At 49.9% G+C, this 57,671-nt stretch carries 54 protein-coding genes (2 of these 54 cut by a window edge); 22 read left to right on the forward strand and 32 right to left on the reverse strand.

Annotated features, from left to right (window positions below; all coding sequences use genetic code 11):
• The 24 genes from ABO04_RS09480 to ABO04_RS09595 all read right to left on the reverse strand — a co-directional run.
• Positions 1–2,239, reverse strand: the 5' portion of a protein-coding gene (locus tag ABO04_RS09480) for a putative baseplate assembly protein (RefSeq protein ID WP_160810434.1). The gene continues 899 nt to the left of window position 1, outside the view; 2,239 of the gene's 3,138 nt are visible here — the first part of the coding sequence; its start codon is at positions 2,237–2,239; its stop codon lies beyond the left edge, outside the window.
• Positions 2,236–4,848: a putative baseplate assembly protein gene (locus tag ABO04_RS09485; protein WP_160810435.1), complete on the reverse strand. Its 2,613-nt coding sequence runs from the start codon at positions 4,846–4,848 to the stop codon at positions 2,236–2,238. Before ABO04_RS09485 ends, ABO04_RS09480 begins: the two co-directional genes overlap by 4 nt.
• Positions 4,845–5,210, reverse strand: coding sequence for a GPW/gp25 family protein (locus tag ABO04_RS09490; protein ID WP_205012779.1), 366 nt, complete (start codon positions 5,208–5,210; stop codon positions 4,845–4,847). The genes ABO04_RS09485 and ABO04_RS09490 overlap by 4 nt, the downstream gene beginning before the upstream one ends.
• Positions 5,211–5,220: 10 nt before the next feature.
• Entirely contained in the window at positions 5,221–5,544 is a 324-nt protein-coding gene (locus tag ABO04_RS09495; protein WP_160810436.1) for a hypothetical protein, read from the reverse strand.
• 9 nt (positions 5,545–5,553) lie between these two features.
• The gene (locus ABO04_RS09500; protein WP_160810437.1) at positions 5,554–6,096 is read right to left on the reverse strand and encodes a phage baseplate assembly protein V; all 543 of its coding nucleotides are present in this window, start codon (positions 6,094–6,096) and stop codon (positions 5,554–5,556) included.
• Positions 6,093–7,217: a hypothetical protein gene (locus tag ABO04_RS09505; RefSeq protein WP_160810438.1), complete on the reverse strand. Its 1,125-nt coding sequence runs from the start codon at positions 7,215–7,217 to the stop codon at positions 6,093–6,095. The genes ABO04_RS09500 and ABO04_RS09505 overlap by 4 nt, the downstream gene beginning before the upstream one ends.
• Positions 7,210–7,575: a LysM domain-containing protein gene (locus ABO04_RS09510; RefSeq protein ID WP_240141505.1), complete on the reverse strand. Its 366-nt coding sequence runs from the start codon at positions 7,573–7,575 to the stop codon at positions 7,210–7,212. The genes ABO04_RS09505 and ABO04_RS09510 overlap by 8 nt, the downstream gene beginning before the upstream one ends.
• Before the next feature lie 21 nt (positions 7,576–7,596).
• A complete protein-coding gene (locus ABO04_RS09515) occupies positions 7,597–8,256 on the reverse strand; it encodes a hypothetical protein (RefSeq protein ID WP_160810439.1) in 660 nt (219 codons plus the stop codon).
• A 139-nt stretch (positions 8,257–8,395) separates the two neighbouring features.
• Complete coding sequence (locus ABO04_RS09520; RefSeq protein WP_164504331.1) at positions 8,396–9,763, reverse strand: DUF4157 domain-containing protein; 1,368 nt, start codon at positions 9,761–9,763, stop codon at positions 8,396–8,398.
• Between the two features lie 243 nt (positions 9,764–10,006).
• Positions 10,007–12,031 carry a DUF4157 domain-containing protein gene (locus tag ABO04_RS09525; protein WP_205012780.1) on the reverse strand — a complete coding sequence of 675 codons (2,025 nt, stop codon included), beginning with the start codon at positions 12,029–12,031 and terminating at the stop codon, positions 10,007–10,009.
• Positions 12,024–12,284 carry a hypothetical protein gene (locus tag ABO04_RS09530; protein WP_160810440.1) on the reverse strand — a complete coding sequence of 87 codons (261 nt, stop codon included), beginning with the start codon at positions 12,282–12,284 and terminating at the stop codon, positions 12,024–12,026. Before ABO04_RS09530 ends, ABO04_RS09525 begins: the two co-directional genes overlap by 8 nt.
• Positions 12,281–14,365 carry an AAA family ATPase gene (locus ABO04_RS09535; RefSeq protein ID WP_160810441.1) on the reverse strand — a complete coding sequence of 695 codons (2,085 nt, stop codon included), beginning with the start codon at positions 14,363–14,365 and terminating at the stop codon, positions 12,281–12,283. Before ABO04_RS09535 ends, ABO04_RS09530 begins: the two co-directional genes overlap by 4 nt.
• Entirely contained in the window at positions 14,362–15,609 is a 1,248-nt protein-coding gene (locus ABO04_RS09540) for a DUF4255 domain-containing protein (RefSeq protein ID WP_160810442.1), read from the reverse strand. Before ABO04_RS09540 ends, ABO04_RS09535 begins: the two co-directional genes overlap by 4 nt.
• Positions 15,606–16,568, reverse strand: coding sequence for a hypothetical protein (locus ABO04_RS09545; protein ID WP_160810443.1), 963 nt, complete (start codon positions 16,566–16,568; stop codon positions 15,606–15,608). The genes ABO04_RS09540 and ABO04_RS09545 overlap by 4 nt, the downstream gene beginning before the upstream one ends.
• Complete coding sequence (locus ABO04_RS09550; RefSeq protein WP_160810444.1) at positions 16,565–17,302, reverse strand: phage baseplate protein; 738 nt, start codon at positions 17,300–17,302, stop codon at positions 16,565–16,567. The genes ABO04_RS09545 and ABO04_RS09550 overlap by 4 nt, the downstream gene beginning before the upstream one ends.
• Positions 17,303–17,308: 6 nt before the next feature.
• Entirely contained in the window at positions 17,309–17,836 is a 528-nt protein-coding gene (locus tag ABO04_RS09555; RefSeq protein WP_160810445.1) for a phage tail protein, read from the reverse strand.
• Between the two features lie 12 nt (positions 17,837–17,848).
• Positions 17,849–19,405, reverse strand: a complete 1,557-nt coding sequence (locus ABO04_RS09560; RefSeq protein WP_160810446.1) for a phage tail sheath C-terminal domain-containing protein — start codon at positions 19,403–19,405, stop codon at positions 17,849–17,851.
• A gap of 288 nt (positions 19,406–19,693) precedes the next feature.
• A complete protein-coding gene (locus tag ABO04_RS09565) occupies positions 19,694–20,704 on the reverse strand; it encodes an AraC family transcriptional regulator (protein WP_160810447.1) in 1,011 nt (336 codons plus the stop codon).
• Between the two features lie 844 nt (positions 20,705–21,548).
• The gene (gene pgl / locus ABO04_RS09570) at positions 21,549–22,235 is read right to left on the reverse strand and encodes a 6-phosphogluconolactonase (RefSeq protein ID WP_160810448.1); all 687 of its coding nucleotides are present in this window, start codon (positions 22,233–22,235) and stop codon (positions 21,549–21,551) included.
• Entirely contained in the window at positions 22,217–22,876 is a 660-nt protein-coding gene (locus ABO04_RS09575) for an HAD hydrolase-like protein (protein WP_160810449.1), read from the reverse strand. Before ABO04_RS09575 ends, pgl begins: the two co-directional genes overlap by 19 nt.
• The gene (locus ABO04_RS09580; RefSeq protein WP_160810450.1) at positions 22,873–23,817 is read right to left on the reverse strand and encodes an NAD(P)-dependent oxidoreductase; all 945 of its coding nucleotides are present in this window, start codon (positions 23,815–23,817) and stop codon (positions 22,873–22,875) included. Before ABO04_RS09580 ends, ABO04_RS09575 begins: the two co-directional genes overlap by 4 nt.
• On the reverse strand, positions 23,810–24,745 hold the full coding sequence (locus ABO04_RS09585) for a phosphoglycerate dehydrogenase (protein WP_160810451.1): 936 nt from the start codon (positions 24,743–24,745) through the stop codon (positions 23,810–23,812). The genes ABO04_RS09580 and ABO04_RS09585 overlap by 8 nt, the downstream gene beginning before the upstream one ends.
• Positions 24,742–25,503 (reverse strand): aldolase/citrate lyase family protein, encoded by a 762-nt coding sequence (locus ABO04_RS09590; protein WP_160810452.1) that lies wholly within the window; start codon positions 25,501–25,503, stop codon positions 24,742–24,744. The genes ABO04_RS09585 and ABO04_RS09590 overlap by 4 nt, the downstream gene beginning before the upstream one ends.
• 17 nt (positions 25,504–25,520) lie before the next feature.
• Entirely contained in the window at positions 25,521–26,279 is a 759-nt protein-coding gene (locus tag ABO04_RS09595; protein WP_160810453.1) for a 3-deoxy-manno-octulosonate cytidylyltransferase, read from the reverse strand.
• Positions 26,280–26,563: 284 nt separating this feature from the next.
• Here ABO04_RS09595 and ABO04_RS09600 point away from each other — a divergent pair, with 284 nt between their 5' ends.
• From ABO04_RS09600 to ABO04_RS09620, 5 genes are all read left to right on the forward strand, one after another.
• Positions 26,564–27,790 (forward strand): O-antigen ligase family protein, encoded by a 1,227-nt coding sequence (locus tag ABO04_RS09600; RefSeq protein ID WP_240141506.1) that lies wholly within the window; start codon positions 26,564–26,566, stop codon positions 27,788–27,790.
• A 45-nt stretch (positions 27,791–27,835) separates the two neighbouring features.
• Positions 27,836–28,528, forward strand: a complete 693-nt coding sequence (locus ABO04_RS09605; RefSeq protein ID WP_160810454.1) for an O-methyltransferase — start codon at positions 27,836–27,838, stop codon at positions 28,526–28,528.
• Positions 28,529–28,580: 52 nt separating this feature from the next.
• Positions 28,581–28,838, forward strand: coding sequence for a DUF2024 family protein (locus tag ABO04_RS09610; protein ID WP_160810455.1), 258 nt, complete (start codon positions 28,581–28,583; stop codon positions 28,836–28,838).
• 63 nt (positions 28,839–28,901) lie between these two features.
• Positions 28,902–29,405: an invasion associated locus B family protein gene (locus ABO04_RS09615; RefSeq protein WP_345853352.1), complete on the forward strand. Its 504-nt coding sequence runs from the start codon at positions 28,902–28,904 to the stop codon at positions 29,403–29,405.
• A 9-nt stretch (positions 29,406–29,414) separates the two neighbouring features.
• The gene (locus tag ABO04_RS09620; protein WP_160810457.1) at positions 29,415–29,762 is read left to right on the forward strand and encodes an arsenate reductase family protein; all 348 of its coding nucleotides are present in this window, start codon (positions 29,415–29,417) and stop codon (positions 29,760–29,762) included.
• Between the two features lie 81 nt (positions 29,763–29,843).
• On the opposite strand, the gene rplS is transcribed toward ABO04_RS09620, so the two are convergent.
• From rplS to rpsP, 4 genes are read right to left on the reverse strand one after another with little or no spacing between them, the layout of a single operon-like run.
• Positions 29,844–30,227 (reverse strand): 50S ribosomal protein L19, encoded by a 384-nt coding sequence (gene rplS / locus ABO04_RS09625; RefSeq protein ID WP_160810458.1) that lies wholly within the window; start codon positions 30,225–30,227, stop codon positions 29,844–29,846.
• 1 nt (position 30,228) lies between these two features.
• A complete protein-coding gene (gene trmD, locus ABO04_RS09630; RefSeq protein WP_160810459.1) occupies positions 30,229–31,044 on the reverse strand; it encodes a tRNA (guanosine(37)-N1)-methyltransferase TrmD in 816 nt (271 codons plus the stop codon).
• Between the two features lie 10 nt (positions 31,045–31,054).
• Positions 31,055–31,561, reverse strand: coding sequence for a ribosome maturation factor RimM (gene rimM / locus ABO04_RS09635; RefSeq protein ID WP_160810460.1), 507 nt, complete (start codon positions 31,559–31,561; stop codon positions 31,055–31,057).
• 28 nt (positions 31,562–31,589) lie between these two features.
• Positions 31,590–31,859: a 30S ribosomal protein S16 gene (rpsP, locus tag ABO04_RS09640; protein WP_160810497.1), complete on the reverse strand. Its 270-nt coding sequence runs from the start codon at positions 31,857–31,859 to the stop codon at positions 31,590–31,592.
• 218 nt (positions 31,860–32,077) lie between these two features.
• Between rpsP and ABO04_RS09645 the strand changes: the two genes are divergently transcribed.
• The 11 genes from ABO04_RS09645 (at position 32,078) to greA (ending at position 45,681) form a co-directional block, all read left to right on the forward strand.
• Complete coding sequence (locus ABO04_RS09645; protein WP_160810461.1) at positions 32,078–33,355, forward strand: (Fe-S)-binding protein; 1,278 nt, start codon at positions 32,078–32,080, stop codon at positions 33,353–33,355.
• Between the two features lie 196 nt (positions 33,356–33,551).
• The gene (gene coq7, locus ABO04_RS09650; protein ID WP_160810462.1) at positions 33,552–34,178 is read left to right on the forward strand and encodes a 2-polyprenyl-3-methyl-6-methoxy-1,4-benzoquinone monooxygenase; all 627 of its coding nucleotides are present in this window, start codon (positions 33,552–33,554) and stop codon (positions 34,176–34,178) included.
• A gap of 33 nt (positions 34,179–34,211) precedes the next feature.
• The gene (locus ABO04_RS09655; protein WP_160810463.1) at positions 34,212–34,772 is read left to right on the forward strand and encodes a YqgE/AlgH family protein; all 561 of its coding nucleotides are present in this window, start codon (positions 34,212–34,214) and stop codon (positions 34,770–34,772) included.
• Positions 34,765–35,238: a Holliday junction resolvase RuvX gene (ruvX, locus tag ABO04_RS09660; RefSeq protein WP_160810464.1), complete on the forward strand. Its 474-nt coding sequence runs from the start codon at positions 34,765–34,767 to the stop codon at positions 35,236–35,238. Before ABO04_RS09655 ends, ruvX begins: the two co-directional genes overlap by 8 nt.
• The gene (gene pyrR / locus ABO04_RS09665; protein WP_160810465.1) at positions 35,225–35,728 is read left to right on the forward strand and encodes a bifunctional pyr operon transcriptional regulator/uracil phosphoribosyltransferase PyrR; all 504 of its coding nucleotides are present in this window, start codon (positions 35,225–35,227) and stop codon (positions 35,726–35,728) included. Before ruvX ends, pyrR begins: the two co-directional genes overlap by 14 nt.
• Positions 35,729–35,914: 186 nt before the next feature.
• Positions 35,915–36,865, forward strand: coding sequence for an aspartate carbamoyltransferase catalytic subunit (locus tag ABO04_RS09670; RefSeq protein WP_160810498.1), 951 nt, complete (start codon positions 35,915–35,917; stop codon positions 36,863–36,865).
• Positions 36,866–36,879: 14 nt separating this feature from the next.
• Entirely contained in the window at positions 36,880–38,154 is a 1,275-nt protein-coding gene (locus ABO04_RS09675; RefSeq protein ID WP_160810466.1) for a dihydroorotase, read from the forward strand.
• A gap of 235 nt (positions 38,155–38,389) precedes the next feature.
• Positions 38,390–40,495 (forward strand): M3 family metallopeptidase, encoded by a 2,106-nt coding sequence (locus tag ABO04_RS09680; protein ID WP_160810467.1) that lies wholly within the window; start codon positions 38,390–38,392, stop codon positions 40,493–40,495.
• 158 nt (positions 40,496–40,653) lie between these two features.
• Positions 40,654–41,799: a glutamine-hydrolyzing carbamoyl-phosphate synthase small subunit gene (gene carA, locus ABO04_RS09685; RefSeq protein ID WP_160810468.1), complete on the forward strand. Its 1,146-nt coding sequence runs from the start codon at positions 40,654–40,656 to the stop codon at positions 41,797–41,799.
• 24 nt (positions 41,800–41,823) lie between these two features.
• A complete protein-coding gene (carB, locus tag ABO04_RS09690) occupies positions 41,824–45,021 on the forward strand; it encodes a carbamoyl-phosphate synthase large subunit (RefSeq protein ID WP_160810469.1) in 3,198 nt (1,065 codons plus the stop codon).
• A gap of 183 nt (positions 45,022–45,204) precedes the next feature.
• Positions 45,205–45,681: a transcription elongation factor GreA gene (greA, locus tag ABO04_RS09695; protein WP_160810470.1), complete on the forward strand. Its 477-nt coding sequence runs from the start codon at positions 45,205–45,207 to the stop codon at positions 45,679–45,681.
• A 41-nt stretch (positions 45,682–45,722) separates the two neighbouring features.
• Here greA and ABO04_RS09700 read toward each other — a convergent pair whose 3' ends face one another.
• The gene (locus ABO04_RS09700; RefSeq protein WP_240141507.1) at positions 45,723–46,682 is read right to left on the reverse strand and encodes a L,D-transpeptidase family protein; all 960 of its coding nucleotides are present in this window, start codon (positions 46,680–46,682) and stop codon (positions 45,723–45,725) included.
• A gap of 617 nt (positions 46,683–47,299) precedes the next feature.
• On the opposite strand from ABO04_RS09700, the gene ABO04_RS09705 reads away from it, so the two are divergent.
• The 6 genes from ABO04_RS09705 to ABO04_RS09730 all read left to right on the forward strand — a co-directional run bounded on the left by ABO04_RS09705 (position 47,300) and on the right by ABO04_RS09730 (position 53,438).
• A complete protein-coding gene (locus ABO04_RS09705) occupies positions 47,300–49,129 on the forward strand; it encodes a fatty acyl-AMP ligase (protein WP_160810472.1) in 1,830 nt (609 codons plus the stop codon).
• An 83-nt stretch (positions 49,130–49,212) separates the two neighbouring features.
• Positions 49,213–50,133, forward strand: coding sequence for an NAD-dependent epimerase/dehydratase family protein (locus ABO04_RS09710; RefSeq protein WP_160810473.1), 921 nt, complete (start codon positions 49,213–49,215; stop codon positions 50,131–50,133).
• Between the two features lie 114 nt (positions 50,134–50,247).
• Complete coding sequence (locus ABO04_RS09715; protein ID WP_160810474.1) at positions 50,248–50,502, forward strand: acyl carrier protein; 255 nt, start codon at positions 50,248–50,250, stop codon at positions 50,500–50,502.
• A complete protein-coding gene (locus ABO04_RS09720) occupies positions 50,499–51,683 on the forward strand; it encodes an aminotransferase class I/II-fold pyridoxal phosphate-dependent enzyme (protein WP_160810475.1) in 1,185 nt (394 codons plus the stop codon). The genes ABO04_RS09715 and ABO04_RS09720 overlap by 4 nt, the downstream gene beginning before the upstream one ends.
• A 68-nt stretch (positions 51,684–51,751) precedes the next feature.
• A complete protein-coding gene (gene pgeF / locus ABO04_RS09725; protein ID WP_160810476.1) occupies positions 51,752–52,519 on the forward strand; it encodes a peptidoglycan editing factor PgeF in 768 nt (255 codons plus the stop codon).
• Positions 52,520–52,625: 106 nt separating this feature from the next.
• A complete protein-coding gene (locus ABO04_RS09730) occupies positions 52,626–53,438 on the forward strand; it encodes a ZIP family metal transporter (RefSeq protein WP_160810477.1) in 813 nt (270 codons plus the stop codon).
• 331 nt (positions 53,439–53,769) lie between these two features.
• Here the strand turns inward: ABO04_RS09730 and ABO04_RS09735 are convergent, their stop codons facing one another.
• The 3 genes in view from ABO04_RS09735 to ABO04_RS09745 are tightly spaced (each overlapping or abutting the next) and all read right to left on the reverse strand, a layout consistent with a single transcriptional unit that may run on beyond the window.
• Complete coding sequence (locus ABO04_RS09735; protein WP_160810478.1) at positions 53,770–55,443, reverse strand: LTA synthase family protein; 1,674 nt, start codon at positions 55,441–55,443, stop codon at positions 53,770–53,772.
• Positions 55,433–56,206, reverse strand: a complete 774-nt coding sequence (locus ABO04_RS09740; protein ID WP_160810479.1) for an SDR family NAD(P)-dependent oxidoreductase — start codon at positions 56,204–56,206, stop codon at positions 55,433–55,435. The genes ABO04_RS09735 and ABO04_RS09740 overlap by 11 nt, the downstream gene beginning before the upstream one ends.
• Positions 56,187–57,671 carry the 3' portion of a glycosyltransferase gene (locus ABO04_RS09745; RefSeq protein ID WP_160810480.1) on the reverse strand. 9 nt of this gene lie beyond the right edge of the window, so 1,485 of the gene's 1,494 nt are visible here — the last part of the coding sequence; the start codon falls outside the window, past its right edge; its stop codon occupies positions 56,187–56,189. The genes ABO04_RS09740 and ABO04_RS09745 overlap by 20 nt, the downstream gene beginning before the upstream one ends.

Raw genomic sequence — 57,671 nt, forward strand, 5'->3', positions numbered from 1 at the left:
CATTGCCTGCGCGGCCGATACCGTTACGGTATTGGGCGCGTATATTCTCCACACCGGATGGAAGTCTTGCGCCTTCTCTGCCGTTGCCGAAAGTCACCGCCGTTTTATCGTCGTTGTCGGTCTGGGTAACAAACGCGCGGTCATTGGCTTCCAAGCTGGCCAAGGAATCCGCCTCATGCCATTCGATATGATTCACAAAGACTTTTAATGTGCTGTCGATCCCTGAAGGTTTGGCCGCCGATACATGGGTTAACGGCTTTTGTTTGAGTTCAAACGTTTGCAAAGCCTTGGCACCATTCCCGCTGCCTAAAACCTCCAATCGGGTTTCTCCATGCGTGGCTTTGACGACGTTGCCGTAAATCGTTACGGTATCGCGCTTGAAGCAATAGGCGAGTTTTTCGGCAAATTGAACATAGGTATGAAGATTTTCATCGGGCAATTCTGTTGCTATATCGTGCGTTACCGACGCCAGTAGTGCCAATTCACTAAATCTCTCCCCCGCAACATCCTCGCGCTCACCAGACACAATTACCCATCGACCGGCCTCCAGGCCGCTATAAAAACTATTCAGTTCAATTGTTTCTTCTTTGCCTCCGCATACCGGTTTAGTAATTGGTTCTTCAGCGAGTTCCAGTTCTTCCGGTTGAACATATACCTTGGTCGTCCTGATTTTTTGAATATCTTCCTCGCTCTGCGGATTCCACCAAGTTTGACCTTGTCTCAGTTTAATTTTTGTTGTTTCTCCAGTGATTCCATAAGCAGATCTCGAAATATTCTGTACTGTATCAATGCTATAAACTTCTAAACCCGCGGCATCTGTTTTTTGAATAGCGATGTAGTCACCGGGAGACACTTCCTTGTAAATTCGATCCAGATAGAGAGTATCCCCCCCCTCATTGATTGAATCTTTATCAGCACCTAGATCAACCTTCCACTCCGGCCAAGGCTGAGGTTTAAGATTTCCTGCTTTAGGATTGCTTTGCAGATGTCCTTCACCACCGGGTATCAATGCTGGTTCATATTGAGGTTCTTTAGGCGCATTGTGTCCAAACAAGGACGCCGTTGCTCTAAAAGCATAAACCTTGATTTTTTTGTCGGTCAATTTGACCCGGGCCGTTGCCGTAGCCAAACGATCCTTAAGTACGGGAGAGAAAGCACCCAGAACGGAATAGCCTGCTTGCGCTACCGACTCTCTGGGGATATTGGAAACAACACCATGAAAGATAGCGTTAGAAAAAGCGTCCGCACTTTTTGAAGTAGCATTGCTTCGCAAGGCAAATTGTTCTGCCAGGCTATGACCCTGGCTTTTCTTTAACTGATATTTATTTGCTGGTTGTATGGAGGCCGGTATAACTAATTGATCAATAATTTTATTGAAAAAAATATTGATCGGAAATACAGCAAACCCGGTAAGCGGTTGTTTGATAAAAGTCACCAGCGTACGGTCTGATTTATTCTCAAGCAAAACTTCCTTAATATGTTTGAAATTGAGAATTTTGTCTTTATCACCTTCTTTTTCACCAAAATCTATCAATAAAGCATCATTTTTCTTTAAATCGGTACTAAGCCCTTTTAAGTAAATTTTGGAATCCGTTCCAGATGTGCCTTCAATAGTTGCCTTGGTCTGCGCCTGCGTCACCCTCGGCTTCAAATTATTCCACTGCGCCCTCGCCTTCAGATCCTCGCTGGTCTCGAATGGCTGTGGCAATTCACCGGGTCCGGGAATGCTTTGCGCGCGGCTTCCTGCCGGGATCACCACCTCTTCCTGGGTATTGGCATCGATGGTATAGGCGAGAAACACACTGGCCGCCACGCCAGGCCGTGGCCTGTAACCGACCAGTCTGGCTAGTTCCACGATGGAACGACGTTCGGCTGCGGTCCGCAGATAGCCTTCATTGGCGATGCGCTCCTGATAAAAGGTCAGGACATCGGCCACCGTTGCCCAGGCATCTAAGAAAGCAAGAGAAGGATCGGCTGTGTCCCGGGTCGTTAACCCCGTTAACGGATAAAACTTGCGGGTATTTCCTTCGACATCCTGTTTTTCCAGATAAAATCCGGTCAAACGCGCCGTCATGGTTTCCAGAAAACTGGCATGCGTGCCGATCCGATAACCGATTTGCGATAAGCCTGGGCGGTTGTAGGTAGGCAAAGGCGTGACAATTTCAATCCCTTCGCAGCAACCGCAAGCTGCTTGATCAACAGCTGCGGGATAACAGCAATCACAGCAATTCGTTTTCATCTTCCACCTCGCATGTCCAGGGTCAGTTTTCCGTTTTCGGGAAAGCTGGGGTCGTTATCCAGACGGGCGATTTCAAAAGGCCCCAAGGGCAACAGACCGGTTTCTATTTCGTTGTTTGCCGGCTCGCCGAAACGCTGCAGCCTGGTCACCTCGACGCTTTCTATGCCTTGAACCGATTGCGCCACCGCGACGATTTTGCTCAGATAGACATCATCGCCAAAGGTCAGCTGATCGGGATGGAAAAGGCCCAGTTTGCCGTTAGTTGATCTTTTATTACTGAAGACATTCAGCAATTCCGCCTTCACATGCCCTCTCAAATAATTTGACTGGACGCAAATTGCCAGTTCGATATCCAGCGGCACCCGGTGTGCGGACTTGACAACGAGGTCATGGCCAATGCGGCGATAGCGATGCAGCCGGCAGGTGATTTCATCAAGCAAGGCCTGGTCCGCCTCCTCCCGGCCAAAGGGATCGACGGCGACCCAGACTTCGTACCAGCTCCCGTTCCAGCGTAATCTGGCGATAGCGTTCTGGACTTTGGTTTTAAATTCGCGCAGCACGATGGCGGCATAGTCATCGGCAATGACAGCCCGCTGCAGTTCTTTACGAAAGGCGTGCGGCGCAAACAGTTTGACTTCGGAAATGGGTTCCCTCTCTGCTCCGCCTTGCGCCGGCATGGGGTTGCGGACATTGATAATTCCGTCCTGTGGGTTGTTTGTAAAAACCACGTGTGCGATCGATTCGGCGCCGACATTACCCGCCACGCCGTTACCGATGCGGTATTCGGCATGAAACTTCATACCGGCAGCGAGTTTTCTGCCCAGCTCCCCGTTGCCGAAACGCAAATGGGCACGCCCTTCCTCATCGAATTCTGCAATAAAATGTACGTCATCCGCCTGGCTGACCAGCAAATCTACTTGCGGCAGCCAGTTCAGTTGTTGCATATTTTCGTCCTGACTGGTTAACCGAATCGCTGGCACAGCATTATGAACGTCTTGTTCAAGCGATTGCGCTGCCGGTTTATCGCTGATAACAGCTTCGCTGATTGTTAAAGGGAAAAATTTTAAGGCCGGGTTGTAGCGCCCGGCACTGCTTACTGCCTCAGCTAAAACACCTTCGCCTTTGCAGCACTCGCTGGAATCTCCTGCCGGTACGTCGTCCAAATTCTCATCCACCGTGTGACCATGATCGACCAGGATGACATTGCCGCAGGCAATACTGACGTCCTGAATGATCTTGCAATCCGGCGGCGGCCCCAGTACGGAAAGGCACAACGGGAATGGCAACGCATCCTCTTCACTCCAGTTGATATGCGTAACAGGCTGATCGGTCAACGGATCGACATCGCCGCTTACGTCTGTCAAGCGCACCGCATGCCGGTGTCTGGGATTAGCGTCTTGAGGATTCCCGGTTTCAGGACCAATGACTTCTTCAAAAAGCAACACATCGCCCGGCCTGAGGCGCAGCTTCACCGAAGACACGGTAGAATCTCGTTCTCTGGTTGAGGCAGTGATTTCCGGCTGTTCCGCATGTTTCCCGGGTGGACACTCCGAATCCTGGCCGGATGCCTCGGGCGGAACCCATTCGCCTAGCAAGGTCGCGCTGGTTGCTCCTTTGGGAATGCAGCATAGCTGATCCCCCCAGGTATAAAATGCGATTCGGTTGTGATCCTTATAAAACCGAATATCCTTGTCAGCAATGGGTTCGAAAACTTCATAACGGGATGCGGGCAACTGCCGCAGTTCCTGCTCAGTGATTAAGGTGCCTTGCGCAAATCGGACACCGTCAAGCCGGGTGATAAAGTATATGTCACTCGCCATAATCCCCGACAAGTCGTTGGCTACTTCTACGCACAACCAGGCACGGGCGTTACAGCCTTCATGCATCCGATAATCGACCAGGCGCGCATGGCGGCGTACCGAAATCCGCTGCCGCGCCGTATCGAGGTAGGCTTCGGTGGCTACTGCGTCCTGATAGTAACTGAGGTGATCGCCGGCATAGGCCAGAACCTCGACCAGCGCAATGCCGATGTCGGGGATATGCCTTTCTTTCCAGTCCGGCATGGTCAGGGCCAGACGGTCCAGAATCAGCTGCCTGAAGCTGGCATAATCCTTGGCGAGATAATTGATATCGGGTTCTGTTGCGGGCTCTACGGGACAGGCAACCTGAGCTTTACAGTCCAGCTCATTGGGGCAATCTATTTTGAAATTGAATTCAATCCGGTCGTAACGCGGGTCAAACCTGGAATGCGGCTGCCAATGGCCTTGTTCATCCTGCTCGACCACCCGCAAGGTATAGGTGGAAAAATCCCCGGCCTTGTCGACGATGACTTCCATGAAATCATCGAATTCAATCCGTCTGGTCTTATGAATTTCGACACTGATCACACGGATATCCCTTACCCGCCGTCCGCCCTCGATTCGTATATTGATCTCCGTCAAATCATCCGGCGTCTTGCCCAAAAAATAAACCCGTAGATACCGCTGATCATCCAGTCCGGGTTGAGTCTCGAAAAGATGTCCCACTTCCAGATAATCGAGGCCGCTAAGTGCTTCCTGCTGCTGTACGCTTTCCCGACGGAGTCCACTGTTGCAAATGAGACTTTTCATGTCGAGGTACTCCGGGTAAATGTCGTTGCCGTAATCTCGCCGGTTCGGCGCACCTTGTACGTCAACTCGACGCGCAGACTGGCATCTTCGCTGCTGACCAATAACGCCTGAATCTCGATCAGGTCGCCCAGCCACTGTTGTAAACCTGATTGAATGGTAAATTGCAGCGTCGCCGCCAGTTCCGGGCTGTTCGGCGCGAAAATCAATTGCAGTATGCCGCTGCCGAAATCCGGCCGGTTGACACGTTCGCCGTTGTTGGTGAATAAAAACTGCTCGATCATGTCCCTGATATGATCGTTATCGTCCGTCAATGTGGTGCGTCCGCGATTGTCGAAATGGAACGGAAAGTCGATATTCAACATACCCTACTCCTTATAATGCGCTGATCCGAGGCTGGGTGGCGATAATCAACAATGGCGTACCGGTCGGTGCGCAGATGGCCTGGCTGCTCTGCACCAGCAGCGGTTGACCGTTGGAGAACACGCGCGTGGTGCCGCTAAGCCACTGCGCCGTCACACACGGGCCGTTTGCTGCCGGTGGCGGAGGTAAAGTACAGCCGGCAACCACGTAGGGCGTGGTTATCAGCACCGTCGGCTGGCTGCTGACGGTCACCCGCGGATTCGGCACGGTGGGCATCGCCTGGCCGGCATGCAAACACATCACTTGAGCGCCGACATGAACGAGAAATCCAGGCATGCTTATCTCCTAAATAATGACCAGAGCGCCGTTGTTGATCGTGATGGTAGGGCCGACCATGTTGATGGTGGCGCCCTTGCCGTTGGAAATAAAAATCCCCGCATCGTTGACTACGATGGACGCGCCTGTCGTACTGCGCAGAATGATGCCCCCGGTTGTCGGCGCCGGTGGCATGACCGGCGGCGGCACGGACGGCGGCAAATCGCTGATGATGACGGCCTGTTGCAAGGTGGACTGAAATACGAAACTCGGGGCGGCCGGATTGCCCGCCGTTACGGCCAGGGGCATCTCGGCAACCGAGCCATACCAGCAGCCGCTCCAGATCGGATAATCGGGATCGCCCTGCTCGAACTCGACCCAGACGCCGGCGCCGATTTGCGGCAGCACATAAGCGCCCATTTGTTTTCCCGAGCTTGGGAAGCAGGGCATTGCCCACGACGTTGGCACCAGCCCTGCCACATCGGGAACTTGCACCTGCAGACGCCCTATTTGCAAAGGATCGACATTGTTCAATACCGTGCCCCGGTATTTTCCGTAGTAAGGCTGGCTCATACAGGCACCCTCGGCGTAATGGATACCAGGCCGTTGCGTGTCAAGGTAAAGCTTTGCTTGAACTCGCCTTGTTTCAGCGTACTGGTCACTTTTTTGACAAAATACAGCCCATTGTAGGCCATGCCTACACCCCTGACGCCCACCAACTGCCGCGCCTTCAAAATTCGGCCGTAGCGCACCACATCTAGAGAGCCCTCGCCTTCCACCGCGTCGGCGGAACGAGAAGCCTCGGCCACGCCGCGCGAGATAGCTTCCATCGGCGGCAGTTTCGCGGTTTCCCGCAAGACCGTCACATTGGTGACAGGCGCCGGAATAATTCCCAACGGCGGTTGCAACGGATTGAGATTAGGGATCGGCAGAGGAATCGGGAATTTGGTGAGCTGGTTCTGGATGAGCACAATCGGGATCGTGGTGTCTGCAGTATTGAAACTGAAGGTCAGCGATTCCACGTTGGTGTGCGCGTCCATATCCATGTTCAAGGCCGGCTGCGGCGGACCAACCTTGATTTCCGGCCCCCAATAGGCAATGTTGGTACCTGGCGCGGGACCAGGGTCAATATAAAATACATAGCCCGCCAACCTCGCCAGCTCTTGGACATAGGCCAGATCATGGCCTTTCTGCGCAGGAATGCGCTCAACCGGAATAGGCACGTCCGTGAACAGTGTGGGAATAACCATGGGGATCATTCCGAACGCCGCATACTTGGCGATAATCAAGAGGATGCGCGCCTCCACCGGCATGGCCGGAAAAGGAAAGCCGCTGAAGTCGATCAGTTTCATCGCCTTGGTCAAATCATCCCCGAATACGGTCAAGGTCGATTGCCCTGGCTGGCTTCCAGGCGCAATTTGGTTGCGGGTCATAAGGCCATCCATCAACACTTGGGGTGTGCCGTCAATGGTAACGATGATAATGACGCGCAGCATCGGCGTTTGGCCTGCCGCCACCAGGAAAATGGTTTGCAAGGGCGAGCGGTTGCTCAGGTTGAATTTCAACTTGAAGGCGCTGGGCACATCGGTGTTGTGGGTGACTTCAACTTCCGTCAAGGCGTCGAGCACCGCTCTCGGCACCGGCACCGGTACCACTGGCCCCACCAGCAAGGTTAGATGAATGCCCTTATGCATCTGATACTCCCGGAATCCCCTGAGGCAAAGTGATCCTGAGTCTGCGTCCTATCGTCTCGGTCAATTCATCGGGACGCATCGCCCTGTTCGCATCGCACACTTGCCAGAACTGTTCCGGGTCGCCCAGATAATGCGCAGTGATATTATCCAGGCGCTCGCCTTCCGTAACGACGTGTTCCTGAAGCAGGGCAAAATTTTCCGGTTGCGGCAGAAAACGTCGTTTGAGATAGATAATCGTCCTGCCGTCCGGCGCGGTTAGCGTCGCGGTTTCAACGCCATAATAACGACTAGTAGCCGGAAATAGCGGCGTGCTGAATGTCCTGCCTTGCAACATCAATTGTAGTGGATCGGTCATCATCAACTCCTATAAACAAGGCGGTTATGGAATACCGTTAATACCCAGGCTGGCAAAGGAGCCACCCTGGTGTTTGGCCGATAATTGTTCTTTATTCTGCAAAAAGCTCATGAACAGATTGCCGCCTTTATGAGAGAAACCTAAATCGTCGATGCTCAAGACCCGCATGCCCAGGCTCACTTTTGCCCGAATCGGATTCAGCGACGGATCGAAAGCTTCTTCGGTAATGCTGAATTCGGTCAGCCGTACCGGCACGATCCGGTTCTTACTCCAGGTAAACAGCATCAGCGGCGTTTCCATCGGCACGATTTCCAGGGTTCCTGAATTCGCCAGACTGTTGTTAGCCTGCAGCTGGCTGCTGCTCGGATAGATCATTGTCTCCAGCGCGGCCAGCTGGGAATGCAGGCCGGATTGAACGATCGTGGCGTTCTGGTCCGGGAACTCCAGCTGGTCCGCCGCATCGATCTCGGCGTCCAGCTTGATGGTTTCAACCGGTGGACCTTTCAGGCGCAGCGCTTCCGAGCGGTCGCCGCTCCCCCCGCCCACGCCCTGAATCTGGAAAGAACGGGTCAAGGTATCCGAGTTGTATTGAAGGGCGATAATCCGCTGCACCGCGCTGGTGCCTGGATTGAGCAATACAATGCCGCCTTTGATCAACTTGGGTGAGACGGGAAACGTGGTCATTCAAAATCTCCAGTTACATCTTCAAAAAGCAGGGTACGTTTTACGCACCATGTCGGATGTTTTTAAAATAGTCATAATAATTTCATCAGTTATTTGGTGCATGGAATGCGGCCTGGCTGGTGTCTCTTCATTAGTCCATTCATTTACTGCCACCCGACTTCTTAGGGGCTTGTTTGCCAGCCTTGCTCCCGCCAGCCGGCACCACGATTTCTTCCGGTTTGTCTGGTGTTCTGCCGCTGAGACAGTGGACGTAGTTGGCCCATGAATCAGCGGATTCGAACGCCCCCTTCGAAGTGCAATCGAAAACAGGGAAATACTGTTCACCGGCATCGGCCTTCCCTATGCCCTTCACATGGGCCATCTCGTGGATCATCGTGCGGATCCGTCCCTCGTTGTTGCCAGGATCCGCAAAAAAACCTGGGCACAAGACGATCGGTTGCCGATGATCGCGAACATAGCCGGCCCGTGATCCACAGTCTGGGTCACCCACACCAGCCACCTTAACGTCCACGGTGACAAGCCCGCCCCCCATGCCCCTTAGCACTTCGCTAATCTGATCCATGTTCGGACTGGCCCAATCGAACTTGATCTGAGCAAGGCGGTTAGCCTCTTGAAACTGACCGGCTCCCTGAATCCCACTGGCTTTGAACATGGCCGTTTGTGTACGAACCGCCGCCGCACTGCGAGCTTCGTCGATCATTTTCTTTTGCGCTTTACTCGGTTCCACCGGTGAAACGACCTTCGGAGCTTGGGACTGGTTCTTCTTGTCCTTATTTTGCCGCTGCGGAGCGACTGTTCGTGCGGATCCGACTACGTGTGCAAATCCCGCCGTAACCACTTTCTGTGCTGCGTGATTCGCCTCGTGTTCCAGGCTATCATCCTCTGCAGTCAACCAATCCGGGGAAAACCGCTGGACACCTGCATCGACGCCTCTCTGCTGGATGGTGTGCGCCAACTCGTGGGCGAGCAACCACCTCCCCTCGTGCGACCCTGGCGCGAACCGGCCTGCACCGAACACAACGTTTTGACCCACCGTATATGCATTGGCGTTCACATCCTTCGCAGATTGTTCAGCGGTCGTTCCAGAATGAACCCGCACCCGCGAAAAGTCCTGGCCGAAGCGCTGTTCCATGTCCTGTCGTAACGCCGGTTCCAGCGGTCTGCCGGAGCCGACAAGGACACGGTCCACACTGGCGGGCGCGGTCTCCACCCCCTCGGTTGCCTGCCCCGCGTAGCGCTGGATGCGTAGTGGTGTGGTGCTAACTGGGGAATGTCCCGGCGCTGTCATCACCTGATCGGCAACCCGATCTGCTTCTTGTTCCCGCAGATCGTTACTTGCACCAATGCTAAGTTTACGTTGTAAGCCACTCTTGTTCTTCACACACTCCACGCACTCCCCACCTGTAACCTTATGTTTCCCGCAAGCGCACTTGCGTTGGAGAATGCCTCGATGTGGAGGCAAAAAAACTGTTGTTTTGGCTTGCTGAGCAACGGTTGTTTTATTCATGGCCGATTCCTCCCATACACCAATTGAGTGATTTTCGTCGCATTGTTCCCAGTCATTTAATGATGATTGTGGTCTGTAATTTATTATTGACTGTATTCACAATTTTCGCTCCTACTCTAGCTCATGTTTATGAACCTGTTTACAACTTAACTACGTATTAAAGCGCCTTCGACGGTACCGTTCCCACAATCCAGCCGTGATGCGGTTAGATTTCCAATCCTCCACCGATCCTAAGCATTCTGATCAATGCATCTGGCGAATGAGAACCTCCAGTTGGCCATCCTTGCCGATGCGAAACAGAATACGCATTTGATTTAAAGCCCCCGGGTTGCCAGGCAACAGGTCCACTTCCCACCAACCAGCCAAATCACCCGTTAGCTGTTTTGGTCTGTATTTCGCCAACACGTTCATAGCGTTAGGATCGCCCAGCCTTACGTCGTCGAATGCCTCACGTATCTCCTTTGCTCCTTTCAATTCGTCTCTCGTCAGCTGCCGTGGTGACCCAGCTAATCCTGTTCTCAATGGGATTGGTTGATTAAGAGCTTCGTCGGTAATCAGAGGCTTTAGAGGTTCATGCAACACAGTGCTCGAATGTGGAGGATCACCTAGGCTGACTACTCTTCCCTGGCCTTCACCTTTCCTAGAAACCTTTGAGCCAACCTTCAGATTGCCCTTCATCTCGGAGGCCTGGTATTCAACAACTCGACCATCCTTATACTGTACCCAGACGGAGGGTTCAGGCGCGGAACCTTTCGGCTTTGAACCTGTGGGTGGCTCGAACGAAGACTTTCCCGGTTTTCCTTTTGTGGTTTGATGTACGACAGCAGTGACACCCACCTGGGCTAGAGATGCCGCGCACTCGGCCTCCGTGCCGTGTGTGCATGCGTTATAGGCCTCACCAACCATAGCGCCAGTTTGCGTTCCGCCGTAAGCCGCGGCTACCAATGGACCAAAGGCTGCAAATGCAAATGGCTGGATTATCGGTGCAGGCGACCTGAGTTGTTCGCCCCGAGCTACCCAATTACGGTACTGTTGGATCTCGACGTTTCTTTTTTCCTGAGCACGAGCTTTACGCCTTCTGCCCTCGCGTTCTTCTAAATACTTCTCCCTATCTGCAATCACCGCTTCCTTCTCACTCGGGAGGAAGAGGTCCTTACTGCGGCCGGAATACCACACCTCCTCACCGGTTGAGGGTTCGGTAAGGTCTTTTTGATAAGTCCCAAACTGAGCACTCTGGAACCTCTTCTTATATGTCCGCCTTGACTGCTGCTGCGCATCTGCCTTTACGAACTTCTCTTCGCTCGGTAGGAAAAGGTCGTGGGTAACTCCCCACTTCCAGAGATCGTCTGGCGTTTGAACCAACAAACCTTCGTAAGAACGGATGCTAAATGCGTGCTCATCAATCGAATACGTCTCCTTGCTCATTCTGTAAAGCGCCTCCCAAAATCGGTCATAGTACGGCTTTTTTGAAATTTCTCGTTCCCTACTAATCTCTCGCTCTATTCTTTTATTTGCTTCCTTTAAAGGTCTGTAGATCTCCTCATCGGTAATGCACTTTTGCCCACCGCACAAACTGGGATCGTAGGCGGAAAGGTAAAGCGAGGTCGGCTTCGGTCCAATCTCAGCGGAGAGCTCTTCCTCTTCCTCTTCATCGTCATCTGGCTGGCGCTGGATTGACTTTGCGCCCTCGCTCTGTTGCATAACATGCACTAACTCATGCGCAAGGAGTTTCCTGCCCTCGGTAGATGTCGATGAAAACTGTCCGACTGCAAAAACAACATCACGCCCCACCGTGTAAGCATTGGCATTCAACTCCCGTGCCGATTGCTCAGCGGCATCGCCAGAATGCACCCGCACTTGTGAAAAATCATGGCCGAAGCGCTGCTCCATGTCCTGCCGCAGCGCCGGTTCCAGCGGCCTGCCGGGGCTGGCAAGGGCGTTATCTACGCTGGCGGGCGCCGAATCCATCTGCCCATTCGATGGTCCTGAGAAGCGTTGGATGCGGGGTGGTGCGCCGCTAATGGCGGGATGTGCCGGGGTTGCCATCACCTGATTGGCAATCCGGTCCGCTTCCTGTTCGTAGATATCGCCCGGCTCGTTAACCGTGAGTTTGGTTTGCAGATCCAATCGCTTCTTTTTACTGCACTCGGCGCATTCGCCGCCCGCCATCGTGTGGTTGCCGCAGGCGCATTTGCGCTGGAGCAGGCCTTGCGCGGGCTGCAAAAAACCCGAAGTTTTGGCTTGCTGGGCAACGGCTGCTTTATTCATGGCCGATGCCTCCATAAATCGATTGCGCGATTTGCCGGCCGAGTTGCGCCGGCTTGCCAACCTCATTTATTTGAATGCTGCGTCCGGATAGACGCGGCAGGTTCGTACCTTGGGCAAGATCGGGAGAAAGTGTGCCCTCTGCAAGCATCCGTGTCAGTTCGGCTGCTACGCTGGTTTGCAACAAATGACGCTGATCGGGTGCAACATTCACATCATCCAAAATCAGCCGTTCGATATGCAGATTGATGTTCATTTGCCCTCCGCCTGATCCAGCCAGCGAAAGTCCGATTCCTTTGCTGGGCGCTCCAGTTTTTTAAATTCGGTGCGCGCCGCGTTCAGGATCAATGGCATGGAAACCTTTCCATCAGAGTGTTGAGCCGCCAGAAATGCCGCGTTCAACGCCACGTTCTGGATGCTGCCGCCGGTCAGGTTGAGTGAGGCGAGCCGTTGATAATCCAAAGCCGGATCGACCGGTGTTTCTGGTGGAAACACTTTTTGCCAGATTTGCTTGCGTTCCTCGATGCCGGGAATGGGAAAATCGACGATGAAGCGCAAGCGACGAACAAAGGCTTTGTCCAGCGCGCTTTTCATGTTGGTCGCCAGTATCGCCAGACCCCGATAGGACTCCATGCGTTGCAGCAGATAATTAATCTCGATATTGGCATAACGGTCGTGACTGTCCTTGACTTCGCTGCGCTTGCCGAACAGGGCATCGGCTTCATCGAAGAACAGGATGGCGCCGCTGTCTTCGGCGGCATCGAACAGCTTGCGCAGGTTCTTTTCGGTTTCGCCGATGTATTTATTGATGACCGCCGACAGGTCGATGCGGAACAGATCGAGCTGCAGTTCATTGGCGATCACTTCCGCGGCCATGGTCTTGCCGGTGCCACTTTCGCCGGCGAACAAGGCGTTGATGCCCAGTCCCCGGTTCATTTTGTCGCGAAAGCCCCAGGCGTCGTAAACGCGGTTGCGTTGGGCCGCCTGATCGGTGATCTGCCGCAGCAGAGTTTTTTGCTCCGGCGGCAGCACCAGTTGCTCCCAGTCGGCCTTGGCGACTATCCTGGCCGCGAGTTGATCCATGCCGGCCCGCGCCGCGATACGGCAGGCCTGCCATAGGTCGCTGTTGAGAGCCTCCGGCTGCTGCGAACCAGCACTCAGCGCTGTTTTTGCCAAGCCTTTGATTTCGTTTTGATTGAAAGAAAATTGCTCGGCGAGACGTTGCGGCTGATCCTTCACTTGATCCTGGGCAATGTCCTTTAACGCTTCAACCCAAAGTTGTTGCTGCTCTTGCGGCGTCGGTTTATTGATCTCAACCGATAGCCGGTTTCTAAGCGACTCGGCCTTGGTATCCAGCACATCGAGAAATACCACGCCGCTGCTGCGTTCCAGAAAACGTCTCAACAGCGTTTTTTCATTGTCTCCGGCGCCATCGACACTGATATACAGCGCCAACGGCATCAGCATCGATTCCCTCTGCCAAAGCCGGGTGAAAGTCTCAAAATCACCGATTTGACCCGGCAAGGTCTTGATATCCATGGAATGCAGATTGAGCTTTAAGGCGGTTGCCACTATTCCGGCGATCATCTGTTTGCTGGCGCTATCGTGTCCCAGTAACGCTATGAAAGGCAGTCTTTCCTTGCCGTTGGCGGCTTTCAAGCCGCCAACAATATGATCGACGGCCTGTTGCTGCGAGGGAGGAAGCGTATCATTGCCTTGCTGACGCATCACAGGATCGATCAGCGGCGCCAGGCGATCGTCCAGATAGTTGAGCCCCTTGAGATAATTGAGGATGCGTTCGTCGATGCTCAAGGCGGATGCGGTTAACGCCTGGGCATTGGGCTGGTTGATTTCCAGTAAACGCCAGTAACGTAAGGGCGCATTGGGGGCCAGTGCATTCCAGTCGGGCTCGTCGAATAATGCAAAAGCCAAAGCAAAGGTCGGGTAAGGCTTGTTTGGGTTACCTTGCGCTTTTGCACAAAGGCTTGCGATGCGCGTATCCAGTTCCATGGCCGCGCACAGCGCCAGAGCATGACGATCAAAGGTCGATAGGCCCAAAGCCTTTGCCAACAGACTCAATGCCGGCGGCGGCTCGCTGTTTTCCAGCTTGACCATGTCCTGGCGAGCCGTTTCGATCACCTCGCTATTCAGCTTTGCCGGCGGCGGTGGGGTTTTCCTGGCTGTTTTAAACCAGCCGCCGCTTTCCTTGCTGGTTTCGTCAGTCTCTGTTCCCTGTTCGGCTTGTTGTATGAGTCGCTGCAAGCGCAGCCTGATCCATGCCACGTCGGCGGCCAGGTGCTTATCGTTGTTTTCCATCCAGTCGGCCTGATCGCTCATGTGATGGTCACCTTCTGGTTATCGGCGAATTGCGGTGTGTCGCCTGAAAAATCCACCGGGATGCTGTCGGCGCCGTCTACCCGCAAACGCAGCACATACGGCGTGGCCCTGGCTTCCGCATTCTCCACCGTAAACGTCAGTGTGGTTAATGCCGTCGGGTCGGCCGGGGTGACAATCGCATCGGCCTTGATGGTTCGATCGCCAAATAATAACAAAACCCGTTGGGCCAGCTGAATCTGCGGCAGGCATTCAATCGTCAAAACGACATTGCCTGCCGGCGCGTTTGTGGGATCAGCCGATTTAATTTTCGGGCACAGGGGCATGGCCAGGGTGTTGCTTGTCCAGGCTGGAGTATCCGGGCGCTGCATCAATAAAGACACCGAATAAAATCCAACCGGCCATTTCGATCCCACATCGGCATCCTCGGCCTGGGTCGGCAGCTTGACAGCCATTTCGGTGTCGGTTCGCCCCGGTTCCGGTAACAGATCGATCGGCCTTGGTTTCGAAGGATCCGTCGGCTCAACCAGCAAGGGGTGTTGAAAGCGGATGACAAGGTTATCGCCACCCAGACGTTCGCCAAGCAGGGTAATCGTATCGCCCAATTCGGCGCCCGGTTTCTGATTGGGAAAACGCAATCCGGTCAGGGAAGGTGACGGAGCCGCCGTCACATTGGCGCCCCGGTCCTCGGCTCCGCGTTTCAATACCGGTAGAGCCGCGCTATTGACCCGTGTGCTCTCGATCAGGACCACGGAGACCTGGTAGCCGGTGGAGAGCCGATATTCCGCCGAATGAAAACTACTCCACAACTTGAACATTTGATCCAGTTCCATGGCGTCAGGCGTAATACGTAATCGCTCGATTTGATTTTGTAGGCCGGAATCCGGGGTGATCCCTTCGATATCGATCCTGCCCAGCAAGGGGTGATCGTGAAGTATCCGCATGGCCCGGCCCATGATTTGCTGACCTGAAATATCATCATCATTCGCGCCGTAAGCCGTAATCATATAGTTCAGTATCAGGGACAAAGGCGGATGCGCATTCTCCCCGCTTCTTGCCTGTCCTGGCATCGGAAAATTACTGAATGCCGCGTTATACTGCGTGCTGTACAGAAAAATATTGAGCTGCTCGCCATTTTCTCCGACGCGGGCCATGCTCGGAGGCTTTGTACTTACCGTCGTCGCCGCTCCGGAAAGCAAATGGTGCAAGGTCGCGGTTACGGTTGCCAGCGCGTCCGGGCTGCTCATTTCCCCCCCTTGCTTTCACGTCGCTTTAAGTATTCCTCCAGGCTCATTACCCCCGTGGGTTTTTTCTGACCCGCGTCCGGTTTTGCAGGCGATGGATTAACTGCACGGACTTCGACGCGGCCAATCGTGACATTGATGACGGGTTCGGTTTGAGATTGAGCATTGATCTCCCGCCAGCGGTTGCTGAGCTCAGCCTGCATGCCCGACAACCATGCCGGCGTTTGAAGATATCCACTTTGGTTAGGGTTTGAATCAGTTTCTGGCTGATTCTGAGCAATAACGGATTTTCTGATTTGCTCGCCATCCCTTTCGCCTTTTGCCTCCGGCTGAGCCGGCAATATTTTCAGTGGATCGGCTTCAATTTTGATCGTGTTTATGGGCGATAATTGCGTGTGATCTTTGTGTCCGTGTTGGTCTTCTTTGCCAGTATTCGTTTGCTTTAGTAATCGTCTTAGGGTTTCCTCAATACGATGGGGTAAACCGCTTTCGTTTGATACAACGTTGCTAGCTGCTCGACCCGTTGCTTGGGATGTTACTGTCTGTTCGTGGCCGATTGCGTCATTCAAAGTTGCTGAAGTTTCAGATGCTCTGCCTATTCGTGCCATCAGACCTTGAATCTGTGCATGGATTGAATCCATGCGATTCTCGTTGTTCGAATCGAACTTCGTGTCTGCGACGCGCTTTTCGGGTTGAGGACGATTCTGGAACCTGTCCGGCAAAGGCGCTACCTGTGAAATCTCTGGCGAAGCGTTCTCTGCATTCGGAAGCTTTGAGTACGCTTGGATACTCTTCTCTGTATCCAGGTTTTTACCAACACTGACTTCCGCACTGCCGGTAAAGGCAGTGTCCGGGTCTGCCGCTGATAGAGGTCCCGGCTCGAACATCGATCTCATCCGAGGTTGCACCGTGTCAACCGTGCCCTGGTGGCGATGAATCATGTTAAGCAAAAAACCGGTCATGGTCCCACCATCCCCAGATAGAGCTGCCGGCGCACGGGGCTGAGATTCAGTATTTCCTGCTCAGTCCAGCCGTAAGCGCGGGCCAGCTTGTGTACCGTTTGCAGCATGCGCTCCGCCCACTCGTTGATTTCCACCCAGAGGAAACTGGCAATATCAAAAAACATGTCCCAATTATGTGAACAATCAGGGCAAGTCAGATTGATGCGGACTTCGGCTTGCAGGTCCAGCTCTTCAATCCGCTGGTTCAATGCCTGGACAACAGACTCAGGCAATTGATCGATATTACAGAATGCACCCGCATGTTCTGCCGACAGGATGCAGCGCCCCAGCAAATACTGCAGAGCTGATTCTGCGTTGCCGCAGCCTTCAGCTTCGGCCAGATCGATACTGTTGGGCAAGCGAAAGCACAGCCGATAATCATCCGACTCCAGACTAAACTGATGCGCTATTTGACTGTCGGACATATTGACTACAAGATCGGAAATATTCTGTTCCCATTCAATACGCATCGCGCATTGCGGACATACCGCGTTGTTTACCAGACGCGAGCCGAATAGTCGTTCACGCAACAACAACAAACAGGCATCACGTGTGCCGATACTCAGATTTGCAATATTATCGGGGCTTAATTCAGGAAATGCCGCAGCCAAAAGCATGAGCGTTCTTTGCAGCAGCGGCCGGTTCAGTCCCTGCTCCCAGACGTTCAGCACATCGATGGCATTCAGGTTTCGCATCGCGGCTTAGCCTTCAGGCTCGGTAAACTGTGGTTCGCTTGGCTCGGCGACCTCGTAATCGCGCTCCCAGCCTTCGTTTTCGAGCTTGAGGGTCTGTATCGCGACGGCATTGGCGTTGGCATCCAGGTCCGGCAATGCCTGAAATTCCGAAACCCAGCAACGATACACTTTATACGCAATAGCCAATTGTCCCGCCTCGTTATAAAGCTCGATAATGATGTCCTTGCGAAAATCCTTCAGTGAAACTTCCGCTCCTAGCCCCGAACCGAAATTCCAGACTTTGTTCGCCCATTTTTCAAACGCGGTATCGTGCGTGACGCCGCGCTCCAGGGTGATCGCCTCATATTTGGTGCGCCCCGGGGATTTGCGCGAGGTGCTGGGATCGCCGCCTTCGCGGTGTTCGACCAATTCCGTACTGCGTTTGAGCGCGCCTATTTTGCTGACGCCGGCGACAAAGCGGCCGTCCCATTTGATGCGAAACTTGAAGTTCTTATAAGGATCGAATCGTTGTGCATTAACGCTAAACTGTGCCATGACTGGGTCTCCTTAAACTTCAATTTGTCCAGCCATCTGCTGGATCTTGATGATGACGAATTCGGCGGGTTTCAAAGGCGCAAAACCGACCACGATGTTGACGATGCCTAAGTTGATGTCATTTTGCGTCGTTGTTTCCTTATCGCATTTGACGAAATAGGCAGCGCGAGGGGTTTGCCCTTGAAATGCTCCTTGTCGAAACAGGTTTTGCATGAAGGCACCGATGTTAAGTCGAATCTGCGCCCAGAGGGGTTCATCATTTGGTTCGAATACAACCCATTGGGTACCGCGGTAGAGGCTTTCCTCGATAAACAGCGCGGTGCGGCGGACAGGGATGTATTTCCATTCGTCGGCGAGTTGGTCGGCGCCTCGCATGGTGCGCGATCCCCAAACGACTTTCCCGATTACCGGGAAGGAACGCAGGCAATTTACGCCAAGGGGATTCAGTTGACCGCTTTCACCATCAGTCAGTTTGACGGAAAGCTCCACCACGCCAGTCAGAGTAGCTTCGATACCCGCCGGTGCTTTCCAGACTCCGCGGGCCGTGTCGGTGCGGGCAAAGATTCCGGCTATGACGCCACAGGGTACAAACGTTTCCAGGCGGTTTTCCTTCAATGGATCGGGCATTTTTACGCGCGGGAAAAACAGCGCGACATTCTTATCGCGTAGATTTAGGCTGTCCACGCCGGATGCCCCCGTAACATCGGAAGCCTCATCCCAACCGGAAGGGGAGTCGAGAATGAACATGGCTCGACGTGTTTGGCAATATTTCGCCGCCGCTGTCCTCGTTTGAGGACCGATGTCTGTTTCCCGTGTGAACGGCGGAATGCAGAGAATGTTGAATAAATCAGCCTTTTCCAGCAGCCACAGCCCCTGCTTGGCCGTCTCCAGACTGGGAGCTGATATTTGAGCATCGCCTATTGATTGACCGTCGTCACCGTCAGTATTGGCGCCGGTAGAATTGCTATCGGCGAAAGGATCGTCACCAGGGTTGATATCCGCATTGTTTGTGGGTCGTGTAGCGGGAACGGCGCCAGAAACGCGCACCAGATTAGACTCCTGCTCCAGAATGGTTTTAACGTAACGCCTGTGGTTCGGATCTACCGAAATGTTGAGAAAAGTCTCTACGGCCCCGGTCGAAAAGTCTTTGACAGAGAGATTGAATAGGGTGCCATCTGCTTCGCTTGGCTCCAAGGGCCGAGTCTTATGATCCACGCGCACCCGCAGGAATTTTCCCCATACGCCTGGATTTGCCGCATTCAAATTCAAACCTCCCGGTAAAGTCACCGTCGCGGCAACGGCACTGTTGTGTACGCGAACAATGACTGCATCTGTTCCACCGTTAAGGAAAAACTGGTAGACGGCATAGCCAAGTAGACTGTCTACCCAAAGTCCGCCGAACCTGCGCTCAAACTCTGGAAAACTTTGTACCCGTATTGGGTTATCAACCGGACCGCGCCGTGTGCGCCCGACAAACGCGGTGATTGACGTCGCGATACCGGTTATAGTACGAACCCCACTGGGAATTTCTTCGATATAAACACCTGGATAACTCACTGCAACTGGCATTTGCAACCTCCTTTTTTCCTTTTGGCTGGCGATCACTTAGATATCTCACCACACCTGATACTCTTGCGATAAAAAGTATCGCTGTCATTTTGGGTTGACATATTCTTGATTGGATCAACGGATCGATCTACTACTGAGCGCTACATAAAGTAATACTGAGCGCTACATCAATTACTAGGATTACTCGCTTTGAGATAAGAGGTTTTCCGTGTGCTTGTTTATCGATTGGCAGGAAGCTGAACTATCCGGTGCAGTAGGAAAGAAAAGGTGACTCAGGAAGAAACGCTGTTACGACTGATCTGCAGATTGTCGGAATAGATTTCGCGCTTCTGAAGGTGTCAAACCGAATCGTTGTTTGAATGCGCGATTGAACCAGGAAAGGTTATTGAAACCCAGCTCAAAAGCTAACGTGCTGATACAGTGATCGATGCACAGGGGATTGCACAAATGCCGATAAGCTTGCTCAAGCCGTAATCCAGTCACGTAATCGGCAAAGGTAGTATCTTCGCTGTGGAACAAGGTACGAATATACTGGGGCGATATACCCTGATGCAGGGCGACTTGGTTGATGGATAATTCACTATCGGCAATATGTTCCATGATGTCATGCTTGACTGCCCGGAGCCGTGCTGCGCGCAGGCCGCATCTGCCCGTCATATGTGCTTCTTTACGTTTCGTGCCAAACAGCAGCGTGACCAGATCGTGTATCTGCGTGGAAACCAGTGAAGCGAGATCAAGAGATAAGCTGCCTCCCAGCTGCATCAGCATTTTTGTATAGCCGACCAGCAAACGTAATTCGGGCACAGCAGTGCTGGCGACTTTCTGTGTCAGGCAGGGTGCCGGGCAGTTAACTCCAGATGTGATCAGCAGAACGGGTACATCGATGATTGCAATCGATACTGCGTCAGCAATATGTGCATGATGGATCAAATCATTTGATCCCAGTATGGCGTCTCCAGGCTGACAACAGACAGGATCGCCGTCATCCAGGTTGATGATTACTATTCCATTGAGCGGTACCAGCAATACCGGATTATCGCCGTTTTCAGTGGCGGGGCAGGCGGCCTGGGTGGATGAAGGGGTTGTTGTTACGACATAGACTCTCAGATTAGGCAACAGCTGTTCGGTCAGCTCTGCAAAAGAAGGTCGATCCGGATGGAATTGACCAGCTATGCTGGCAATTTCAGCAGAACTATCCTGACAGGCCGATACATGTTCATTTTCAGGAAAATCATGGGAGGAATATTTCAGCTGGCTCATATCAAAATCCTGCCATTTGGATACTGATTCGTTAGTCATGGTCTTCTCCTGAGGTTTGCCGTTATGTCATGATTTCTTCCTCAACAACCTGCTTTCTTATTTCGTCAGCTTCCCCTTTGTATTGTGAATCATCGAAATAAACATAATCTATATAGCATGAAATTAATGTTGTCTGACAAGAATTTATGTGACAAAAAGCACAATGTTTACAGCTTTGTGCGAGCTTGATTGACCAGAGATCTGGTTTAAGGAAATGCTCGATAATCGAGATATTTTTGTAATCCATAAGCTATGGATTACAACGCCTTGCGTCTACGTACACTATTCACGATCTTATTCCATTTCCACATAAAAAGACTTGATTAGCTGTCCAAGCTTTGTTCATTTACAAGGAAAAGAACTTACGATTGTGCAAACAGTAGCGTGTTTGGGTGGAAGTTGCCAACGTGATGCCGTGGAAAAATTCAATCCCAAGGCAGACGAAGACAAACAGTACTCCCACGAGGTGGCTCAGGCGTATGGTATGCCAGAGGCTGCGTTAATGTAATTGAAGCGTTGTCAGACAATGATCAAACTATTGCGTGGCTTTTGTCGATCAATTTCCCGCACTTACTATTTCACCACGAAAAATAAGACACACCGTACCGAGAATGCATAACCATGCCCAGAGATAGTCGAGTTTGAGTGATTCCTTCATGTAGAAAAGGGAACGAATATCGACAAGATGATAACCTCCTGCGGATTTTGAGCTGCCCGAGAGACAGAATATTGAACTTAGAAACCGCAGTTGATCGTTTATCAGACGAATGTCATAAATACGTTGCTGATGGACAGCAATCCGATGGTAAGGCCAATCTCATGTATGGTGAAATCCTCTGTGCGGCTAATCTGTCTCGAACAGTTCTACCGCTTTGAATTGCGTGAGCCGGACAAACGGTATATTTGAATCGGGTGATGCAATGAGCCGGTCGACCAGTTGTCTTTTTTCCTGGCCTGTAATCACCAGAATGATGCGATCGCTGTGGATGAGTGCACGCAGGCTCAGGCTGATACGCAAGGAGGGTGCTGCCGGAGGGGCGGCAGTCTGACACAGGCTGGCGCTATCGGGATCAAGAGTCATGCCGGGAAACAGCGAGGCGATATGGCCATCTGCTCCCAGTCCGAGGATGATCAGGTTGAATGGCAGTGGCAGCTCTGCCAGGCGTGCATCGATGTTGGCGATTGCCTGGTCGGGATGAGCGTGTTCGGTCTTGAGAGCGATGAAATGGGGTGATTGCTGCATATGTTGCAGGAAATGCTGACGTACCAGTCGTTCGTTGGATTGCTCGCTGGTCGGCTCAACCCAGCGTTCGTCACTCAGCGTGATGAAAACCTGTTGCCAGGGGAGATCCATCTGCGCCAATCGGGGAAGATAGAAGGTGGGGGTGTGTCCGCCGGGAACAACTAGGCTGGCTTTGCCGTGCTGTTCGATTGCAGAACGGAGTGTAGCAGCAGCTGACTGCGCCAGTGCCTCGGATAGCGAAGATAGATCGTTGAAAGCGTGACGTTTGATCAAAGAGTCAGTGGGCATAGGTCTGGAACAATTTCGACAGATTCAGGAAACGGATTGTCATCGCCGGGACGGACACGGCCAAGAAATGCGATTCCGTTCTGATGGGCACTTTCATAGTCCACCAGCGCATCACCAATCATTAGCACGCGCTCAGGTGCAAGCGGATGGGTTGACAGAATCTCTGCGATCAGCACCTCCTTGAGTCGGGGAGAGCCGTGTACTCCGGTAAAATAGTGTGACAGGCTACGTCGCTCAACAATCGCGCGCAATTCATTTTCCGGGGTGCCGGAAGCGACGAACAGCGGAATCTGATCCGCCATTCTGTGCAGCAGCGCTTCCGCGCCTGCGACCGACTGGCAGGCAATAACTGCGTTCATGACCAGTTCGGAGAATCGCTGATCCAATTCCTGTTCCTCTTCTTGGGTGAGCGGAGGATAATTCAGCAGGTTTTGCTGAAAATAGTGAAATTTCAGATAGCGTGACATGCCGCCATTGGCACGATGATAAGCCACGGCTGCTTCTGCAATCGTTTCACCATGGTGGCGGTACAGATCGGCAAAGGCTTGTGCTTTGATATCGCCGGATTCCACGATAACGCCATCAAAATCAAAAATGATGGCTTGCCAGTAGTCAGCAGGGCGGGTTGTGATGATATTCATGCCTGATTATCCGCCGGGGAAAAGGAAGAGTCATCTTCTTCGTGGCCATGATTGATCTGCTGGTGAATTTCCTGAATGCAATCAAGCAACCCCTGCCCCAGATCGACGTGTTCGTTGAGTACCAGCTTGCGGCCGACGCGAGGCTGAAATGCATACGGTGTAATCTGGTAATGGTGCCCCGGTTTAGCCTGATCAAAATGCAGCGCGACATCCCAGGGTAACATTTCCGAAATCATGGTCATGACATCGCGAATACGCAGCTTTTCCTGACCGGTCAGGATCAGGTGGCGGTTGGCAAATTCCGGGGCGAGCACCTGTATGCTCATGCGGGCAGCGTCCTCGACATGGATATATTCCCGGATCGATTCTCCGCTGCCGTGGTAAGTGATGGCATGTTGCTGTATGGCTTCGTGCAACATGCGGTAGATGCCGTTGCGTTTATCCGAGCGCCGGCCATAGAGCGATCCATAACGCAAAATGGTGTATTCCAGTCCGTAGCGTTCGTGATAGGTTTCAGTGAAGCGTTCGGCCGCCTGTTTGCTGGCACGATAGAAGGAGCCGGATTCAGAATAAACATAAATGCTGCTGGCAAAGATGAAGCGGCGCACGCCTGCCAGCCGGGATGCCTCCAGCGCATGCATGTTGCCGAGTACATTGATGTTGGCTGTGGCCAGAGGCTTGTCATGCGCTTCGTCGATATCGGCAATAGCCGCAAAATTGTAGACGGCTGCAGCGCCTTGAACGACATTGGATACCTGATTGATATCCATCAGATCGCCGATGATCATTTCCTGATCGGATCGTTGGAACGGGGAGGGGTGACGGTCGAACAGACGCACCTGATAGCCCGCATTGGACAAGGCATCCGCCACATGGCTGCCCAGAAAGCCGCCTGCACCCAATACAACAGCCGTTTGTCCAGGTTGTATCGTTTCACTCATTGAACAGACCTGCTTTGATCAATCCTTGTTTCAGATTTTCTGCGGCTTCGATTTCCATACGCTGTCGGGTTTCTCGCGCCAGTGAACCAATGTGGGAAGTCAGTATCGCCTGTTTGCATTCGCGCAAGGGACCCTGGTAGGGTTCCTGCTCGAAGCTATCCAGCGCAGCTGCCTCAATATGCCCCGAATTGAGCGCCGTACACAAGGCAGCTTCGTCAACCAGCCCGCCACGGGCGGCATTGATGAGAATTGCCCCTGGTTTCATGCGGGCAATGGCTTTGGCATCAATCAAATGGTGAACATCCGGAGAGTAGGGTAAATGGAGTGTCACAATGTCGGCCTGTTCGAGCAAAGTGGTCAGTGCAACGAGTTTAATGTCATCGGGTACCTGCTGTAAATGAGGGTCATGCGCGATGATCTGTGCGCTGAATGCCTGACATAATCTCGCAACTCGTCGGCCGATATGCCCCAGCCCGACGATGCCGATCGTGCGTGCGGCCAGCAGCCTTCCCTGTGAACGGGGCCATTCGCCTTCACGCACGGAGCGATCAATGCGATTGATCTGGCGCAGGCAATCGAGCATCAGCCCCAGTGTCAGTTCCGCAACGGCTTGTGCCGGGGCTTCAGGGGTGTTGGAAACCTGAATGTTCTGCCGCCGGGCGGCTTCCAGATCGACATTGTCCAGCCCGGTGCCGCAGCGTGCGATCACGCGCAAAGCACTGGCGCTTGTCAGTACATGTTCTGTCAAGGGTTCAACGCCTGCCAGCAGGGCAACGGTATCCGTGCCGAGTAAATCTGTTATTTCGTCTTCGGTAAGTTTACGCTGGTAAGGGTTGCCGGTGATGATGAAGCCGTGCGTGCGCAGCTGCTGAATGACCGGGTTGTGATCGAAGCCAAACGAGGAAGTGGAAACGACAATCTTGCTCATAGAGATGTTCTGATTATGTTCAGATGGGTGCGGCAGAGGGAATCGAGCATGCGGATATCCAGACTGTATCCCAGGAAGGTGAAGCCCTGTCCGATACGTTGTTGCAGCATAGCCGGATCAGGTTCAACGACATGAATGCCGCCTGCCTTGTGGTGGCGGAGTCCGGCTTGCAGTACCTGTTGTATAGCAGTTTGCACATCAGGATGCTCCAGTTCACCTGGCCGCCCCATCGATCCCGATAAATCATAGGGACCGATGATATAGGCATCAATCCCGGGCGTGGACAGAATGGCGTCGATATTTTCAATGGCCTGGATATGTTCGATCATTACAATGACGACAGCATTGTCGCGCAGCCATTGCCGGTATGCCTGAAAGCTGGAGCCATAGCCCTGGGCGCGTGCCAATCCCACACCACGGGTGCCCTCAGGCGGGTAATAAACGGCACTGACGGCGGCACGGGCGTCCTCTGCAGATTTGATCATCGGTACCATGATTCCAGTCGCACCGGCATCCATGACACGTTTGATCTGGTCAGGATGATTGGAGGTCAGCCGCACGATGGCCGGACAGTGTTGACCATCCAGTATCTGAATGAGTGCTTGTACTTCGCTGAGTTCAAGCACGCTGTGTTCGGTATCGAGTACCAGCCAGTCGAAACCGGCTTTGGCCATGATTTCAGCAATCGAGGAATGGCCCAGGGTGATCCATGAGCCGATGGTCAGTTCGTGGTGGGCGAGTCGGGTTTTCAGTGACATGCGCATTCCAGTCGTATTCAGGATTTTCGGTATTCAGCCAGCAGCGAATCAGTGGCCATCAACGCTGCGACACGTATCAGATCAGCTTCGGTATCGACCGCTTGTGTGTCATGGCTGGTTTCCACCATTCTGACATGGCGGCCATGTTCCAGCAGGCGCAGCATGTCGATCGATTCCAGTTTTTCCAGCGGAGTAGGTGGCAGTTGGCTGTATTCAATCAGGCAGGTACGTGTAAACGGGATGATGCACACCTGCTTGTAAGCAGCAGTTGCGCCAAAGCCGCCGGGAGCCAGTGTCGGGATCGGCTGACGGGTCATGTACAGTGCATTTCCCTGCTGATCCATAACGACTTTGATGGTATTGGGGTTGCGGAAATCGGCTTCATTATCAATGCGACGTGTCAGATTGACGCATTCCAGTTCCGGGTCAGTGTGGAAAGGTGTGACAGCAGCATCGATCATGGAAGGAAGCACCATCGGTTCATCTCCCTGCACCATGACAATCAGATCGGCGTCGGTATGTGCAGCAGCTTCTGCGATGCGGTCACTGGCCCGCTCGTGGTTGTCCGAAGTCATAATGACCGGAGCGCCGAAGGTGGTTGCAGCCTGCCGGATGGCTTCATCGCAAGTGGCAATATACGCTGCATCGAGGGATTTACTCATGGCAACACGCTGGTAAACATGCTCCAACATGGTGCATCCCAACAGCTGCGCAAGGGGTTTGCCGGGAAAGCGCGATGAGCCCATGCGTGCCGGAATGATGGCGATTGTTTTCATGATTATGTAAAGAAATGGCTAGCTAAATAAATGTGCAGTGCGTGATGAAGTAAATAAAACATTTTTACTTGTGAGACGGTGTGTTGCAGCTGATTTGCCAGATTTGTAGGTGTTGGCACTGTGTATAATGCCATTTTTGCAGATATCTTAGCCTCTGCTTGCCAGTTTTTTATAATAACACAGGTTTATTTATTCGCTCTTGCCCACATCGTCTGGCTGAAATTTATTAAGTCACCATGCATGTTCTTTGTTGAAGTAATCTGTTTTGTTTGTAAAGGCTTATTTTGAGTAACTGGATTGTACTGAATGGGCGTGAATTATTGATACGGTTTGCGCTGATGTTTTTTTGTCTCGCACTCTGGCCAAAAGGGGGTATTTACTGGGGAATGGGTGTGCTGGCGCTTGCCTGGTTGCTAGATGGAGGGATGTCCAGATCCGATCTGATTAAGGAGCCTTTGATTTTGGGTATCCTGTTATTTTGCGGTGTGTGGCTGCTGGGTCTGTTATGGAGCGATTTTGCAGCAGATCTCGAAGGAAAATGGATAAAGTACTTTGTCTTTTTTGTATTTATCCCTTTGTTTTCCCTTTTAAACAGGGAGCGTTTACCTTGGGTGGCAGGCGCGCTCCTTTGTGGTTATCTGGCAATGGTGATATTGGGCGGTTATCAATGGGTGGCAGAGGAAGAGCAGGGAATTTCTCTATTTGACATGTCCTATTTATCCTATTCTGCGGTGCTGGGGATTGGCGTTATTTTGGCAGTTTATGGAGGGTGGATTGCTTTATCCAGAGCAAACTGGCCTCTGTCAATTCTGTTGTGGCTGGCTGCGTTGCTATTATTGTTTTTTCAATTCCATGAGAATGCAAGAGGTATATTGCTTTCAACAGTAGCGGTACTGTTGTTGATGTTCTGCCTGCGCTATCGGGCAAAGAGCGGGATACTGGCAGTTTGTTTGGCTTCAATTGTTGCTGTGATTATATTATTCGCCACGAGCAGTGATGTTTTTCATGAAAGGCTGGAAGCGATTGGCTCGGATCTCCGGTTATTTCAGCAAGGAGATTATCAAACCAGTGTGGGTTATCGGCTGGCGACTTGGGATATTGGCTTGCATGGTCTTGCTGAAGCTCCTGTATTGGGGCATGGCTCTGGTATGGGGAAGCACTATCTCGCGAATGGTTTTAAATCTTATAAGGATGGAATATACAGAGATTTGCCTGAGTTTCATGAGGCAAAACATTTCCATAACGAGTTGGTTGAGATTGGCGTACATTTAGGACTGTTGGGTATTTCTGCTTTTGCATTTTTGTTATGGTGCTGGTTCAAAACGTTTAAACAGCAGCAGATGACCTTGTTGGGTATTGCCATAGTGTGTTTCATTTTTTTGTCCGGATTGACTGATGCTATTTTGCTGTACAGCAGAATTTCACCCTTCTTGCTGGCAGTGACGGCTGTGATCGTTTGCTGGCAAAGATATAAAGGAGGGCTTGATCTGGTTGATCGGAAAAGCTCGTAAGTCCAAGAGAGTATTCAGAATTTGTAAACGTTTGGAATTGTTTGAATGTCAACCCTGCAGCCACCTGTTGTCAATGGTCCAAATGGATTAATCCCCGTTGATCCAGTCATCGAGCAGTATATGCGCACACTGGCGGGGCAGTTTGATCATTCAATTCTCGACGAAATGGAGGCATTTGCTCAGGAGAAAGATTTTCCGATTGTTGGCAGACTGGTTGGCATCTCGCTGGAAATTTACGCAAAAATGATTGGGGCGCGCAAGGTTTTCGAGTTTGGAAGCGGGTACGGCTACTCTGCCTACTGGTTTGGCAGGGCAGTCGGGCCGGAGGGGCAGGTGATCTGTACGGACAGTAATCCACTCAATCAGAAAAAGGCGGAGCAGTATCTTGCAGCCACTGGACTGTGGGAGCGAGTGAAGTTCTGTACTGGTTATGCTCAGGATATATTTGTGCAGACTGATGGAGTATTCGATATCTGCTACAACGATGCAGATAAAAGCGGGTATCCGGATATCTGGTTGATGGCCAGGGAGCGAATTCGTCCTGGCGGCCTGTATATTGCTGACAATGTACTGTGGCATGGACGGGTCGCTATGAATGATGGCCCTGTAGAGGTCAAACCGGGCGGGACTGAGGCAATCAGGGAACATAATCAGCTGATTTGTAACGATCCTGAATTTGATGCCTTTATCAATCCAACGCGTGATGGCGTTATCGTGGCGCGCAGAAAAATGGCATAATACAGCCTCGAGTTATTTGTCTTTCTGTTATTGATTAATCAGGAGAACTTTTATGCAAATCCATGTGTACGATACCTATGTCAAATCCAAGCGTGGACACACTATGCACTTCGATGTGTTTACTGATGTAAGAGACGATAAAAAAGCGATAGAATTTGCCAGGGAATGGCTCACTTCGATCGGAGAAGAGGGTGCAACAGTGACCAGTGAAGAGTGTCGTTTCTGTCATAGTCAGAAGGCGCCTGATGAGGTGATTGAGGCGATCAAGCAGGATGGGTATTACATTTACAAAATGGAAGGATGTGATTAGCAGATTATCAGTGAGTCGAGATCTTGCGATAATTATGGAGTATATGCGATGAGGCGGATATTCGTGAAATTACTGATACTGTCAGCTGTTTTTTTTATGACGAGTATTGCAGCACATGCAGCCGAGCCAAAATCAATTGGAGAATTCAGTGATTGGGTTGCCTATGTGTACATGGAGGAAAATAACAAGGTTTGTTACATGATCGGCAAGCCTAATAAAGAGGAAGGTAACTATACCAAGCGAGGAAGTGTTTATGCGCTTATCACTCACCGTCCCGCTGAAAAAAGTAAAAACGTGTTCAGTTTCGTTGCGGGTTACCCATATAAGGCCAACAGTGAGGTGACAGTCAGTATCGGCAGTCAGCGTTTTAAATTGTTTACGCAGAATGAAACTGCCTGGGCACCTGATTCGGCTACGGATAACAGGCTGGTATCAGCGATACGCGGAGGTAACCAGATGGTGGTAAGTGGGGCTTCCGCCCAGGGAACGGCAACAACGGATACCTTTAGCTTAAAAGGATCAAGTGCAGCCTATGCCGCTATTTCCAAGGAATGCGGGATCAAATAAGGTAGATGCATGGGCGATAAAATAACTATTTATCAGAAACCTACTTGCAGCAAATGTCGGGAGGCACTGGCTATCCTCAAGGAAAGCGGTAATGAGTTTGAAAGTATTAACTATTACGAAACCCGGTTGACTGCCGATATGTTGCGTGAGATTGTTCGTAAACTGGGTATTCCGACGAGAAGTTTGTTGCGTTCGGATGAGCTGCTTGCCAAAGGTTTGGAGTCAGCAGATGATGAGGCGTTATTGCAACTGATGGCGGAAAATCCTGATTTAATTCAGCGCCCGATTGTCATTCGTGGGGATCGTGCAATAGTGGGAAGGCCACCAGAGCGAATAAAAACGCTACTGAAGGGTTGAAAGTTTATCCGATCAAGCCAATCAAAAAAGCAGAAGCTGCGAAGTGCAGACAATTAGGATTGCCTGCACTTAAAAGCCATATTATTCCGCTGCGCTCTTCTGAACTCTGCGTGCAGGTAGTTTTTCCCGGATTCTTGCAGCTTTGCCGGTTCTGTCTCTGAGGTAATAGAGTTTGGCCCGGCGTACCGCGCCGCGTCGTTTGACTTCCATGCTTGCGATGAGGGGAGAATAAGTCTGGAATGTACGTTCTACCGCTTCTCCACTGGATATTTTTCTCACAATAAACGAGGAATTGAGCCCGCGGTTACGTTTGGCGATGACAACCCCTTCAAAAGCCTGGATACGCTTGCGATCACCTTCTACTACATTTACGTTGACCACGACTGTATCACCCGGCGAAAAATCAGGAATTGTTTTCCCCAGTCTTGCTATTTCCTCTTGTTCCAGTTGTTCGATCAAGTTCATTTCATTGCTCCTGTTCTTTTATCGTATCTGTCTTTGCCTGGTCGGTAATTGCCAAGCATTGTGATTGCTTAAATTCTTCCAGTAATTCCTTCTCCTTGTCGGGGAGGCCTTCCGGATACTTTTCTGCGAGCAAATCAGGCCTTTTTAACCAGGTCCTGCCTATCGACTGTTGCAGACGCCAGCGCTCTATTTTTTCATGATTGCCGGATAATAGTACCTCGGGTACTGGTTTTCCCTTATAGATATCAGGGCGGGTATAATGTGGATATTCCAGCAAGTGATTGACGTGGGAATCCTGACTGGCTGACTGTGTGTCCCCCAATGCGCCGGGCAGCTGCCTGATTACCGCATCGATTAACGCCATAGCTGCCAGCTCTCCGCCAGAAATCACGTAGTCTCCAATCGAGATTTCTTCGTCTACCCGGTTTTCTATTAACCGTTCATCGATTCCTTCGTAGCGCCCGCAAAGCAATACAACTCCGTGCAATTTGGATATCCGCAGAACTTTCTCATGATTCAGTCGCCCGCCTTGTGGAGAAAGATAGATAACTCTGGTCCTATTGATTCCATTTCTGGTCTGCTGAATTTTTGCATCTGTAATAGCCCGATCCAGTGGCTCAGCCATCATGACCATACCGGGACCTCCACCGTAAGGCGCATCATCTACCGTGCGGTAGCGGTTTGCGGCATAGTCGCGAGGATTCCAAGTGCGCAGATAATATAAGTTGTTTTCTCTGGCTCTGCCTGTTATTCCATGCTGTGTGACAGCATCAAACATTTTGGGTAACAGCGTAACGACGTCAAATTCAAACGGCATGGTACAAAGCTCAATAATCCAGTTCCCAATCCACCGTGATTTGTCGTGACTTCAAGTCTACCTGCTTGATAACCTGATCTACGAAAGGAATCAACTCTTCCTTATCATTAGGGAGCTGAACGCGCACAACATCATTTGCTCCTGTTTCAAATAATCCAGCTACAGTCCCGATAACCTCCCCTTGCATGTTAACAACGCTGGTTCCAATTAAATCTGACCAATAATAACCATCTTCTCCGTCTTCTGATAATTGAGGCAGCTGGTTGCGTGGCACGGCAATCAACAATCCCTTCAATTCAGAAGCCCTCGTCCGATCATTATATTCTTCCAAGGTAATAACCAGCTGATTATTATGGATGGAGAAAGCAGTCGGATGTACGATCTGCCAGCTTTTTTCATCATTGCCAAGCCACCAGGAGGTGTATTCCATCAATCCATCGATGTACTCGGTGAAAGGAGCAACTTTGATCTGACCCCGAATGCCGTGTGAACCGATAACCTTGCCCAGTACAACCATTGGCTCCTTGTTTACGAGAACCCCGGTTTTATTCCGGTGACTGAGTGGCTTTTTGTTGCCTGTCAAGCTGTTTGACGAGCCTGGAGACGGTATCGGATAGTTGTGCTCCTTTGGATTGCCAGTGATTCAGACGATCCATCTGAATACGTAAACTTTCCTCGCCGCCCGTAGCCCGAGGGTTATAGAATCCTACCCGTTCTATAAACTTTCCGTCCCGATGGCGGCGGGAATCGGCCACTACCATATTGTAAAAAGGACGTTTTTTGACGCCACTTCGTGCCAGTCTGACTACTACCATGTTGCCCCTTGTGTAAAGTGGTTGTTTGCTAACTAAAACCCGCAATTCTATGGCAGCTTTCATATACTTAGCAAGTGGTAAATTGAATTGTGCCTTTGGAAAAAGGCCATGCCTGAAGCCTGGATCGATATAATCAATAGTTTCAATGATAGCTCCCCAAGTCATTGCGCTGCTCATAATACAATAACTTGATATTGAGGAAATAGTTGCCGAAGACCATGAAAAAATCAGATCAGAATTATTCCTTGACTGAAGAGTTGCTTGCCGAGGCTAATCGCTGTGTGGCGTGTGGGTTATGCCTACCACATTGCCCTACCTATCATCTGACATATTCCGAAGCAGATTCTCCGCGAGGGCGTATTGCATTGATGAGCGGAGTTGCCAGTAAACGTATTCCACTGAACGGGAAATTTATTCAGCATATGGATCGTTGTCTTACTTGTCGCGCTTGTGAAAATGTGTGTCCAAGTCATGTCGCTTATGGTCGGCTGATTGATGATGCGCGTGTCATGATTTATGAGGATTTATCCCTGCCTCGGAAAGAAAATCAGGGCAGAAAGAGCTGGTTGAGAAATTTTCTGGAGCGGGAATTGATTGCCAGGCCTGCTCGGCTTGATATGTTGCGGCCAATATTGCGCCTATTGGCCAAGAGCGGTTTGTTGTCGTTGTGCTTGCAGTTGAATATGCTGAAGAAAAATGTGCTGGCGCAGTCCTCTCTGTTTCTGACGACGCGCAGTTTGCCAGGGCAAATATGGCGGAGCTCATATTCAGCCAGAGGTTCTTTGCGTGGTGAGGTGGCATTGTTTCTGGGCTGCGTTGCGAGGCTGATTGATACCGAAACACTGCTTTCAACTATATCCGTATTGAACCGACTGGGCTATACAGTACATGTGCCGAAAACACAAACATGCTGTGGAGCGCTTCATCAGCACAGTGGTCAATTTGATGTAGCGGCGTCATTGGCACAACAAAATATCCGTGCTTTTGAGGGGTTGAATATTCAAGCGATTATTCATACTGCTTCTGGTTGTGGTGTTCAGCTGACGGAGTATTCGTTGCGAATGGATGCCGGGTTTCCTGTGCCGGTAATGGATATCAGTCAGTTTCTCAATGCGCAGGAATGGAATGAAATCAATTTTATACCCTTGTCGCGAAAGATAGTTGTACATGAGCCTTGTACGTTGCGTAACACGCTGCATGCTTCAAGACATCTGTATTCTTTATTGCAACATATTCCGGGAATTGAAGTGGTGGAACTTCCCGGGAATGATCGCTGCTGTGGTGCGGCAGGTACCTATTTTCTTGATCAGCCCGAATTTGCAGGATCTTTGCTGGATGAAAAATTACAGGCTTTCGAGCAAACCGGCGCTAATTGCTTGGTGACAGCGAATATTGGTTGCGCTTTGCATATAGCCAACGGGCTGGCAAAAAAAGGAAGAAATATAGAGGTTTTGCATCCGGTAACATTGCTTGCACGGCAAATATGTATAAAATGAAAACGATTGTTCCAGGCACAAGAGACGGGTAAAAATCTGTTCGGAATTTTGATTAATGGCCAGCACAAGGCGGAATTGAACGAGAAAGCGGAGCATGCTCGAAGTATGTGAGCATTCCAGGTTCAATTTTAACGCTGCAGTGTGTCTTTTGATGAAATGTTGAACAGATTCCAAGAGAGATCAATGGAGGAAATTTATGTTGAATATTGACAAAATAATCATTGGTTTTGATAGCGCTTTGCGTACATTGTTGGCGCCGGCGGCCACTTTACGCCCGGTTCCGGGAGGGGATCTGCCTGAAAATGAGCTAAGTGAGATCGAAAAGCGTGAATCAGCAGCATTGATGCGTATCAATCACGTGGGTGAGGTCTGTGCCCAGGCACTTTATCAGGGCCAGGCACTGACAGCGCGCAATGAGCAGGTACGTCAGGCACTGGATCAGGCGGCGCGTGAAGAGACGGAACATCTTGCCTGGACAGAGCGCCGGATTGCGGAGCTGGGTGGGCATAAAAGTTTCCTGAATCCACTGTGGTATGGGGGGTCATTCGCGCTAGGGTTGGTGGCAGGCGCGCTTGGGGATAAATGGAATCTCGGTTTTCTGGCTGAAACAGAGCGCCAGGTTGAAGCGCATCTGGCAGATCATCTGCAGCGATTGCCCCATCAGGATGTTCGCAGCAGAGCTATCGTGTCTCAAATGAAAGTCGATGAAGCGTGCCATGCTACCATGGCTGTCTCGTATGGAGGAGGGCCGTTGCCCGTGCCGGTTAAAGCCGTCATGAAATTCAGCTCCGGGATTATGACGCGTACGGCGTACTGGGTGTAATCACGGTAAATTTTTATAGAGACCACAACCGTCATGCAAGCCATCAACCTGACCGATCATTTTCTGATTGCCATGCCGGGATTGGGAGATTCGTTTTTTGCCAAAACGTTAACCTATGTTTGTGAGCATAACGAACAAGGTGCTTTGGGTCTGATTGTGAATCGGCCGACTGATTTATCAGTAGAGAAGCTGCTGATGCAATTGGGCATGTCTCCCAAGGATTCCGCTTCTTCCAATCTTTCGGTATTACTGGGTGGTCCGGTGCAAGTCGATAATGGCTTCGTATTGCATGAGCCAGTTGGGGCGTGGGAATTTACATTGTCTTCCAATGCGACGATTGGTTTGACCGCTTCTATTGATATTTTGCAGGCAGTTTCTGATTGTCAGGGACCAGAGAAAGTATTGGTGGCGCTTGGTTATTCAGGCTGGGCGGCCGGACAGCTTGAGCAGGAGCTCGCGCAGAATGCATGGCTGACTGTACCCGCCCAATCCCGGATATTGTTTGAACTTTCCTTCGAAGAACGTTTGCCTGCTGCCATGGCGTTACTGGGAATTGATTTTTGCAATTTATCGAATGAAGTGGGTCATGCCTGATCCCGCCAGAAAAAACCTGTCTGACACGGCAAGTGTAATCTTATCTGGTACTGTGCTTGCTTTTGATTTCGGTGTACGACGTATAGGGGTGGCTGTTGGTGAATATGAATTGCGATTGGCTCATCCATTAACAACGATTGATCAGGCTATGACCAAGCCTCGTTTTGAAAAAATTGCTGAGTTAATCGAGACATGGCAACCGGTTTTGCTAGTGGTGGGATTGTCAGTTCATGCCGATGGTACCGAGCATGAGATAACCCGGTTATGCCGACGTTTTGCGAGGCGACTGGAGGGGCGATTCGGGATTCCGGCTGTCATGGAAGATGAACGTTATACGACAGTGATTGCCCGCTTGACACTGAGAGAAGTGGGCGTTACAGGCAAAAAACAGCGGCCAGTGCTTGATCAGATTGCAGCGCAACACATCCTTCAGACTTTCTTTGATTCATCTTATGCAGCTTCCTGATGCCGAGCAGTTGCTGACGCTGCTTATCGAAAAAATACAACCGGATATCACTGATAATACGGTTATTGTTGGTATTCATACCGGAGGTGCCTGGCTGGCCAGACGTATTCATCAGACATTGGAAATTATGCAGCCGGTGGGGGTGCTGGATATTTCTTTTTATCGTGATGATTACAGTAAAATTGGCCTTCATCCGCAGGTCAGACCTTCTCAGCTTCCTTTCGAGGTTGAAAATAGCCGTATTATTCTGGTAGATGACGTGCTTTATACAGGCAGAACTATTCGTGCTGCAGTGAATGAATTATTTGATTACGGTCGCCCGGCCAGTATCCATCTGGCTGTTTTGGTCGATCGTGGGGAGCGGGAGTTGCCGATTGCTGCACGATATACGGGGGCTATGCTGACGTTGCCGGAAAACAGTATGCTTGAATTGAGGCAGGCGGATGACGGAAAGCTGAATCTGGATTTGCGGAGTATAACAGCCAGGTAATGTATGTTTCAGGGGTTCATCTGATGACTATTCCCACTGCTTCTTCAGCGTCATGTGCCTGCTTTGAACTGCGGATTATGTTGTGGCTGTTCAGATGATTCTGGCTGCTTTGTGCAAGCAAGTTTTATTTGTTGATACTTGAAACGTGTATATGCGCTGTTGTAATTCTTTTGGAATCGCTGCGTGATGGGCATACATCCACAGTTGAATAGAAATGGTGAACTGCGGCACCTGCTTACAACGGAAGGATTACCTGCTGCGATTCTGTACCATATTCTTGATACGGCAGAATCATTTACCGGCGTGACAGAACGGGATGTCAAGAAAATTCCCTTGCTGCGAGGTAAGTCAGTATTCAATCTGTTTTTTGAGCCGAGTACCCGCACCCGCACGACTTTCGAAATAGCGGCAAAGCGTCTTTCAGCAGATGTGATCAATCTCAATATGGCGATTTCATCTCAAACCAAGGGAGAAACCCTGCTGGACACGGTAAACAACTTGTCTGCCATGCATGCGGATATGTTTGTGGTGCGTCACAACCAGAGCGGTGCAGCGCATCTGATCGCCCGCCATGTCGGCCCGGACATTCATGTGATCAATGCAGGTGATGGATGGCATGCACATCCTACGCAGGCATTACTTGATATGTTTACGATTCGCCGCTATAAACAGGATTTTCATGCGCTGCGTGTGGCGATCATCGGAGATATTCTGCATTCCCGGGTAGCGCGTTCGCAGATTCACGCACTGACAACACTGGGCGTGCCGGAAATCCGTGTTGTTGCTCCCAAAACCTTGCTGCCGGACAGAATTGAGCAGCTTGGTGTGCATGTTTATCACAACATGGCACAGGGTTTGAAAGATGTGGATGTGCTGATGATGCTGCGATTGCAGCATGAGCGCATGGAATCGGCGCATTTGCCCAGTACCGAAGAATATTTTAAGTATTATGGGTTAACGCCGGAAAAGCTTGTGTTGGCCAGGCCTGATGCAATTGTGATGCACCCTGGTCCAATGAATCGTGGTGTGGAAATCGATTCAGAAGTGGCGGATGGCAACCAATCGGTCATTCTGCCTCAAGTTGGTTTCGGTATTGCTGTCCGTATGGCAGTCATGTCGATTCTTGCTGGAAATTAACGCTTGTATCTGCTATGCATATTTGTATCCGCAATGGCCGTCTGATTGATCCTGGCAGCGGGATGGATCGTATCGGTGATCTTTATCTGGCTGAAGACAGGATTATATCGATCGATTCCCGGCCCGCGCATTTTCGTGATGACCGGGAGATAGATGCGAGCGAATTGATTGTATGTCCTGGTCTGGTTGATTTGTCAGCACGTTTGCGCGAGCCGGGGCTTGAGTATATGGCTACCCTGGAGTCGGAGCTGGAAGCAGCAGTGGCAGGGGGGATAACCAGCCTTGCATGTCCTCCGGATACGGATCCGCCACTGGATGAGCCGGGTCTGGTGGAAATGCTTAAACACCGTGCGCGCAATCTTGATCGGGCGCAAGTCTATCCGGTGGGAGCATTGACCCAGGGGCTCAAGGGAGAGCGATTGACAGAAATGGTTGAGTTGCATGATGCCGGGTGTATTGCCTTCAGCCAGGCAGATGTGCCGATTGCTAACCTGCATGTATTGATGCGGGCTATGCAGTACGCTGCCACCTTTGGTTTCAAGGTCTGGCTGCGCCCTCAGGATATGCATCTGGCTAACCAGGGTGTTGCTCATGATGGAGAGACTGCCACCCGTCTGGGATTGCCGGCAATTCCAGTATGTGCGGAGACAATTGCACTGGCCAGTATATTGGCCTTGATGAAGGAAACCGGCGCCAGTGTGCATCTTTGCCGTATTTCCAGTGCTGAGGGCGTAGCGCTGGTACGCGCAGCCAAACAGCAGGGGTTGCCACTGACCTGTGATGTTTCTGTCCATCATGTGCATCTGATTGATATGGATATTGGTTTTTTTGATGCGAACTGCCATCTTATGCCGCCGCTCAGAGGGTTGGCAGATAGAGATGCATTGCGTGCTGGTTTGATGGATGGAACGATTGATGCAATCTGCTCGGATCATGCGCCCGTGGATGATGATGCCAAATTGCTGCCTTTTGCCCAGGCCGAAACGGGTGCAACCGGATTGGAGCTGTTGCTGCCGCTGACCCTGAAATGGGCGGTGGAAAACAGATTGTCATTACCGGAAGCGCTGGGGAGGATTACCGCGTGCCCGGCGCGAATATTGGGTATTGGTGCCGGGCGATTAGCAGTGGGTGCTCCAGCCGATTTATGTGTTTTTGATCCTGACGCGTATTGGATTGTCAGCAACACTGAACTGAAAAGTCAAGGCAAAAATACGCCTTTTCTCGGGATGGAGTTATGCGGACGTGCCCGGTTTACGCTGATCGGTGGGCACATTGTGTATGGCGAGTAGCACACATGCCGGGATGCTTAGCTTTTATCCAAAGCAGTTTGCTTTGAAATCAGATTGATCTAAGGAACTTCTGAGAAGCGTTAACGAGGCGTCAGTTCAAGGTAAAAGTCAGCAAAAAGTGGAGTTTATACGTAATAAATGAGCACTTTAAGCCAACCTTTAACATGGCAATGACAACGCAGTGGTTTTGCAGAGGTTCCTTAATAACAATAAATTTTTGGATTATATAACTGACATGAAAAACCCGTTACTCGATTTTTCCACGCTCCCACGTTATGAGGAAATCCGGAATGAGCATATTACATCTGCTCTGGATGAGCTGTTACGTGATTGTCGTGCCGTGATGAATACAGTCAAGAATGCATCGGAAGCCCCAGATTGGCAGGATTTTGTGCAGCCGATGGTGGATGTGAATGAACGTCTGTCGCGTGCGTGGGGTCAAGTGACGCATTTGAATGCCGTTATGAATAACCCGGAATTGCGCGAAATTTATAATGCCGGTCTGCCACGCGTTACGCAGTATTATGCCGAGCTGTCGCAGGATCCGGTATTGTTCGATAAATTCAGGCAGTTGCGGGCAGATCCGGCGTTCAATGATCTAAGTCAGGCACGCAGGAAAATTATAGAAAATCAGCTGCGTGATTTTCGGCTGGGCGGAGCCGAGTTGCCGCTTGAGGATAAAGCGCGATTTATGCAAATTCAGGAAGAGCTGTCAGCTTTGAGTGCAAAATTCAGTGATAACCTGCTGGATGCAACCAATGCATTCTCCCTGTTTATAGAAAATCGAGATGAGCTTGCCGGTATTCCGGAAGATATCGTGCAAGCGGCTCGTGAAGCGGCGATTCAAGATACTTCGATTACTGTGCCGGGCTGGAAATTCACGCTGCATGCACCATCCTATCTGCCAGTTATGCAATACGCAGACAACCGCAGTCTGCGTGAACGGATGTATCGGGCATATGCAACGCGAGCCAGTGAGCTTGAAACTCTTCTGGATCAGATTGCGAATCGTGACAACATGCCTTTGATCGAACAGATTCTGCGTCTGCGTCAGGAAGAAGCCAGGCTGCTGGGCTATGATTGTTATGCACAGGTATCCCTTGCTCCCAAGATGGCAGAAACACCGCAGCAGGTACTGGACTTTCTGAGTGAGCTTGCTGATAAAGCGAGACCTTATGCAGAAAAAGATTTGGCGGAGTTGCGTCAGTTTGCAGCGGATAAACTGAAATTAATCCAACTCGAAGCGTGGGATATTGCCTACGCGAGTGAGAAACTGCGGATTGAGCGTTATGCTTTTTCTGAGCATGATGTCAAGCAGTACTTCCCGGAAAACAAGGTGTTATCCGGCATGTTCGGGTTGGTAGAAGCGCTGTATGGTATACGGATCAGTGAAGTGGAACAGGTGCGTAATGTTCAGCGTTGGCACAAGGATGTAAAATTTTTCGACATTATCGATCCCGGCGATAATCTGCTGGGGCAGTTTTATCTGGATCTCTATGCCCGCCCTGGCAAGCGTGGAGGAGCATGGATGGATGATGCTGTCGCGCGACGACGGATTGAAGTACCTGAAATTGGCCGTTCCGAGATTCAGACCCCGGTTGCTTATCTGACTTGCAATTTTTCTGCTCCGGTAACGATTGATGATCAGTTGCGTCCTGCATTGTTTACGCATGACGAGGTAATTACACTGTTTCATGAATTTGGTCATGGATTACACCATTTACTGACTCGAATGGATGAGCTGGGGGTGTCCGGTATCAACGGTGTTGAATGGGATGCAGTTGAACTGCCAAGCCAGTTCATGGAGAATTTTTGCTGGGAATGGGAGGTGGTACGTGACATGACCGCGCATGTGGAAACTGGCAATTCGTTACCACGCGTGTTATTCGATAAAATGCTCGCAGCCAAAAATTTCCAGAGCGGTCTTCAGACTTTGCGTCAGATCGAGTTTGCCTTGTTCGACATGCATTTGCACACTGATTTTGATCCGCTGGGTAGCGAGACCGTACTGCAGCGTCTGGATAAAATCCGCCAGCAGGTGGCGGTTATTATTCCGCCTGCTTTCAACCGATTTCCCAATAACTTTGGGCATATATTTGCCGGAGGCTATGCAGCGGGTTACTACAGTTACAAATGGGCAGAGGTACTGTCTGCCGATGCTTACAGCCTGTTTGAGGAAAACGGTGTCGGTCAGGTAGTGAATGCGAAGACCGGAGAGCGTTTTTGGCATGAAATTCTTGCTGTGGGTGGTAGCCGTCCTGCACTCGAATCATTTGTTGCTTTTCGCGGACGCCAACCAAAAATTGATGCGTTGCTGCGTCATCATGGCATGACTGTTTGAGTTGTTTTTTCAGCGTGTGGCTCATGCCTATCAATACAAAGAATGGGCAGTCTCTGGAAAAACGCCCGTATCTCGCGTATAATTCACATTAGCGGCATGAAGTTGATTCGAGCCGCTTTTTTCTGTCTGCGTTGTATTACAAACTACTGGGGAGTTCTGTGTCTAACCGTCCGCATGCTGTACTCGTTTTGGCTGATGGTACTGTTTTTCACGGACACTCGATCGGTGCCGAGGGCGTAGCCATCGGAGAGGTGGCCTTCAATACAGCCATGACTGGCTACCAGGAAATTCTTACTGATCCATCTTACTGCCGTCAGATCGTTACACTGACTTACCCGCATGTTGGCAATACCGGCATTAATGATGAAGATACTGAATCTACGACCAGAGCCATCCATGCGGCAGGAATGGTGATTCGAGATCTGCCGCTTATTGCCAGCAACTGGCGCAGTCATCAATCGTTACCGGATTTTCTCAAACGGCATGATATTCCAGCTATTGCCGGGATCGATACTCGCAAGCTCACACGTATTTTAAGAATCAAGGGTGCTCAGGCAGGCTGCATCATGACGGGTCATGTCAACGAAAGCGAAGCTTTACAGCAAGCACAGGCTTTCCCTGGTCTGGCCGGAATGGATCTTGCGCGCGTGGTCAGCTGTACCCAGTCATGGGAATTCAGTGAAGGTGAATGGGTTCCGGAAACAGGCTATCGAGCCGCAAGCGAAAGTCAATACCAGGTGGCTGTGTTGGATTTTGGTGTCAAGCGTACGATTCTGCGTAAACTGGTTGAGCGAGGTTGTCATGTTACCGTTTATCCTGCTCAGACCAGAATTGAGGAGATTCTTCGTACCCAGCCTGATGGGGTCGTGCTTTCCAATGGCCCGGGTGATCCGGAGGCCTGTGATTATGCGATCATCGCTACGCGTGCATTGCTGGCAAGCAGAATTCCTGTGTTTGGAATTTGTCTGGGCCACCAGCTGATTGCTTTGGCAATTGGCGCCAAAACAATCAAGATGAGATTCGGTCATCATGGCGCTAATCACCCGGTATTGGATGTTGATAGTGGTCAAGTGATGATTACCAGCCAGAATCATGGGTTTGCAGTTGATGCCGATACTTTGCCAGCCAATGCACGTGTTACGCATCATTCACTGTTTGATGGGAGTCTTCAAGGGTTTGAGCTGACAGATCATCCTGTTTTTTGTTTTCAGGGACATCCTGAAGCAAGTCCGGGTCCTCGGGATGTTGATTATTTATTCAGCCGTTTCGTTGACCGGATGGCAAGAAACAAACAGTCAGCCTGAGTTATCAGAATAATTTTTACTTAAATGCCTAAACGTACCGATCTGAAATCCATCCTCATTATTGGTGCCGGGCCGATTGTTATTGGCCAGGCATGTGAATTTGACTATTCCGGTGTACAGGCTTGTCGGGCGTTACGAGAAGAAGGTTACCGTGTCATTCTGATCAATTCCAATCCGGCGACGATTATGACTGATCCGGAACTGGCCGATGCTACTTATATCGAGCCGATTACCTGGCAGGCGGTCGAAAAAGTAATTGAGATAGAGCGGCCGGATGCATTGCTACCAACCATGGGTGGACAAACAGCACTCAATTGTTCTCTGGATCTGGTTCGGCACGGTGTGCTGGAAAAGTACGGGGTGGTGCTTATTGGCGCTTCCCGCGAAGCCATTGACATGGCAGAGGATCGTGAAAAATTCAAGCAAGCGATGACGCGGATAGGATTGCAATCGGCATGTTCAGCTATGGCGCACAGTATGGAAGAAGCTATGCGGGCGCAAGCAGTGATTGGCTACCCGGTTATTATCCGACCTTCTTTTACGCTGGGTGGGAGTGGCGGCGGTATTGCCTACAATCGGGAAGAATTTGTAGAGATCTGTGAGCGTGGCCTGGAAGCTTCACCGACACGGGAGTTGTTGATCGAAGAGTCGGTGATTGGCTGGAAGGAATTCGAGATGGAGGTTATCCGTGACAAGCAGGATAACTGCATCATTGTCTGTGCGATTGAGAATATTGATCCGATGGGCGTTCATACCGGTGATTCGATCACTGTTGCACCTGCCCAGACGCTGACGGATAAGGAGTATCAGCGTATGCGTGATGCTTCGATTGCAGTACTCAGGGAAATCGGTGTAGAAACAGGTGGATCCAATGTCCAGTTTGCCATTAATCCCGAGAATGGAAATATGCTTGTGATCGAAATGAATCCACGGGTATCGCGTTCATCTGCACTGGCCTCAAAGGCAACGGGCTTTCCTATTGCCAAGGTTGCTGCCAAGCTGGCGGTTGGTTATACATTGAATGAACTGGCTAACGATATAGCGGGTGGTGTTATTCCTGCCTCGTTTGAGCCAACTATTGATTATGTGGTAACCAAGGTACCGCGTTTCGCGTTCGAGAAATTCCCGCAAGCGGATGATCGTCTGACTACACAAATGAAATCAGTGGGTGAAGTCATGGCGATTGGCCGCACTTTTCAGGAATCATTGCAGAAAGCATTGCGTGGCCTGGAGACTGGTGTGGATGGGCTGGATGAAAAAACTGCGGATATCGAGATCATCAAGGCTGAGCTGGGTCATCCGGGACCAGAACGGTTGTGGTATATCGCTGATGCATTCCGTTGCAATATTCCGTTCGATGAAATTCATGCACTTACCCGAATTGATCCATGGTTTCTGGTTCAGATGGAGGATCTGGTAAGGCAGGAGCAGGCGCTTGCAGACAGGCAACTGGATACATTGGATCGAGGTGAGCTGCGTCAATTAAAACGGAGTGGTTTCTCGGATCGGCGCTTGGCTGCGCTGCTTGGTACAAGCCAGGACAAGGTGCGTAACAGGCGGTATCAGCTGAATGTACGCCCGGTCTACAAACGGGTAGATACTTGTGCCGCCGAGTTTGATACGCAGACGGCCTATATGTACTCAACCTATGAGGAAGAGTGTGAATCCCGTCCATCTGACAGAAAGAAAATCATGGTGCTGGGCGGTGGACCCAATCGTATTGGCCAGGGTATTGAATTCGATTATTGCTGTGTGCATGCAGCATTAGCATTGCGTGAAGACCAATATGAAACAATTATGGTTAACTGTAATCCGGAAACAGTCTCAACGGATTATGACATCTCGGATCGGCTCTATTTTGAGCCTCTCACGCTCGAAGACGTACTGGAAATTGTGGTGGTAGAGAAACCAATCGGCGTCATCGTGCAATATGGTGGCCAGACTCCGCTGAAGCTGGCGCGTGAGCTGGAAGAAAATGAGGTGCCCATTATTGGTACTAGCCCGGATATGATCGACTGTGCTGAGGATCGTGAGCGGTTCCAGGCGATGTTGCAGGATTTGGGGCTTAAGCAGCCTCCTAATTTTACTGCGCGTACGCCAGAAGCTGCTATGGCAGCGGCGGATAGCATTGGTTATCCGCTTGTTGTCAGGCCGAGTTATGTATTGGGAGGGCGCGCTATGGAAATTGTGCATGAGGCGCGCGATCTGGAGCGCTATATGCGGGAGGCCGTTAAGGTATCCAATGATTCTCCCGTGCTGCTGGATCATTATCTTAACAATGCGATTGAGGTAGACGTTGATGCGATTTTTGACGGGGAAACTGTTTTGGTAGGTGGAATTATGGAACATGTTGAGCAAGCGGGTGTTCACTCTGGTGACTCTGCCTGTTCGTTGCCCCCTTTCAGCCTTTCTGCTTCCCTGCAGGATGAGTTACGGCGGCAAACCGGAGCTATGGCGCGTGCGTTGAATGTCAGAGGATTGATGAACATACAGTTCGCCATACAGGATAATGTAGTCTACGTACTGGAAGTCAACCCCAGAGCATCACGTACGGTGCCCTTTGTTTCCAAGGCGACTGGTTTGCAACTGGCTAAAATTGCGGCGCGTTGCATGGCAGGACGGACCCTGGCTGATCAGGGTGTTACCGAAGCAGTTCATCCAACCCATTTTTCGGTAAAAGAGGCGGTTTTTCCATTTGCTAAGTTTTCCGGGGTTGATACCATCCTTGGGCCGGAAATGAAATCAACTGGTGAGGTGATGGGCATCGGTAAAAATTTTGCGGAAGCATTTTTCAAGTCGCAGCTTGCAGCAGGCGTTCAGTTACCCGCTTCGGGTAATGTGTTTATCAGCGTCAGGGATAGTGATAAGTCGGAGGCTGTCGCGATTGCTGTCAGCTTGATCAATCTGGGATTTTCACTTTATGCTACGAGAGGCACGGCAGATCACCTGTCTCAGGCTGGACTGCCAGTTGTCACTGTCAATAAAGTGGCCGAAGGTCGACCCCATATCGTAGACATGATCAAGAATGGTGAAATTTCCCTGATTCTCAATACGGTTTCCAATCAAAGAAGTGCTGTGCGAGATTCCTATTCGATTCGGCGTGCAGCCTTGCAGGCCAGAATAACTTATTACACAACGGTCGCTGGTGCGCGCGCTGCTTGTACAGGCATGGCAAGTCGCCGGGAGTTGCAGGTTTATCGTTTGCAAAATATCGCTTCCTAGGCAACAATACTTTTTCAAATTTTACGAATTTCCGCTTGGAGCATTTCTGGTAATTAACCCCCTTGCTTCTTCAATTGGATATGGCTATACAGCCACAATTCGTGATATTCAAATGATTTTTTGAATCGTTGTTATTCAACAGATTCCGTTTTTATCGTTTTTCATGGAAAGAGAAATCAGGTTATGAATGCTATTCCAATTACACAATCTGGTGCAGAGAAGTTGCGTGCCGAGTTGCATGAAATGAAGACTGTTCATCGTCCCGCAATCATTGCTGCTATTGCGGAAGCGCGCTCCCATGGAGATTTATCTGAGAATGCTGAATATGATGCTGCAAAAGAAAAGCAGGGATTCATAGAAGGGCGTATAGCGGAGTTGGAAAGTAAGCTATCCAATGTCCAGATTATTAATCCTGCAGCACTGAATGCGGATGGCGCATGTGTGTTTGGTGCAACCATTGATCTCATGGATCTGGATACGGACACGGCAGTTACCTATCAGATCGTAGGGGATGATGAAGCTGACATCAAGGCGGGAAAAATCTCTATTAGTTCCCCTATTGCACGAGCATTGATCGGTAAATATGCGGGAGATGTAGCTGAGGTTCAGGCCCCTGGTGGTATTCGGGAATATGAAATATTGAATGTCAAGTATATTTAGAGACTTTAATCAGAGGTTCCTTGGGGTTAGATGCTTGTCTGCTAGTCTTCAGAAATTAAAGTGGGTATACCATTTTTAGCTTTAATTGCTGATTCTAGGGCCTGCTGGTCGATTCTGATATCCCGTGTCACTCTGCCGTCGGTATCTTGGGTTGTGTTTTTGAGGAATTCCGAAATCGTACGATGGATCTCTTCCTCAAAGTCGCTGGGTTCAATATTATCCTCCTCCAGTGGCGGGTGAAGTTCAATGTATAAGAAACGATCACCTTGCCATCCTAGTTTGACCGGCTGATTGACTATTTGTACCGGTGTGCCTGTAGGAATAAGCTGAAACAGCTTCTCAATATCTTCCGGATAGAGGCGCATACAACCATGTGTGACACGCATCCCTACGCCAAGTGGCTTATTAGTGCCGTGGATGAGGTATCCGGATAATCCCAGATAGAGTGCGTATCTTCCAAGAGGATTATCTGGTCCGGGCGGAACGATATCCGGTAGCGGTGGTCTGCCTTCTTTTACGGCTTCTTTCCGGAGTGATTGGGGAGGAGTCCATGTAGGATCTTTTTGTTTTCTGACAATAGTAGTTTTGCCCAGCGGCGTGTTCCAATCCATTCGGCCAATACTGACAGGGTGGGTAATAATTTCCGGGTTTTGTCCTTTTGTTGGTTTTGGAAAGTAATAAAGCCGCATTTCTGGCAGGTTTATTACAAGTCCTGTACGTTCAGCCCGAGGAATGATGAAGCGCAGTGGCAATATAACCTTTGCGCCATCTTCGGGTAGCCAGCGATCGACGTTGGGGTTAGCCAGCATCATTGCATCCTGACCAATATCATAACGACGTGCTACATCAAGTAATGTTTCAGTATGACTGGCTTGAATTATTTGAATCTGACCAAAGATATCTATGTCATCAGGCGGACGTATCCAATTGCTAGCATAAATATAAGGCGTAACTGACAACATCATCAATAATAGTAAGGATCTGATTTTAAATATCTGCATGTTCTGTTGTCTCATTTTGTATCGCATTATTTGCTGTAAGATAGCGGCATTATCAAGCTTGTTCCTGCTTTATAGGGGACAGATTATTTTACGCATAGTCAGCAGCGAAAAGTATCGGCTGCAGGAATTTATGACAGTGTCTACATATGACATTGCGTAAATATTACAAATGAGTTGCGCGGGTACGTTTTTAACGTTGATGAATCGCAGGAGGCCTAACTGTTTAGAGGGCTTCTGATCCACTCTTTTATAAATTGTTTATGGAGAATTGTGAGGACATATGATGCCATGAATGACGCTGTAGTATTGCGTTTGTTGCAGATTTTTCTGTCCTTGTGCACAACTGCCCATCCGCAAAACACAATGTGTGGCTATCCAGGCAAAACAAGTAAATGTGTTGTGTAAATGTTGGTTTTGAACGTATGTTGCTATAAAACAACACTGAAGCTGACGTTTTCTTGACAGCTAAACAGCACTTCTATAAGCTCGCAGCCCATACATATCATGCAGTGAATACGATGCGCGAAGCAAGAAAGATAGGCATCCTGGCCAAACTAACTGATTTTTGAGTGTGCGCATTCGATCTGTTCGGCAAATAATATTTCTAGGGGAAGATTTTGAGTTCGATAATAGCCAAGTTGGGTGATCCGTCAGTACAAGAAGGTGATTCCCTGCTTTCTTCCAAGACGAGTGTTGTTTCGGCAACGCCCACAATCAATTTGTTGAGCCAGAGAAGAGCTGATTTTACGACGTTGGTAGAATCACTTGAATACGCGGCACATGGAGAAACTGGATATAACTTCTATGATGCCAAGGGTAATCTGAAGTCTGTACTTGCATACAAAGAGTTATGCGCCAATTCTAAAACAATTGCAAGACGGCTGTCTGGTCTTGGGTTAGCACGTAACAGTCGTGTTGCTCTGATTGCCGATACGACTCCAGAGTTCATTGAGCTGTTTTTTGCCTGCCGATTTGCCGGTCTCGTCCCGTTTGCAATGCCGGTACCGGTTAACCTTGGTAGCCGTGCAATTTATGTACAGCAATTAAGAGGAATGCTTGAGGGTAGTGGGGCAAGTGTCGCAATAGCTAATCTTGATTTTATTGAGTTTCTCAATGAGGTGGTTGAGAGTCTAGAAAGCAATGAGCTCAAGTGGAGTGGCACACCAGAGCAATTGAATCTACTGCCCGAAGCTGATGTGACATTTTCTCCAAATACTCCAGATGAAACAGCTTACCTGCAATTTACTTCTGGCAGTACTCGTTTGCCCAGAGGTGTGGTCATTACTGAACGGGCTTTAATGACTAATCTGCACGGTATCGTTTGTAATGGTCTTGATGTTAGACCAGGTGATCGGTGCGCTTCGTGGCTGCCTTTTTATCATGATATGGGGTTGGTTGGTCTAGTACTGGCTCCTTTGGCAGCTCAGTTATCTGTTGATTATCTGACGACTCGGGATTTCGCTGTTCGTCCCTTACAGTGGCTTAAGTTGATCAGTCGTAATCGCTGTACTATTGCTTTCAGTCAGCCCTTTGGTCTCAAACTGTGCACTTTGCGTGCGCGGGATTCTGATCTGGTGGATCTGGATTTGAGTTGCTGGCGCGCAGCGGGTGTCGGAGCTGAGATGATCCGGCTTGATACGTTGAAAAGTTTTTCTGCCAGGTTCTCGGCTGCAGGATTTAATGAACGTGCGTTCTTGCCTTGCTACGGCCTGGCTGAATCTACATTGGCTGTATCTTTCCCCGATATTAATCAGGGGGTAAAAAGCTTATGTATAGATGCCAAGACATTGATCGAAAAAAAGATAGCGGTGAGAGTTCAGGCAGATGGCAGAAAATTTAATGAGTTTGTGAATTGTGGCCGCCCACTGCCAGGTCATGAAATCAGGATTGTCGATGACACTGATCAGGAAATACCTCATTTAATGGTGGGCAGTATTCTGGTTAGGGGAGAAAGTGTTATGGATGGCTATTTTAATAACACAGAAGAGACTGCCAGAACGATCAGATCAGATGGATGGTTAGATACTGGAGATATTGGTTTCCTGTTTGAAGGTGATTTATATATCACGGGTCGGCGCACGGATGTCATTATTGTTAATGGTAGAAATATTCGAGCGCAAGATGTAGAAGAACTGGCTGAACAGCAACCGGAAGTCAGAACTCGTGAGGCTTCTGCTTTTGGAATTAGTAATGAAGATGGTTCAACATCCGTCGTACTGGTTGTGGAATGCAGATTGGCTTCAGCTGTAGATCGGCAAGCGCTCATTAGTAGACTTCAGCAGATGGTATATATGGCATTCGGGGTCAGTTGTCTGGTTGAACTGGTACCTCCGCATACTTTGCCACGGACTTCCTCCGGGAAGTTATCGCGTTTTGCGGCGCGACAAGGGTTTTTGCGGCGTGCAAATATGGAACAGCCTGCTGTTGCCACTTGTACGGTCGGTTAATAGTGATCTTTCGTCAATAAAAACCTGCTTATTTTCTCTGGAGAAGAAATCAAAAGGTTTTTTCTCACATCCTGTAGTGTTTTATGGTTAGGACTGTTGCAGTAACGGGTGCCACAGGATTTATTGGCCGTGTACTTGTAGCTAAGCTGGCTGCATCTGGATGGAGAGTCCGTGCTTTGGCAAGGCGAGTATCTTCGCAAGAAGATAACCCGTTCATAGAGTGGATTTCTGGAGATCTGGGTTGTAGCGGTGCGCTGTGTAATCTTGTTTCTGGTACTGAAGCTGTTATACATTGTGCCGGCGCAATCAGAGGGAAATCCTGGGCCGACTTCTATCAGACTAATGTGATTGGGACGAGCAATATATTACAGGCAGCTTCTGATACAGCTTCTTGTTCAAGATTCTTACATATTTCCTCTCTGGCTGCGCGTGAACCACTGCTCTCCTGGTATGCCCGGAGCAAGTTTGAGGCCGAAGAGCAGGTATCGAGGTTTACACAGCTAGCATCTGTTATATACAGGCCTGCTGCAGTATACGGACCTGGTGACAAAGCGATGCTGCCTTTTTTTCAATCCATGCGATACGGTATATTGCCTGTTCCTGGAAATCCAGGCAATCGTTTCGGCCTGATACATGTTGATGATTTGGTGGCCGCCATCTGTTGCTGGCTTGAGACGGATCATCCGATGATCGGCACTTATGCAATTGATGATGGAACATCAGGCGGATATGACTATACATCGATAGCCATGCTCGCACAGCAAGTCCTGGAAAAGCCGGTACGTTGTTTTCGGATACCAGCAAGCAGTATGCGTATGCTGGCCCGTTTAAATTTATGGTCGGCTCGTCTTCTGAATTATGCTCCAATGCTGACACCGGGAAAAGTGATGGAACTAGAGTACCCTGACTGGACGTGCGATGTTTCTTTTCTGAGAAAAGAGCTGGTCGATTGGTATCCAACAATCAAATTACAAACGGCATTGCCATCACTTGTCAAAACATAGCGAATATTTTCCTGAAGTATTTAAAGATGCCTTATTGACAATCCGTGGTATTTATATGTCTTGGTCGCAAAATAAATTTGTCAGTCAATATGTATCCGTTCCGGGATTGATCACATGTCTGAAATAACACAAGTACAAATTACAGAGCTGCTTTGTCAGCGTCTGGCTTGTTTTACAGATGTTGACACGGAGATATCTCCAGAAACCAACCTCATCACACATCTTGCAATTGACTCGGTCAAACTACTGAATCTCATCATGGAAATTGAAGATCAGTTTGATATATCGGTTCCGCTGAATGCGCTTGTGGATGTCTTGACGGTCCAGGATCTTGCCAATCTGATTTATAAAATCAAATCGTCATCATGAATTTGCTGGAAAAACTCGATGCAGCCGCAGCGGCAAGGAAAGCACAGTTACCTGAGGGACTCGGTGCTTTTGGTATCCCCATAGAGGAATCTTATTCTGCGACCGAGGCCAGAATCGGAGAGCGCCGGGTATTAATGCTGGGTACGAACAATTACCTTGGACTCAGCTTTTCTCCGGAATGCAGAGAAGCCGCTCACAAAGCTATTGATCAGGAAGGCACCGGTACTACTGGCTCACGAATGGCCAATGGTAATTACTACGGGCATCGGGCATTGGAACGTGAGTTGGCGGAATTTTACCACTGTCACGAATGTATTGTTTTTACAACAGGCTACCAAGCTAATTTGGGAACTATTTCTGGATTGGTGGGAGCGGGTGATGTCGTGCTGATTGATGGGGATGCGCATGCCAGTATCTATGATGGCTGTATTCTGAGTGGGGCGGATATTATCCGTTTCCGACATAATGATGTGGCTGATCTTGAGAAACGTCTTCGTAGACTCGGTGATCGTAGCCAAAATGCGCTGATTATTATTGAAGGTATCTACAGCATGCTGGGTGATCAGGCTCCTCTGGCTAAAATCGTGGAACTGAAGAATGCCTATCAGAGTACTTTGTTACTTGATGAAGCACATTCACTCGGTGTCCTTGGAAAGACCGGGCAGGGGCTGGTAGAAAAAACAGGAATGATTAATGAGGTTGATTTTATAACCGGAACTTTCAGTAAAAGTCTGTGCGGCATCGGCGGTTTTTGCGTGAGTAACCATCCTCAGCTTGATCAGCTGCGGTACATAAGTCATCCTTATATATTTACGGCTTCTCCTTCTCCGGCGACTATTGCTTCGACACGCGCTGCTTTAAAGTTGTTGCATGATGGTTATTTATTACGTGAGCAGCTGTGGAAGAATGCTCACCAGCTTTTTTCCTGTCTCAAGAAAACTGGATATTGTCTGGGTCCGGAGCCCGGGCCGATAGTAGCCGTTTTACTTGATAGTCCCAAGCAGGCATTGACCTTGTGGAATGGCTTGATGGAGCACGACATCTATGTGAATCTGGTATTGCCCCCGGCAGCACCGGAAGGAAAATCGCTGGTGCGTTGCAGCATCAATGCAGCGCATACTGCCGAACAGATTGATCGGGTTTGCGAGACTTTTTCCAGACTGTATCCTGCTGTGGTGTAAGTGGATACGATTGCTGAGTCTCAATCCTGTTTTCGTCTAGAGCGGTTGAATGACATGAACTTCGCCCGATGATTGACAGAATTGTACCGGATTGGCCCTCTCCTGCAAATGTGAGTGCCATGTTTACTACCCGTAATACTGGAGCAGCCGTGGCCGGAAGGAACGCTTATGCCGGTCTGAATTTAGCAGCTCATGTCGATGATGATCCACGCGCTGTTCAGCTGAACCGAAACCAGTTACGCCAATACTTACCCGATCCCCCTCGCTGGCTGACTCAGGTTCATGGTTCCAGGCCAATCTGGGTGGATTCTGAAAATGAAACCCTGGAAGGGGATGCTGCAATGAGCCGGCATCCTGGGGTGGTGTGTGCAGTTCTGGTGGCGGATTGTCTTCCGGTATTGTTATGTGATAGAGCGGGTAGTGTAGTAGGTGCTGTCCATGCAGGGTGGCGCGGGTTAGCCAGAGGGGTTATCGAAAACACAATTCAGACACTGCGTGAATTCAGTCATAGTGAGCATATAATCGCGTGGCTGGGTCCGGCAATCAGTTCACGGCACTTCGAGGTTGGTGATGAGGTGCGAACGCTATTTACCGAGTATGATCATCAGGCGGCACATGCATTCTTCCCTGGAAAAGAAAAAGGAAAATGGCATGCGGATCTTTTTGCTTTGGCACGTCAAAGATTAGCTCATGCCGGCGTGTCCCGGATCTATGGCGGTAATTTATGTACGTACAGTAATCCCGAGAAATTTTATTCTTATCGTCGTGATGGTAAAACAGGCCGGATGGCTGGTTTATTGTGGATGACACAGTTTCCCGACAGTGGTTCAACCTGAAATCTTGACAGATTTTCTTCCTTGTTAACGTTCAATCTGCGCATGAATCCGCAAGCGGTGTAGTGTGCCTGTTCTGAGTATTTCTACTTATCTGGAAACATGATTTATGTCGGTGTTAACCTGGATTGTACTTGCCAGCGTAGCAAGTGGTTTGCTGAGCATTGGACTCGCGGCATTATTTGCTTTGAATATCCGTAGTGATAAGTGGATCAATATACTGATTTCATATGCTATCGGCGCACTTCTTGGAGCTGCATTTCTAAATGCATTGCCTGAAGCACTGGAGCTTACTGATACACCCAAACAGTTAACATTCATTTTGCTGCTTGGTATTCTTGTTTTTTTTATCCTGGAAAAACTTTTGTTATGGCGTCATTGCCATTTATCAGAGTGTGAGGCGCATGAACCCACGTTACAGGTGGCTTCTGCGGCTGACAGAGGGGTTGCAGGTACTCACGATAATGGCCGCAGTGGCATGATGATTGTACTGGGGGATACTTTTCATAATTTTGTAGATGGTATCCTGATCGCATCAGCTTTTATGGCTGATGTTCAGCTGGGAATGGTGACGGCTATTGCGATTACCGCACATGAGATTCCGCAAGAAGCAGGAGATTTCATTATCTTACTCAATTCGGGGTTTACACGTGCGGGGGCACTCTGGTCCAATTTGTTATCCAGCACAGCGACAGTGCTTGGAGGGTTGCTTGGGTACTTTATGCTGAATCAGTTAGATCATCTGATAGCCCCGATACTTGCCATTGCCGCAGCAAGCATGATTTATGTGGCCATGTCCGATCTGATTCCCAGTCTACATAAACGCCCTGAAATCGGTGCAACTGTTCAACAGGTCACACTCATCGTTCTGGGAATCAGTACGATATGGTTGATAGGGTTATTTTTTGGACATAATCACTGAGAACCTGCTTATTGTCCTCTTCCGCCAAGATGAAACGATCTCTTTTTTCAGACAATCTGAAGAGTGTCATAAGCCCTGATCCAGGGTTGGTGACTCAGGTTGCCACATGAAATTTGTTATTGCTCTGAAAATACAGGTCGTCAGGGCTTTTACCTCCCGAGGCAGCGTGAACCGCTCCACAAAGGTATTGTCGTGGATAGCAGCCGTGTTTGTCCATGCTGATCCAGATGTCTGTCGTGGGCTTTGAGTATTTCGGTGAACTGACTGCTCTGGTCGAGACGTTTGATTGCATGCCCCGTAGCCGGCAGGGATAGGTTTTGTGCTCGGGGTGTTAGTATGCAATCCCAGCGCGATCGCCCGCAGCTCCATTAACGCTATCAGTCGGCGTACACGTTTGCGATTGACCTTTTGGTCCAGTCGGTCTAGGTGATTGCGCATCTACGGGCCAAGGAGATTCAAACAGCTTCTCGCTGAAAAGTGACTTCGAGCTGCTTATAAGGCCAAGCTCTCTAAGCCAGTTTATTGCTAAAGTATTTGCACTCAAATTGAAATTATGAAATTCTGCTTTACTTTGGTTGCTCCAACATATGTATTCCACATCTCCGCCAGGTTTACCAAAAATATTGTATACAGTAGACATAATCGGTACATGGTCGCCAAACCAGCATAAACTTGCAGGTTGTCTGCATTTCATCAGTGTTTGACGTAGTCGGGCAATCATTTCATCAGCATTACGTAAATGTCGAAGATAAATTGTCAAATCATCGCAGCCTGTTGGCGGCGGTTCAATGTACAACGATTCAATATCCGAATGAGCTGCCTGTTCAAGATGTAACGGTCCGTGATTCTCCATGGTAATGACAAAGATAAAAAGTGGCCCCGTTGCATTGTGCAAAATGGCTTCCACTTTATCAGCAACAGCAGTATCTCCGATATAAGGACCTGACCGCATCGTGTTATCAAATATACGGATATCAAAAAACTCATCAAATCCGAGGCATGGATACACTCGATCACGCCGGTAGAAACTGGCTGAATATGGATGGACACAAATTGTACGATAACCCAGGCTCTTCAAAAAAGTTGCCAATGATGGCGTATTCCAACCGGCCGCAATAGCACGATAGGGGTTAAAGCGATGGACTCCCAGTCTGTCCTCAGCAATTCCGGAAAGAAACGCGAATTCAGTACGCACCGTATTGGCTCCCCAGGCAGGCACCTTTAATTTGCCATGGAATAAGGAGTCTTTCTTAAGACGATCAAACTCAGACAGCACATCGGGCCGGATACCCGAAAACAATGACCGTGGATCGAAAAAAGATTCACTTTGAATGGCAACCAGATGAGGCAAATCACGAGTCCGACGTTCTGGAACAGAAAAATAGAAAGGAGAAGCTATATTCAAAAGAATTTTCTCCTCCCTTCCATAGCACCAGAAGCTGGCCAACAAGCCCAATGCAGCAACATCTTGCTGCGGATTGAAACTGACTGGAAGTGACTTATAGTTGCCTGCCAGTAAAAATGATATTCCCAGTACAGATAAAATTAAAATTCCACCTAACTGACCAGATAGCGTAAATCGCTGTTCAGGAACGGATTCTCCCCATAATCCAATCGATACAGCCAGAATAAAACCTGTAGCTGCACCGAGAAACTTCCACCAGCCTAAAAACGGAATATAAAGGCGTGGATGCCGGATCGCATCAGTAAAGTATTCATAATCCTGAAAAATAAAAGGCTCATTCAGCGATTTTACTTTGGCGTTATTCACCAGCACCAGCATCAGCATAAAAGCGGAAACAATCGCCACAGAAAACCACGGACGACCTAAAGCCAGAGTAACCAGGGAATAGGACAGAAGCCATAATCCACCATGTACCGCCCAGGCAGCCCAGGGTCTCGCAAATATCGGGCGTGAAATCATCAGACGTTCAATGATGATCGACAATAGAAGTCCCGTTAGCGAGGCAACTAAAACCAGAACAAAACTTTTTTCAATCACCATAACCCAGCAAGCGAACGATAATGATGGAAATAGAAGCGGGCAGCACCGCCAGCCACCAGGCACCCCAATTCAATGGAAAGGGGAAACTAATACGAGCCTGATCTCGCTCCAGGCCACGCTTTATTACTTTTGCTGCACGCTTGGATGACCACAGGAAAGGTTTCGAACCTGGCATATCGTCACACATGGGCGATTTGACATACCCTGGCATGATCACATTGATCCTGATCCCTTCTTTCGCCAGCCAGCCACGCAGTGCTTCACCATAAGCCTTGAGACCCGCCTTACTGGCACAATATGCCGGCGTGATGGGCAAACCGAAATATGCGGCCAGGGAACTCACAAAGGCAATCTGTCCGCTGCCACGTACTCGCATGGATGGAGTCACGGTATGCGTAATGATCATGGCAGACTTCAAGTTTATATCCAGCAAAGCTTCTACCTCATTCAGGGGTTCAGGTTCACCTGCCGGCCCAATATGTGTATTCATGCCCGCATTGATGATGACCAGATCAAGCGGCTCCAATACGCTCAGCCAGCTCTGCAAAGCGGCAAAATCTCGCAGATCGAGACATTGTGTCAGAACACGCGCACCTTTCTGGCGGCAACATTCTGCAACCTCAGTCAACTTTTTCACATTACGACCGTGCAGATAAAGTGTTACTCCACGCTGCGCATATATTTCCGCCAATGCCGCACCAATTGCCCCCGTTGCACCAGTAATCAGGATATTTTGTTCACTTCTATCTGATGGCCTGCTCATTTCCATACGCTTCCTGCCAAGACCAAAAAAGAACCATACCAAAGCCTACACACACGGTGAAATTCAGCGGTATTAGAAAGTAATTTCCTTTTTGCATAGCCACCCAAATCGCAAACGTTGAATAAATGAAAGTAAATAACTCTCCCATCAACAATATTATGTTAATAGGTGGCATATTTACCTTGTACTCATCTTCTCCTTTAGGCGTGCGGTTAAATTCCCCATGCACGCCGAGAAGTGCCCGAATACCTCCCGCAAAATAATACAAGGCCATTGGCAAGAACATGGCAATGTACAAATAGATATCCCACAACGTGCTTGCAATACATGTCTTTCTATTCAGTCCGGCACCTTTATTTGCTCCGAAAGCATTATTCAGTCCCCAGACAGCTACCAGGCAAAAAAAGGCTGGCAATATCCACTGCATACTTGCTGCATCAAAATCAACCAGATAATTCAATGGCAGACTCAAGAGTACCAGCACGTAAATTGAAGCCAGCAGCACGGAAGAAAACATCATGGAAATCGCGTGTAATCTCTTGATCAGGGGCATGCGCTGGCGGAACATTTGCCGGATGTGTTTGAATCCGCTATGAATCAGGCCACGCCCCCAGCGCTCACGCTGGACACGAAACGCACTGATTGATTCAGGGAGCAAAGACATCGAAACCACATCTCGCAGGTACGCATACTTCCATTCACCAAGCTGAGCCCTGTAACCCAGATCTACATCCTCGGTTACCACCGAAGCATCCCAGCCCCCCAAGGCTTCAATACATGATTTTCGCCATACACATGAACTGCCACTCAGTGAAGCCATATCACCATCCTCGCTTAAACCCACAGTGACATATTGCTGATGCCCCATTTCCATAGCCTGAAAGCGGGTCAGAAAGGATTTGTTTTTGTTTTCGTAACCAATTCCTGTCTGCAAAAACCCTAACTGAGGATCCTTGAACCACGGAATGGTTTTCAGCAGAAAATCCGCTGGGGGAATAAAATCCGCATCGAAAACAGCAAGAAACTCTCCTGAAGCCTGACGAATGCCGTAAGTCAGGTTACCAGCCTTATAACCCTGCCGATCTCCACGACAGATATAACGGATATTGACCCCCTGGGCTGCGTACCACTCAACCCTGGTTTGTGCAAGTCTGGAAGTATCATCCGAAGAATCATCGAGTACCAGAATCTCCAGCCTGTCCGCCGGATAGTGCAATCGACAGACTGCGTCTATCAGGCGCTCCACTACAGATGATTCATTATGTACCGGCAGCAATACACTTACTGGCGGCCTGTAATCGTCCCCAATACAGAGAGAAGGTTGAGTCTCTTCAGTCAGTTCAGTTAGTTTGCGTTGTTCTACCTTGCGTGAGATAAACAGAATACGCAATTCCAGTAGGACATACAGTGCAAAGTAAACCACCACAACAAAAAACACGGCTTGAGTAAAGAAAGAAAGTAACTC

Source organism: Nitrosomonas sp. HPC101, from assembly GCF_009833125.1.
Classification (GTDB): Bacteria; Pseudomonadota; Gammaproteobacteria; order Burkholderiales; family Nitrosomonadaceae; genus Nitrosomonas.

Excerpts from the sequence above, each read along its gene's own strand:
- ABO04_RS09715 (WP_160810474.1), top strand. The coding sequence starts at position 50,248 with ATGTCTGAAATAACACAAGTACAAATTACAGAGCTGCTTTGTCAGCGT.
- ABO04_RS09515 (WP_160810439.1), bottom strand. The coding sequence starts at position 8,256 with ATGACCACGTTTCCCGTCTCACCCAAGTTGATCAAAGGCGGCATTGTA.
- ABO04_RS09575 (WP_160810449.1), bottom strand. The coding sequence starts at position 22,876 with ATGAATATCATCACAACCCGCCCTGCTGACTACTGGCAAGCCATCATT.
- rplS (WP_160810458.1), bottom strand. The coding sequence starts at position 30,227 with ATGAACTTGATCGAACAACTGGAACAAGAGGAAATAGCAAGACTGGGG.
- ABO04_RS09720 (WP_160810475.1), top strand. The coding sequence starts at position 50,499 with ATGAATTTGCTGGAAAAACTCGATGCAGCCGCAGCGGCAAGGAAAGCA.
- ABO04_RS09535 (WP_160810441.1), bottom strand. The coding sequence starts at position 14,365 with ATGAGCGATCAGGCCGACTGGATGGAAAACAACGATAAGCACCTGGCC.
- rpsP (WP_160810497.1), bottom strand. The coding sequence starts at position 31,859 with ATGGTAGTAGTCAGACTGGCACGAAGTGGCGTCAAAAAACGTCCTTTT.
- ABO04_RS09645 (WP_160810461.1), top strand. The coding sequence starts at position 32,078 with ATGAAAAAATCAGATCAGAATTATTCCTTGACTGAAGAGTTGCTTGCC.
- ABO04_RS09580 (WP_160810450.1), bottom strand. The coding sequence starts at position 23,817 with ATGAGTGAAACGATACAACCTGGACAAACGGCTGTTGTATTGGGTGCA.
- ABO04_RS09540 (WP_160810442.1), bottom strand. The coding sequence starts at position 15,609 with ATGAGCAGCCCGGACGCGCTGGCAACCGTAACCGCGACCTTGCACCAT.
- coq7 (WP_160810462.1), top strand. The coding sequence starts at position 33,552 with ATGTTGAATATTGACAAAATAATCATTGGTTTTGATAGCGCTTTGCGT.
- ABO04_RS09525 (WP_205012780.1), bottom strand. The coding sequence starts at position 12,031 with ATGAATAAAGCAGCCGTTGCCCAGCAAGCCAAAACTTCGGGTTTTTTG.
- ABO04_RS09555 (WP_160810445.1), bottom strand. The coding sequence starts at position 17,836 with ATGGCACAGTTTAGCGTTAATGCACAACGATTCGATCCTTATAAGAAC.
- pgl (WP_160810448.1), bottom strand. The coding sequence starts at position 22,235 with ATGCCCACTGACTCTTTGATCAAACGTCACGCTTTCAACGATCTATCT.
- ABO04_RS09485 (WP_160810435.1), bottom strand. The coding sequence starts at position 4,848 with ATGAAAAGTCTCATTTGCAACAGTGGACTCCGTCGGGAAAGCGTACAG.
- ABO04_RS09680 (WP_160810467.1), top strand. The coding sequence starts at position 38,390 with ATGAAAAACCCGTTACTCGATTTTTCCACGCTCCCACGTTATGAGGAA.
- ABO04_RS09500 (WP_160810437.1), bottom strand. The coding sequence starts at position 6,096 with ATGAGCCAGCCTTACTACGGAAAATACCGGGGCACGGTATTGAACAAT.
- ABO04_RS09505 (WP_160810438.1), bottom strand. The coding sequence starts at position 7,217 with ATGCATAAGGGCATTCATCTAACCTTGCTGGTGGGGCCAGTGGTACCG.
- ABO04_RS09590 (WP_160810452.1), bottom strand. The coding sequence starts at position 25,503 with ATGTCACTGAAAACCCGACTCGCCCACCACGAACTGACCATCGGCTCA.
- greA (WP_160810470.1), top strand. The coding sequence starts at position 45,205 with ATGAATGCTATTCCAATTACACAATCTGGTGCAGAGAAGTTGCGTGCC.
- ABO04_RS09605 (WP_160810454.1), top strand. The coding sequence starts at position 27,836 with ATGTCAACCCTGCAGCCACCTGTTGTCAATGGTCCAAATGGATTAATC.
- ABO04_RS09560 (WP_160810446.1), bottom strand. The coding sequence starts at position 19,405 with ATGCCAGTTGCAGTGAGTTATCCAGGTGTTTATATCGAAGAAATTCCC.
- ABO04_RS09655 (WP_160810463.1), top strand. The coding sequence starts at position 34,212 with ATGCAAGCCATCAACCTGACCGATCATTTTCTGATTGCCATGCCGGGA.
- ABO04_RS09675 (WP_160810466.1), top strand. The coding sequence starts at position 36,880 with ATGCATATTTGTATCCGCAATGGCCGTCTGATTGATCCTGGCAGCGGG.
- ABO04_RS09585 (WP_160810451.1), bottom strand. The coding sequence starts at position 24,745 with ATGAGCAAGATTGTCGTTTCCACTTCCTCGTTTGGCTTCGATCACAAC.
- ABO04_RS09495 (WP_160810436.1), bottom strand. The coding sequence starts at position 5,544 with ATGCCTGGATTTCTCGTTCATGTCGGCGCTCAAGTGATGTGTTTGCAT.
- ABO04_RS09710 (WP_160810473.1), top strand. The coding sequence starts at position 49,213 with ATGGTTAGGACTGTTGCAGTAACGGGTGCCACAGGATTTATTGGCCGT.
- ABO04_RS09670 (WP_160810498.1), top strand. The coding sequence starts at position 35,915 with ATGGGCATACATCCACAGTTGAATAGAAATGGTGAACTGCGGCACCTG.
- rimM (WP_160810460.1), bottom strand. The coding sequence starts at position 31,561 with ATGGTTGTACTGGGCAAGGTTATCGGTTCACACGGCATTCGGGGTCAG.
- trmD (WP_160810459.1), bottom strand. The coding sequence starts at position 31,044 with ATGCCGTTTGAATTTGACGTCGTTACGCTGTTACCCAAAATGTTTGAT.
- ABO04_RS09550 (WP_160810444.1), bottom strand. The coding sequence starts at position 17,302 with ATGCGAAACCTGAATGCCATCGATGTGCTGAACGTCTGGGAGCAGGGA.
- ABO04_RS09730 (WP_160810477.1), top strand. The coding sequence starts at position 52,626 with ATGTCGGTGTTAACCTGGATTGTACTTGCCAGCGTAGCAAGTGGTTTG.
- carB (WP_160810469.1), top strand. The coding sequence starts at position 41,824 with ATGCCTAAACGTACCGATCTGAAATCCATCCTCATTATTGGTGCCGGG.
- ABO04_RS09595 (WP_160810453.1), bottom strand. The coding sequence starts at position 26,279 with ATGAAAACAATCGCCATCATTCCGGCACGCATGGGCTCATCGCGCTTT.
- ABO04_RS09700 (WP_240141507.1), bottom strand. The coding sequence starts at position 46,682 with ATGCAGATATTTAAAATCAGATCCTTACTATTATTGATGATGTTGTCA.
- ABO04_RS09620 (WP_160810457.1), top strand. The coding sequence starts at position 29,415 with ATGGGCGATAAAATAACTATTTATCAGAAACCTACTTGCAGCAAATGT.
- ABO04_RS09545 (WP_160810443.1), bottom strand. The coding sequence starts at position 16,568 with ATGACCGGTTTTTTGCTTAACATGATTCATCGCCACCAGGGCACGGTT.
- ABO04_RS09510 (WP_240141505.1), bottom strand. The coding sequence starts at position 7,575 with ATGATGACCGATCCACTACAATTGATGTTGCAAGGCAGGACATTCAGC.
- ABO04_RS09740 (WP_160810479.1), bottom strand. The coding sequence starts at position 56,206 with ATGAGCAGGCCATCAGATAGAAGTGAACAAAATATCCTGATTACTGGT.
- ABO04_RS09520 (WP_164504331.1), bottom strand. The coding sequence starts at position 9,763 with ATGAATAAAACAACCGTTGCTCAGCAAGCCAAAACAACAGTTTTTTTG.
- ABO04_RS09610 (WP_160810455.1), top strand. The coding sequence starts at position 28,581 with ATGCAAATCCATGTGTACGATACCTATGTCAAATCCAAGCGTGGACAC.
- pyrR (WP_160810465.1), top strand. The coding sequence starts at position 35,225 with ATGCAGCTTCCTGATGCCGAGCAGTTGCTGACGCTGCTTATCGAAAAA.
- ABO04_RS09735 (WP_160810478.1), bottom strand. The coding sequence starts at position 55,443 with ATGGTGATTGAAAAAAGTTTTGTTCTGGTTTTAGTTGCCTCGCTAACG.
- pgeF (WP_160810476.1), top strand. The coding sequence starts at position 51,752 with ATGATTGACAGAATTGTACCGGATTGGCCCTCTCCTGCAAATGTGAGT.
- ruvX (WP_160810464.1), top strand. The coding sequence starts at position 34,765 with ATGCCTGATCCCGCCAGAAAAAACCTGTCTGACACGGCAAGTGTAATC.
- ABO04_RS09490 (WP_205012779.1), bottom strand. The coding sequence starts at position 5,210 with ATGTTGAATATCGACTTTCCGTTCCATTTCGACAATCGCGGACGCACC.
- ABO04_RS09565 (WP_160810447.1), bottom strand. The coding sequence starts at position 20,704 with ATGACTAACGAATCAGTATCCAAATGGCAGGATTTTGATATGAGCCAG.
- ABO04_RS09530 (WP_160810440.1), bottom strand. The coding sequence starts at position 12,284 with ATGAACATCAATCTGCATATCGAACGGCTGATTTTGGATGATGTGAAT.